Here is a 57,671-nt window from a genome sequence, read left to right as displayed (position 1 = left end):
TTCTATGGAAGCTGTGCTGTTTGCTAGGTGCGTTGCTTCTGACGTGGGGCGTATTGCATCTGGTGCTGTCCGCCATTTTTTCGGCACGATCGACCCAGCTTTGATATTTAGGATCGCCCGCGGGGAGTCCGCCGAGCATCGGAGCAATCGGATGGATACCGCGCCGTTACCGAACACACTGAAACCGAGATCGTTTTTTCTGGTCGATGAACGCGGCCGGACGGAAGCATGAAGAAGAAACGCCAAATACGAATTCCGCGCAATAAGGAAATGCTGCTGCCGTTGCCGGCCGGTGTTGCCCGCGGCCTCTCGCTCGAAAATCATTTGGCGCTGGCCGCGATGCGTTCCGGGCACGGCACACCGGAAACGATGGTCACGCTGCTGCGCGTGCTTTACATGACTCACCTCATGAGCGGAAAGGCGTGCTCGCCGCCCGACCGGTCACTCTTTCTGAATGTTGAGGCTGCATTGAGCACGTGCATCCAGAGGGCGGAGCAGGGTAGCGACTGGCGACTTGAAGCGGAATGGTTGCCCGGAATAGAAGCGATCTTGCGTCGATTCGATGAAGTCGTCGAGTACGTCCCGAAATCCGACTATGTCGATGCTTGGAAAAAACTATCGCTGTTTGCCATCTCCTCGAATCAATCACCCATTACAGGTAGTCGCGTCGAAGGCGTCTGGATGTGATCGGTTCCGCGCTGGCTCCCGAGGTGCGAGGCAAAGGCTTCTTACTGTAGTTTAGAAATGTATGGAAATGAATCGGAATGCACTGATCCGACGTTGCTCGGTGAGCTATCTCTTTGCCATGTTGATCGCGTTTCCGTTGGCCGCTTCTGCGAAACATAGCGAGACGTGGCTTACGACGGCGAGCGTGAAACGAGATGCCGCCTTGCACTCTGATGCGGGGAGCAGAAGGCAGCATGTATTGAGAGGGAAGCGGCTTCATAAGAAGGAGGTGAGTAGGAAGTCCGGCTATCTCGATGAAGGAGAAAACCGTTTTATCAATCCATTGAGGAAAGTGGCGTCACCGGCAATCTCTGCCGGATGATGTTGTACTCCTTTATATCGAGATCGAATGATGAACTACTTACAGAGAATCAGTTCCGTCCTGTTGGTCGCAGCGGCTCTGTCGGGTTGTGCGGTGTCCGTGGGGCCAGGCGAAGGCGTGCAGAAGATTGCAGATGCGTCACAGGAGTCGCTGGAGAAGCAATTCGCGGTCGGTACCGCCACTCGAGACGATGTCGCGATGCAGCTTGGTGCGCCATCGGTCAAGTCGATCGCCGGCAGTTACGAGATCTGGACATATCAGTATGTCAAGCGGGCAGCAGTCGGGATCGTGTTTGTTGGTGTACCGATCGGCACGACAAAAAGCGCAGTGTTCTACTTTGACGTAGCGAGCGGCGTATTGAGAAAGATGGAGTTTGAAGCTCACCAGGGCTGAGTGAGCTAGGCGCAGAGCAGCAAGGGAGCGGAAACGTCCATGGGCGACACGCGTGCTCGATTGAGTAGCCGACACTCGTTGCCGTCAGGGAATTGCGGCCCCGCGTATCTCCTTCGATAGGCGCACTCGTTGCGACGATGCTGGAAGAGAGCTGTAAAAGAAGTCGGTGATTAAATTTGCATAACTTAATAAATCGTGTTGACAATGAAAAAGAATTATCTCTGTTTGCTGGTTGCCGGTGTGATTTCAAGCTTCATCGTGGCGGGATGTGGTGGTGGGGGGGACGGTTCTTCCAGCGGAACCGGCGGCACGTCTGCCACCGCCGGGAATCCAGCAACCCCAGCAACCCCGGTGAGCTCGGCCAGTGCGCCTGTTGTCGCGTCGACGCCGGTCGTCGCACAGCCGGCTAGTGCACCAGTTGCGTCGTCACAGCCCGTAACCGTGGGCGAAGCCATGCCGAGCCTGCAAACGCCTCAGGCTGGATCGACAGCTGCGTCGGCGAACGATCCTACAGGTATTTGGTCGGTCTCGACAGCAGTGCCTCGGAACACGACGATTGCGCTGGTCGATCCGCACAACAACCTGACAACACTCAACGTGACGGGATCGATCCCGATGTCGTCCGATTTCACCAATCTGGCCGTCACTGGAAATGCATGGTCGATCAGCTCGGGAATCAACTTCAATGTAATGACCGGGTTCACCACCAAGATCGGTAACAGCACAGGGACCTATAGCGCGAAGCAGACGCTGTCGGGAAGTCTCAACAGAGGCGGAACGGCTTCGAATTTCACGTGGAAGTACAATGCGGAAAATGCATTGGCGGTGACGCAGGCGAGTGTGGCCGGTACGTGGGCGACCTCGGGGGCTTCGTTTACGGTCGGGTCTGACGGTACGGTCAGCGGCACGCTGAGCGGCTGCAACATGAGTGGCACGGTGCGGCTTTCAACGCCGGGTTCCGATCAGAACATGTACGACATGACCTTGTCGGCGGCGGCTTCCACTGGTTGCAAATTGCCGGCAGGTATTCCGGTTTTCGGTAACGCTGCCATTCTCTTTGTCCCCATTAATGGAAGCAACGGGTTCCAGCGCTCGATCCTGTATGTATTGCACTCCGCCGATTATGGCTACGTTGCATACGGGCAGATCATCAAGCAGTGAGTACCCGTTTGGATTGAGCGCGGCACATCGTTGCCGCGTACCTCGGTTCGACGGCAATGTGGAGCTGACTTCAGCGATTTCATCCGCGCCGAGTTACCTCGGCGCGGATGAGATGGTGACCGTGAAATCGCCTTCAGGCTGCAGGGCCTGAGTTTTGATACACATGAGGCGATCAGCGCCGCCGCTGGCAGGGTTGGACCGGACTTGGTGGGTCGGTGCACGCTGAACTTCCTTCCGGCCGATTTGTTATTCGCGGCGCCATGCACGATGGCGATGTTCTATATGACCGACATTAATCCCGGGATCTCGCGCACGCGTGCGGCTGGCCTTTGGGTGGTGACCGGCACTGCGTTGGTGTTGGAAACGAACAACCTGCGAGGGGGCGCCGACCTCCGAAGTGGATGCGGAAGCCGGCGTTGCAACGCTCGGTCCAATCTACAGAGAACTACGCTGGACACGCTGACAGTCTGCGGCCCATCATCCAACGAGAGCAGCTCGGTAGCCGCGTGATGATTCTCGAAATGCGTCAGGGGCGTGGGCAATCGGACATTTCCCGCGCCAAGACACCGCGGCTTACCCTTCGAACGGATTTTTGATCTTGCCCGTCGGTGCAGCGGGTTCATCGCGGACGTGTTCAGGTAACGCCGGATCATGCTGCAGCACGTCGAGGATGCCCGCGATGGTCTGCTGCAGTACAAGTGCGGCAGCGAGGCCTGCCTTATCGCGCGTCAGTTCCAATGTTCCCGACAAAACGACGCGCCCAGGATCGTTGGTAACGGTGAACGAGTCGCCGTGAATATTCACGACGGTCGAGTCGTCTGCAAACGCCTTAAACTCCATTCAGACCTCCGATGCGTGTGTCTTTCAGCGATTCTGGAATACCGGGGAATCGCAGGCCGCTTTGCGTTTCGAGCTCATGTACGGTCGCGATCGTGTAGCGTTTGGTCGCGGTGTTGTTCGCGACGACTGCGAACGCGAGCCGCTTCTGGGGAATGTAGACGACCTTGAAGAGCTGCGTGGGCACGACGACTCCGCTTTTGCCGATCGTCGTCAGTTCAGCGCCCTTGAACAGCGGTCCCGTGACGACATAAGTGTCCGCCGCGCGCAGACCGATCCGGCGAACCGCTTCCTCGATGTGCGCCCAGAGGTGACGGTTGTTCGTCGGATTCTGGGGCACCATGTTCGCCAGCGTAAACGATTCGGCCATTGCTCGATCATTCCAGCGATCACCGGCCGGACTCATATGTCCGCGATCGTAACCACTTTTGCGATAATCAGTGAGTCGCGCGCCATCTCCGTTGGGCAACCGCGGCTCTTCAAAGAATCGGTTCGTGCGGATTTCGTTCTTCGCTGCCGCCAGATGCGAACGGGTGAGGTGTTCGGCCGACCAAAGCGGTCCGTGCGTGATGCTCGAGTGCAATACTTCGAAATCCGAATAGCACAGGTGGCGTGTCGTCGCCGCTATCCGGGGATTGACAACGACCGGCGATTTTCCTTTCGGGTCGAACTGTGGGCAGGAGTTGGAGGCAAGGGCGTGTGTGGCGCGTGCCATTAGCCCGCAGGCGAGGACTTTCCGCATGGAATCTGGTTGGATGTTGGGACGCGATCGCGACGAGGCGATCAGCATAATTTGACTGCTTCTAATTTGCCGAACAAGTGAACGACTGCAGGGTAATCGCCGCGATTCCGCGGCACGTCATTGATGTGATCATCGATTAGAAGACTTCCGCGTCGATCCAGGTCGACGGCAGGCTACGGAACTCCGGTCGGTTGTTGAACTGAATATTGACTTTGACTCCCGGGACCACCCCTAAGATCGCAATCTGTTCCGATGTGGTGCGTTGCAGGCGTTCGCACGCGTGCGTGGTAATCGTCATGCCCTGCGAACCTTGTGCGATCGCCAGGTGCGCGCCTTGATCCGGCCATACCGCGGCTGCGAATGCCGCCGGTGCCCTAGCGTCAGGCAATCGGTGACTCAACACTCGCCTTTCTTTGCGTGTCCAGGCGGGCAGTGATGGCGGCCTTCGCCATCGTGGTGATCATGACCCGAACGCTCGTTCCACTGGCCACGCGTCCAATAGCGATGGCCGTCGTAATAGCGGTCACCGTACCAACCTGGCGTGACAACTTGGACGGGCGCGGGAACGGTGATCGTCGGCGCGGTCACGACAGGTGTTGGCACACCGATGTTGATGCCGATATTAGTTGCATGAGCGGTGGCCGAAAGTCCGGCGGCTGCCGCGAAGGCGCAGGAGAGCAAGAGTGTTTTTTTCATCAGCGTATCCGAACTGTGTTCGCAGAGGCAAACACTTCGCCCCTCGCCCGTAGATAAACGTTGCGTCGACCTCCGCGTTGACGGCGCAGTTCGTCCCGACATCCGAATTGACTATCTTTGATGGTTGCAAGTGTCCTCTGGTGTCGCAATTGCGAAGCGGCGACTGGCTCGAATAGCGAAGGCGGCAATCTGTCCGTTCGAGGGTGGGTGACCGTTGAAACGCAGTGGCGGGCGTCTTGTAAATTGGTTTGGATCACGATCATCGCTGTGGCAGCGCTTCGATTTCCGGCGTTCTCGGTTCGTTACGCGTGACCTGTGCAGGCGAGGTGGGGAAGCGGAAGTTCGCTTTGTATGAGGTTTGCGAACGTGCTCGGCTCGCGGAATCAGACGCCGTTCGCGTTGCAGGGCTACATGTCGATCGTCAAGATCGGATGATCGGTCAGGTCCGTTCCGGCCACCAAGGCTTGGGTGCCTCTCGAATGAGATAGTCGTCGAGGTTTTTGTCCTCCAGCCATTTTGGCCGGGCGCCTTTTCCGGACCATGACTTTCCGGAGTTCGGATCGTAGTACTTGGCTGGAGCTTTCTGTCGCTTGGCCTGAATGAACCCTGCGGCGCGTAGCAGTTCAATCTCGGTGATACCGTATTCCTTGACGTCTTGTGCGATCTGCTTGAGTTTGGCCTGCTTTTCCTGCTGCTTGGTTTCTTCGACAAGCAAGGTCAGCTGACCGAGCTGCTTCTGCAGCTCGCGAATGGTGGGACTTTTCATGTGACGATGTATCTAGTGAAGTACTGCTTGTTGGAGTCGCGTTGGTCAGTTCGTGCTGCCATGGGGTGGTGGGCCTGGCCGGACTTAACCCGGCGACCAATCGATTATGAGGGTAGCCCCGTTCCCTCCCGGCAACGAAGTCCCCGAAGAACCGTATATGCGAGCTTTCCCCGCATGCGGCTCGAGCACAGCGTTAAGCGTCGCACTGACGCCGGTCCCGCCAGACTGCGCAAGTACTTCGCAAGCGTCACACAATCGATCCGCCCCATCGCTGGGACGAAGGGTGCTGAACCGCAGAGATGCCGGTCTCTCACAAGCTTCCCCTCAGTGAATCTCAAAGTGGACCCATGACAACTGCACCACGCGGAAGTCGGCACCCTTTCAGGTCGGGGCAAATCTTGAACCCCTATGCGAGCTAATACTGCCCGCCATTCGCCTTTTCCGCGTTCTCATACCCACTTGCCCAACCGCTTCCCTTGCGGGTCACCTGCCGTAGCCACGCTTGGCGCCGGCGGACAATTGGGCTTGCCACGATCCCGTTTCTGCCCACCAAGCAACGACTTGGGCGTATCCGGTTTGCGCTTGTCTTTCCCCCGGTGGCGCTCTGGCGACGTGTGCTCAGACTTAAGGAGCGCAACTGGCCATTTGCCATTTTGGCTAGAGCCTAGCAGCACCTTTGGCTTTTCAGCAGTGACGATGGTTATACGACAATTCATCTACGTAGCGCATACGGAATTTCCTAGCCTTCATGCCGTTCTGGAGCCAGCAGCGGCGGCGCCTTGTCGCCAAGGGCACCTTCCTTCGAAGTACATTGTCTCCGGAGCTTCACATCCCACCGTTACCGGTGACGCATACCCGGGTAGGAAACTACTGGCCGCACAGCAGGTCGCAGTTTTTCCCGTCTTTCGAATGGGAGAAATGCGACGAGACGGAAACGAGCTTCGCTGCCCTTTGTTGCTAAAGACGCCACGCGGGGCAGTCACACGTGTCGCACTGAGTCGACTGCTCTAACCAACTGCGCTACGAGCCCGGAAAGGAGTCACTCCGCGACATGCCCCTAGTGCCGAGCGTGCGATTGTATCCGAGTGCATAGGGGCAGACGGTGCGCCGGCGCTGGAAGGGGGTGGCTGGCGGATCAAGCTTCAGTCGGTCGTCACTGGGGTGGCTGTTGTCGACGGAAGCAACAGTCGTTCGAACGTCCGCTCCCATCGATGCGCGAAAGGCTACTCATGGCCCGACTGCCGTCCGTAATGTGTAGCAGTGGACGCGCGCCAAGTTGCGTCCCTTGGTGGGCATCCAGGCGATTTAGCCTTCTCTGCGTCGGCGGTCTTCCTGGGTGCGCCACTCCTTGACAAGCTGTCGACGATTGCGTGAATACCGGTCGTCCAGGAAACTGGCCTTTGCGATCCGGTCGATGCGGAACAGACGAAAGTCCTCGCGTAGTTCGCACCATGCGGCAATGAACCTTCGGGACTCGACGAAGCCAAGCATGATTGGCCAAATGGTTCGCTCCGAAAGAGCCCCGGCTTGATCCGTGTATACAATGAGCATCTTGCGCTGCTCGCGCATTGATTGCCGAACTAGTGCCAAATCGAGCACGGATGTGTCCTCCTTCTGACGACCGACATAGAGCGCGTCATCGTCCAGGGCTCGCCGCATCTCAGGAGGAAGGACGCCGCTGATTTTGGCGAGCGCGTTCTGAGCCGCGTGCGCCAAATCGTCGTCGGTCTGACGGCTGACCCACTGCGCGCCTGCAACCAGCGCTTGCAGTTCTTCCTCAGTAAAGGACAGCGGGGGCAGAAGGAACCCCGGTCGAAGAATATAGCCGATGCCGGGCGCACCATCGATGTCAGCCCCCATAGCTTGTAGCGTGGCGATGTCGCGGCGGATCGTACGTAGCGACACGCCTGTTTCGCACGCCAGTACCTCGCCGGACACCGTTCCACGGTGTCGGCGAAGTACCTGCATGAGTTCGAATAATCGGTGGGTTCGTGACACACGCAATCCATCACAACAAGGCCCTTCCCCCCAAGCTTACGCCCCCCTTCCAGCTCAGAAACCAATCGGATCGCTTCGGTCAGAGGCACAGCCTCGGCGACAGGAAGCCGAACCTTTCCTTCCTTGGCGGCACGAGCGAGGCCATCGAGTATCTCAGCCCGCGGTGTACAAACAATTGGCTTCAGCCGTTGGTTGAAGATCGAACGGATGAACTTGCCTGGGGTTGGGTTAATGTCCAGGAACATGCCTTCCTTGTCCAGCAGGCTGAGACCCATAGGTTGATAACGCCGCAGCCCGCCTGAACTCGCGAGGCGAGCGGTATTTCAGGGCTTTGTGCGGGTGGCGCTCATTGTAGGCAGTATGACTTCGCGTGAGGTAGAGGGCTGGCCTGCGGCGAGGAAGCAAACGCGGGTTAGCATTGCAGCCAGAGCCGCACGGTGTGGACGGTGCCACACCCGGCACTTTCTCGCACGGAGGCTAGCATGGAACACGATAGCACGCTGTACGTCGGCCTGGATGTTCACAAGGACTCGATCACGGTCGCGTACGCGCTCGGCCCGAACGAGGTCGAACTGCTTGGCAGGATCGGGACGACGCAGACGGACATCGATCGGCTGTGCAAACGTCTGCAGTCCAAAGCAGACCGCATACGCGTCGTCTATGAAGCGGGCCCGTGCGGCTACGGGCTCTACCGTCAGCTCGCGCAAAAGGGCTTTGACTGCATGGTGTGCGCACCGTCACTGATTCCTAGAAAACCCGGCGAGCGCGTCAAGACCGACCGACGCGACGCCGTCAAGTTGGCGCGGTTTCTCCGTACCGGCGACTTGTCAGCGGTGTACGTGCCTAGCGTAGACGATGAAGCGTTTCGCGATCTGGCACGTGCGTGGGTGAGCGCCAAAGACGATATGAAGCGCGCACGGCAGCGGCTAAAGGCTTTCCTGCTGTCGCACGGCGTGCGCTACACGGGCCGGGCCGACTGGGGGCCTGCGCACCGGCGCTGGCTGAGCGCATTTTCGTTCGACAACCTTTTGGCAGCAACTGGCGCTCGACGAGCTTCGACGCGCAATCGAGGACCGGCTCGCGCAGTGTGGTCGGCTCGAGGCTGCGCTGCGCGAGGCGGTCGTCAACTGGCGTTTCTATCCTGCTGTACTGGGCTTACAGGCCATGCGCGGTGTGCAGTTCACTACGGCAGTGGGTATGCTCGCCGAATTGGGCGATCTCTCACGCTTCGCGCACCCGCGCCAATTGATGGCCTGGCTTGGCGTTACTCCGTCAGAGCATTCCTCCGGCAACAAACGTCGTCAGGGCAGCATCACCAAAACGGGTAACGGCTATGCAAGAAAGTTGTTAGTCGAGGCCGCCTGGAGCTACCGGCACCCGGCACGTGTGAGCCCCGAGATCCAGCGGCGACATGAAGGCCTTCCCAAGCCCATCATAGATCGCGCCTGGGACGCGCAGATGCGACTGTGCCGGCGTTATCGCAAGCTTGTCGCTCACGGCAAGGAAAAGAACATCGCTGTGGTCGCGGTCGCCCGCGAACTCGGTGGGTTCATCTGGGACATCAGCCGGCTGGCGATGTCGCTCGCCGTACCGAGCGAGGTGCACGCGGCGTAATGCAACGCCTGAGTCCCCTTGACCTTACCTTAACCACTGGAGGAAGAGTTTCCTGAAGGCGACGTAGCCCGGCACGCGAGTAACCCGCGAGAACACTACGCAACGGAGAACATCCGACTTGCGATTTTAGATGGCGGCAGGCTCGTTGGGCGGACCTCTGTAATGCGGTAATCAACCCGCGAATATCAGTGTGATCCACCGTCGAGTTTTACTGCTACGTCGCCCTCAGGAAATTCGTATGACATGTACTTGAGAAGCTGAAAACCGATCCCCATTGACACGCGAAGTCATATCAGTGTTCAAACGCAATGGCCATACGCGAGAGCGCCGTTGGCGCGTCGGGCTTGTCCATATAGGCGACGTAATTGTGCTTCATGGTCTTCACGAACGACTCAGCCATGCCATTGCTCTGCGGCGAACGTACGGGCGTGGTCAGCGGCTCCAGGCCCAGCTCGCGCGCGAAGCTGCGAGTGCGTGTGGTCGATGTAGGCCGAGCTGTCAAACGCATCTGACATCTGAGCCACTTCGCGCCTGATCGCGCAAAGTAAAACTGAGCCGGTCGTTACTTCTTCGATGACGAGACGTGACTGCATCCCAAGGCCAATCTGAATAGAGTTGCTTCCCGGTCGAATCCACCGGACCTGCGAACGCTTTCTCCAACGTAGCGATCTGGTCCCCGGTCAACCAGGTAGCCGATTTGGCGCTGGAGCACTGAATCTTGGCCAGCTGTGCTTCCACGAGCGGCGCAGTACAGGCTGCGAGGTTGTCGACAATTCCATCCGTCAACACGTCGAGTACCGGAGCTTCAGGCGGATGACCGGCCACACACTCGACGCTTACCAGCGGATTCCCAAACGTCTCCCGCCGCACCTGGGCGAGCATTCAGCCCATCTTCCATTGCCAGACGCGCTACCGATACGGCTGGTTCGCAGGCCAGCTTGACCAGATGCCGCCGGAGTTCGACGGGGGATTCGGGACGCCTTTGCGTGAACTTCTCTTCGGTGCTTCTGTTGTCACTGTGGGCCCCACTACTTTTGGTGGGGACTACTCTGGCAACTTCCTTTCACATCGTCGAGGTGGTGCTGAGGACGCGCCTGCATTGCTGTAGGGAAATCCTGATTTTCGGGAAATTCATTGAAGCTCGGTGCTCGCTGCCTATACTCAAGACAGAAACAAAAAAGCTGGTGCCGGATAACAATATACAAGGAATTGGAATGAGACCGGTCATACCTGGTGCCGGGCGGGGCTGCGTCTTAATTGCGCTGGTGTGAAGCATCACATTCTCGCAGGCGAGGGTTGGCTGTTGAGGCGTCGCTTGTGCGTTAATGCATTGCGCTGCGCTCTGTTTATGGCTCGGTTGAGTTGGCTGCGATAACGATAGATGCATTATTTTATCGGGAACGGAGCATCCCTGATAGAGCGACATTTTCGCTTTTCTGAAATGGGGGGCTTGCCTTGAGTTTTCTTCACGTATGCGAATGGGCGGGATCGATCCTGGGGCTGTGCGCTGCCGGATTGCTGGCGTCGGGCCACTCGAGAGCCGGCTGGTGCACGGCTTTCATGTCCAACTCCGCGCTGCTGACCTTTGCCCATGGCATTGGCGCCTACGGACTTTTGGCACAGCAAGCCGGTCTTATGCTCGCCTGCATTGTCGGGATTCGCAATAGTTTCACGATGAAAGAATGACCGATTTGGGAATATGGATGGCGTTCCGTCTATGTTCTCACCATCCGTATTTCTCGCCATAGGCGGCAGATATTCGACGCTTGCGCGGTAAATAATTAAATCATGATGACAATAATAAAACAGAGCTGCCTGAATTGCACCTTTGGTGTGGACTAATGCTATCGATGTATGCGGTTTGCGGCCGGTCCGGTTATCCGGGCGCCGTGGAACTATTATTTCTTGCGGGGGAGATCATGACTGAGTCTAATTTTCAGTTATCGGGATCGGATTTCGTGGCGTGTCCTTATTCCACGTATGCCCGCATGCGGGCGGAGGATCCGGTTTATCAGCATAAATCGGATCAGGGCGACACGATCTGGTACGTTACTCGCTACGAGGACGTGCAGTTCGTGTTACGCGACAAGCGTTTTGTGCTCGACTGGCGCAATACGCTCACGGACGAGGAAAGATCGCGCATGCCTTCGCTGTCACCGGCCATGCGCAGGCTCACCCGGCACCTGTTGAGCATGGACGGTGCCGAACATGCCGGCCAGCGTGCCTTGATCAACAAGGCGTTTACCAACCACGCCGTAGAAGAGATGCGCGAACGGATCGAGGCGATCGCGGAGGAACTGATCGATAGCGTCGTGAGCCATGGCCGCATGGATCTCATCGAGGATTTCGCGCTACCGCTCCCGATGTCGATCATCATGGAATTGCTGGGCGTGCCTGGTGACGACTACCGCAGGTTTCGGGCTTGGTCCCAGATATTCGTGAACGAGAACGTCGGGCCCGTCTTTCAACAGCGACAGAAAGCGCTCGCCGAGTTTGCTGCTTATTTGGAGCCGCTGATCGCCGAGAGGCGAGAGCACCCCCGGCAAGATTTGCTGACGGCCCTGGTCCAGGCCGAGTCGGACGGATCTACGCTCAGCGCCGAAGAGATCTACAGCATGGCCATGCTGCTTCTTGTCGCAGGGCATGAAACCAGTTCGAACCTGATCGGCAATAGCGTGGTGGCATTGCTGCAGCACCCGGATCAACTCGCAAAGCTCAGGCGCCAACCCGAACTTTGGGAGCAGGCGATCGAGGAACTGCTGAGGTATGGAGGTTCGATCGAGGCGGCGATGCTGCGCTTCGCCACAGAGGATCTGGACCTGGGGGACAAACGCATTCGCCGCGGAGACGCCGTCCGGGTGCTGCTGACTAGCGCCAATCGCGACGAGACTCAGTTTGACCATCCTGAGGCGCTCGATCTCGAGCGGCCGGGAGGCCGGCATCTGGCGTTCGGGGTTGGCGTGCATTACTGCCTTGGAGCGCCACTTGCGCGCATGGAGGCGAAGATCGCGATTGACACGCTGCTTCGCCGGCTCCCGAACCTGCGGATCGCGGAGCCCTTGGAGAGCCTGGAGCGGGTGGTGGCCCTGGGCGCGACGCAGTTCCGCGGCCTGCGGCATATCCCACTTGCTTGGGACATCTGAACGTTCCACGGTCAGGATTCACGGACAGTCAACTGTCGTACGGATAGCGCTTGCCTTGCGTCAGGGTAGGTCGCGTTCCATACAAAGGGGGCAATCGATGCGGACAATCTCCTCCATCGGCCACTGGGTCAGACGGCGACATCCCAAACCGAAGGCTCGTATACGCTTGTTTTGCTTGGCGTACGCGGGGGGCGGCGCTTCGGTGTTTCAGCAGTGGGCGCAATCGGTTCACGCCGACATTGAGGTGTGCGCGATTCAGTTGCCGGGCCGGGAAGAACGATTTGGCGAGGCGCTCCTGGATACCTTTTCGGCCGTCGCAGCGCAGGCCGCGGTGGCGATAAGGCCGTACCTCGATCGCCCGTACGCGCTCTTCGGTCACAGCCTTGGCGCGTTGCTGGCCCACGATATTGCGGGCCAACTGGAGAGCGAGGGGCTCCCCGTGCCAATCCACGTGTTCGTGTCCGGTTGCAGGGCGCCTCATCTGCCGGACCTCGACGCACCGATGCACTCTTTGCCAGAGCGGGAGTTCGCGGAGCAACTGCGGCAGTTCGAGGGGACACCCGACGAGATTCTCAATGACGCCGCGCTCATGGCGCACCTGTTGCCCATGCTTCGCGCCGATTTTGCCGTGTACGAATCGTTCTGTTACCGGCCGCGCGGACCGCTCGAATGTCCGATTACGGCCTTCAGCGGTACGAACGACCGGCACGTCAGCGAAGGTGCCATGCAGGCATGGCAGCAGCATACTCGGCACGCCATGACGCTGTTGCGGTTTCGCGGCGGCCATTTCTTCCTGCACGAGCATCTGACGCCGATCACCCGAGCCATATCGGAGACGTTGGTTCCGAGTATCGGCGCGCCTTGTCATCTTCTGGAGACCTGAGACATGCCGGTACCCAATACTTCAGCTGAAAAGCGGCAGCGCGCCGATGCGTTGATCGCGTGGTTGCGCGAGTACGCCGACACGCGCATCAACTCGCGGCTGATCGACGAGCGGCGCTGTTTTCCGCCCCATCTCATTCTGGACTTCGGCAACAAGGGCCTGCTGGGCATGCAGATCCCCGAAGCCTATGGCGGGCTTGAGCTCGACAATCGGGACGTGGTGCGGGTGCTCGAGCAACTCGGCGCGATCGACCTGACATTGGCTTCGCTGGTGCTGGACAGTCTGCTGGGCGCGCATACCATCCTGCGGTACGCCACGCCGGAAATGCGGGACGAGATACTGCCGCAGCTTGCCACCGGCAGGCTGCTGTCGGCCGTCGCCGTTACTGAATCCGCAGCAGGTTCCAACCCCCGAGCGATCACCATGACGGCCGTACCGGACGGGCAGGGCGGCTGGCTGTTGCGTGGCGTCAAGCGCTGGGTTGGCTATGGCGCCTGGGCCGGCGTGATCAACGTGTATGCGCAACTGTTGGACGAAGAAGGCAGGCGGCAGGGCATTACAGGTTTCATGGTGCAGCAAGGTGCGCCGGGGCTGCGCCTCGGCGAAGAGGCCGAGACGCTTGGGATGCGCGGGTATGTCAAGAACACGCTGCACTTCGACGACGTGCCGGTCAGCCGGCGCCAGATGCTCGGCGAGCCTGGCGCTGGCATGGAGGCAGCGCAGGACACGATGATGTATGTGCGCATTCACATGGGTGCCGTTTGCCTTGGCGGGATCAAACGCTGCCTGCAACTCATGCACCGGTTCGCTGCGCGCCGCACGGTCGCCACCGGGCTATTGTTGGAGAACCCCACGAGCCTGCAACGGCTCGGTGAACTGACTGCAGCCGCCACGGCAACCGAAGCATTGATTCGCCAGGTCGCGGAATGCGCCGACACGCCATCGCACGTGCCGGACGAGGTGTCCATGGTGTGCAAGACCCATGGCTCTGAATTTCTCTGGTGGGCCGCCGACATGCTCGTGCAGTGCCTCGGAGCGAGAGGTTACGAGGAAGCCAGCATCGCGGCGCGGACCTTGCGTGATGCACGGCCCTTCCGCATCTTCGAGGGGCCGACAGAAGCCCTCGTCATGCATCTTGGTTCCAGTGCCGTGCATGGCGGGGAAGCGCTCTATCGCTATCTGGAGGAGCGGGCGGGGACAACCGCCACGGCGCAAGATCTGCGCGAGGCAGCAGGCAGGATCGAGGCGCGCTGCCTAGCCGACGCCGAACGGTTCGGCGACCATTCCAGCCGGATGTACCGGGCTTATGCGCTGGCTGGCGAAGTCGCCGCCGAGGCGATTCTGCTCGCCGGGCTGCAGCACGACCTCAAGCGTACGCCCACGCCTGCCCGCCAGCGGGCACTGTCATGGGCCAGGCGCCGTTTCGAAGAGGCGCGCGCCAGGGCCTTGGGGGCAAGTACGGCGGAGGTAGCGTTGGAGACCGCGGCCGGTATCACGCAGCTCGTGCAAAGCTATGCCGGGAGCATTGGCGACGTGGAGCAGTCGCTGCCTGGCGATGACGTCTCGCTCGACCCGCTGTTGCGCCGGACGATGCAGCCGGCCCCGGCCACAACGGGAAACGACGGTGCGATCCTGGCACAGCTGAGCGATCAGGAACGCCATCAGTTGCTGGTCGAGTGGAACCAGACCGCTTCGGCCTATCCGGAGACCGAGTGCGTCCACCATTTGTTCGAGCGCCAGGCCGAACAGACGCCCAATGCAGTGGCGGCCAGTTGGGACGGCCAGGAGATCAGCTACGCCGGCCTTAACGCCCGTGCCAACCAGCTCGCGCACTATCTGCGCGCGCAAGGCGTCGGGCCTGACATGATCGTCGGCATCTGCATCGAGCGGTCGATCGACATGCTGATCGGTATGCTTGGCATCCTGAAAGCCGGTGGCGCCTATTTGCCGCTGGATCCGTCCTATCCTGAAGAGCGCCTAGCCTATGTGATCGCAGATTCCGGTATCTCGCTGCTGCTAACCCAGCAGCCGCTGCTGGCGGCATTGCCGCCGCATTGCGCGGAGGTCGTCTGCATTGATCGGCAGTGGGACGCGATCGCTGACATGGACGATACCAACCTGCGCACGGGCGTGACTCCCGAGCACCTTGCTTACGTGATCTATACGTCAGGTTCGACCGGCAAGGCCAAGGGCGTGCTGATCGAACATCGCGCGGTGGTCAACCTGACCACGCACGCGCGTTCCGCGTACGATTTGCGTGCCGGCGACCGGGTTCTGCAGTTCGCGTCGCTGAGCTTTGACGCGGCGGCCGAGGAAATCTACCCGTGCCTTGCGAGCGGCGCGACGCTGGTGTTACGTACCGATGACATGATCAGTACGACCAGCGCGTTCTTCGAGGCCTGCGAGCGTCTGAGCTTGACGGTGCTGGACCTGCCGACCGCGTACTGGCACCAGCTTGCCCTGGACTTGGAGGGCGCATCGGTACCTGTGTCGCTCCGCCTTGTGATCATCGGGGGAGAACGGGCACTCGGTGAGCGCGTACGGTTGTGGCGTGAGCACTGCGGTGCGTCGGTCCGCCTCGTCAATACCTACGGGCCGACGGAGACCACGGTGATTGCCACGAGTTGCGACCTCGGTGCGGAGGCGGCCGACATGGACGAACCGCCAATTGGCCGGCCCATCGCCAATTTTCAGGTCTATGTGTTGGATGCGGTCATGCAGCCTGTGCGGCGCGGCGATACCGGCGAGCTCTATATCGGTGGCGCGGGCCTGGCGCGCGGCTATCTTAACCGCAAGGAACTGACGAAGGAGCGTTTCGTCACCGCCCCGTTTTGCGCAGTGACCGGCGCTCGGCTCTACAAGACCGGAGACATTGTCCGCTACCTTCCTGATGGCAATCTCAAGTATGTCGGCCGCGTAGACGATCAGGTCAAGATTCGCGGATTCCGCATCGAGCCGGGCGAGATCGAAGCGGCACTGGCCGATCTCGCTGCGGTGCGGCAGGCCATCGTGCTAGCGCGCGAGCCCGAGCCCGGGGTCAGACATCTGGTGGCCTATGTTGTGCCAGCCACCGACGATATCGACGACGCCGAACTGGTGAGGCAGGTACGCAAGCATCTGCAAGGCCGCCTGCCGCACTACATGCTCCCGGCTGCCGTGATGCCACTTGGGGCGTTGCCTGTGCTCCCGAATGGAAAGATCGATCGCGCAGCGCTCCCCGCACCCGCAACGTTCACGGGGGCGAGGACGCTGGACGAGAGCTATGTCGCCCCGCGCACGCCGGCAGAAGCCATACTCGCGGAGAAATGGGGGGCCCTGTTTGGCGTGGAAGTCGGCGTCCACGACAACTTCTTCGAACTCGGTGGCCATTCGCTGCTCGCGATGCAGTTCATTGCGCGGATCCAGGATGCGTTTCCCATTCCCCTGACCTGGCAGGCGCTGTTCGCACAGCCGACCGTCGCGAAGCTGGCTCACTACATTGCGTCGATGCAGGCGGTGGCCGAATCCTCCGGTACGTCATCCGCGAGCGCAGGCGATCTCGAGGAGGTGACACTGTGAAAGCCACGGACGCGTTTCTGAACACGCTCTCAACGCAAGGCGTTGAGCTCTGGGCAGAGGCCGGCAACTTGCGCTGCAAGGCGCCGGCCGGTGTACTGACCGCGGCGCTTCGCGGCGAGCTCTCTGCACGCAAGGCGGAGATCCTGCACCGCCTTGCCACACGGGAGATTCCGCTTTCGTCGTTCCAGCGCCAGATCTGGTTCCTCGCGCATCTTTATCCGGGAGCGCCGGTATCGAGCGCTGCCCACACCCTGCGGATCCGGGAAGCGGTCAACGTTGACGCGCTGGCCCGAAGTCTTACGGAACTCACCCGCCGTCATGAAATTCTCCGGACGGCGTTTGTTACGCGCAACGGCACGCCGATGCAGGTGGTCCTGCCACCGCAGCCGTTTGATCTGCCGGTCGCGGATCTGCGGTCATACCCGAAACCGGAACGCGAAGCACGGGCGTGCCAGTGGGCCGCAGACGACCTGCATCGGCCACTGGACCTCACGCAAGGCAGAATCCTGCGCGCCAGACTGGCATGCGTGGACGATGACGATTTTTGGCTGTTTGTGGTCGGGAACGACATGATCACCGACGCCGTCTGCTCGCATCAACTGCTGCCGAACGAACTTGCCGCGCTGTATCGTGCGTTCTCCGCAAGACAACCGTCGCCGCTGCCAGAACCCATGCGCCAGTATCGCGACTTTGTCGCGTGGGAAGCGCGTGAGCTTACCGAGGTCGCATTGGCTCCCCAGCTTGCCTACTGGAAGCGCGCATTGCAAGGAATCGCCCCGTTGCGGTTGCCGACGGATTACCCACGCCCGCAAGTTACCCGGTTGCAGGCCGCAAACCATCCGCTCTCGCTCGGGAAGACACTGGCTGCCGGACTCGTGCGTCTGGGCAACAAGGAGGGGGCGACGCTCTTTATGGTGCTGGCGGCTGCGATCAAGACCCTGTTGTATCGCTACGCGGGGCAGGAAGATATTGCCCTGGGCACGCTGGTCTCAGACCGTCACCGGCCTGGTTTTGCGGAGGTGCTCGGGCCAGCCGAAAAAACCATGGTGCTGCGCACCGACCTGAGTGGCAATCCAACCGTTCGCGAACTGATCGAGCGTGTGCGGAGCACCTGCTTCGATGCCTTTGCCCACAACGCGGTGCCGTTCGAAAGGATCGTTGCGGAGGTCGGGCCCGAGCGCGTACCGGGTCAGAATCCGCTATATCAGGTCATGTTCATCTTGGCTGCACCCGCATCGTCTTCTCCCGGATGGGAGCAGCGACTGACAGATGTGAAAAACGGCGTGACGCAGTTCGACCTGCAGTTCTGGCTGTGCGAGCAGGAGGACGTTATCACGGGCACCCTGACCTACAACTCGGATCTGTTCGCGGCTGCGACGATCGCGCGGATGGCGCAGAGCTTCGAGCTGCTGCTCGAACAGATGATCGTCGATGTGTCCGCGCGCATCGCCCAGATGCCGCTGATGACTCAGGCGCATCGTCAGGCGTTGCTGCTTCGCGGGAACGATACCGTGCAGACGCGCGATGGCGATCCCTGCATGCACCAGCTGTTCGAAGCCCAGGCCGCAAGGACCCCGGATGCGGTGGCGGTCCGCTTTGACGGGCACGGGCTGACCTATCGGGCATTGGAGCAGAGGGCGAACCAGGTCGCCGCGCATTTGCGGGAACTTGGCGTATCCACGGGCGAGCGCGTCGGCGTCAGTATCGAACGCTCACCGGAGATGGTCGTGGGGGTGCTCGGCGTACTCAAGGCCGGGGGGGCGTACGTGCCTGTCGATCCGGCATATCCGGCGGAGCGCCGGGCTTTCATGCTTCGTGACGCCGGCGCGCGCGTACTGCTGACGCAACAGCATCTGCGCAGGCAGTATGCGGATCACGACGGGGTTGTCCTTTGTCTCGACAGCGACGGCTTCGCCATGGCGCAACACGCGCCGTTGGCCGTGGCGGAGGCGATGGATGCAGGCGCGCTGGCCTACGTCATCTACACGTCGGGATCGACCGGCAAGCCCAAGGGCGTCATGATCACGCATCGCGCTGCAGTCAACACGCTGCGGGATATCAATGGCCGTTTCATCGTTGGCGAGGCCGATCGCATACTGGCCCTGTCGTCGCTGAGTTTCGACCTGTCGGTCTACGACTTGTTCGGCGCGCTGGCGGCGGGTGCCACTATCGTGATGCCGCGGCCCTCGGCGTACCCGGATCCGGCCGACTGGCTCGCGCTCATGGGGCAGGAGAAGGTGACGCTCTGGAATTCAACGCCGCCGATGATGGAAGTGCTGACGCGTCATGTCGAACGGATGCCGGTGGGGGCGGGCAAACAGCTGGAGACGCTGCGTGTAGTCATGCTCAGTGGCGACTGGATTCCTGTCGCGCTGCCGGACCGTATCCGGGCCCTTAGCGCTCACGCAAGGGTCTGGAGCTTCGGCGGTGCCACCGAGGCGTCGATCTGGTCCATCTGTTACCCCATCGGGGACGTCGCGCCGGAGCAGGCCAGTATTCCGTACGGCAAACCAATGACCAACCAGCAGATTTACATTCTAGACGCCCTTGGTGAACCTGTTCCGGCCGGCGTCGTGGGGGAGTTGTATATCGGCGGTGATGGCGTTGCCGTCGGCTATCTCAACCGGCCGGAGCTGACGGCAGAGCGCTTTGTGCCCGACGTGTTTCGCGGCGTCGGCACACTCTATCGTACTGGTGACCTCGGCCGCTACATGCCGGACGGCAACATCGAATTTCTCGGCCGGCAGGACAGCCAGGTCAAGATCCGCGGCTATCGCGTCGAGCTGGGCGAGATCGAGGCCGCATTGTGCCAGTTTCCCGGCGTGCGGGAAGCCGCCGTTGTGGTCGGCGACGACGGAGGGGGGCGGCAACTTGTAGCGTATCTGGTGCAGAAGCGGCAGGGTGGTGGAGCGACCGATGCTCCCGACAAAGACGTCGGGCTGTTACGCCGGTTTCTCAAGCAGAGGCTGCCAGACTACATGGTTCCGCGGCATTTTGTGTGCTTGTCTGCATTGCCATTGACCCCGAACGGCAAACTAGACCGGCGTGCATTGCCGGCGCCGGATACCACCGGCGTGGCCGCGGACGAATCGGCCATGGGGCTGTCGGACGGGGTGGAGCAGCAACTGGCCGTGCTCTGGCGGCGCGTGCTGGACGTGAGCACGGTCGGTCCCGACGATAACTTCTTCGATCTGGGCGGGCACTCGTTGCTGGTGCTTCGGCTGGCCGAGGAGATTCAGCAGGAGCTCGGCCACAACCCGCCATTGGGGGTGCTGTTCCAATGTCCGACGGTGCGGCAACTTGCGGCGGTATTGCGTGACGGGTCGGCACGTGTCGAAGTGGCGGTGCAGTAGGCAAGCTGCTACCTCCGTCGTCGGGCGGGATTCATTGCCCGTGGCCGTGAGCCTTGTGCGCGCCGCGTTTCAGTGCAGTCTCTCTCAATCCAGACATCGCGCGGTCGTTGCGCGGAGCATGCAATGCTCGGTGGGGAGCGATGTCGATCGAGCCAGTTCGGGCACAAGGCGAGGACGGGTTGCAGGTAAGGATGCTGCCGCCCTCAGAGCACACGGCGTTGTCCGGCTCGCGAGAAGCGGCCCCGAACGCAGTGCTGACAGGCGCTTGGTGCGTGAATGCGACCTGTGCAAAGGCAGCAGGGACCAGACTCTGGCTCGACTTCAGGCATATCGATATCGGCCTCGACGATGCAGGCTCGGCGGCGACGCCCGATGGCAGACGCTGGCACTTGCGCCAGATCGATGCTGGTAGTGCCGAGGTGGATCTGCTGGAGACGGGGCGAGCCGTGCGATGCGGTCGCGATGTTCCACTAGTAACCTGGGGAGTAGTCGCAGATTCCCGAGCAACACGGATGATCACCGTCGACCTCTCTCACGGGAAGTGAGATCTGGCGGGTTACGGGATTCCAACAGTAAGGCGTAATCGACCGGGAGAATTTCATGAGGCGCGTCGCTGTTATCGGGGCAGGTCCTGCAGGTCTGGTGAGTGCGAAGTCCGCGCTCGAGTACGGTCTGGACCCAGTCATTCTGGAACGATCGGGAAGTCTTGGTGGGGTGTGGAACGATGAGGGCGGCAGACGATGGCGTTCGATGCACGCAAATATCTCGCGATTTTCTTCGCCATTGATCTTTTCCGATTTTCCGTGGCCGGATTCTGCTCCGCTGTTCCCGCACTGGACGGATATCTCCGCATACCTGAGGGCATACGCGACATCGTTCGATTTGCTGAAGAGATTGCGCTTGAACTGCACGGTTTCTCATGTGCGCAGAGCGGGCGAGAAGTGGGAAGTGACGACACGGGAGGCGGATGGTGCGTCATCGTCCGAGATATTCGATTTCGTGATCGTGGCGACGGGACCACAGGCGGTACCTGCGATACCGGACTTTTCGGGACTGGATTGTTTTTCCGGCGGCGTACTCCACAGCAGTCAGTACAGGGATCGGGATGCCTTTCTGGGCAAACGCGTGGTCGTCGTCGGGATGTCTTTCAGCGGGACGGAGATTGCCAGCGATCTGGCTGGGCATGCGAAGTCCGTGACGCAGGTAATCCGTCGCCCCTACTGGATCGTCCCAAAGGACGTCAGAACGGAAGACGGCGCGTCTGTGCCCTGGGATTGGCTTATGCAGAATCGCGCGATGAGCATGGCGCTGGGCGGAGCAAAGGGAGGCCGCAGCGGCAAGGATGCCAACTATGCGGCAAACCTGTTCTTCAATTCGGTCAGTGCGGTACAGGACATCGGTAGCCCCCTTCATATTGATGAGGCGCGGTACGCGGACCCGCCCTACATGGCCTTGTCGATTCACTACGACCAGTTGGTGAAGGAGGGGGCCATCGTCGTCAGACGGTCGGAGATTGAATCGTTCGGCAAGGATGCAGTGTATTTGTGCGATGGAGCACGAATCGAGGCGGATGCCGTCATTCTGGGAACGGGATACCAAATCGGACTGCCTTTCCTGGCGGCAGAGATGCTTACCGCACTGGACTTCCGGGAGGGCGACGGATTCAGTCCGATTCTGCTATACAAGCGGACGTTTCATCCGCAGCTCAGGAACATGGCCCTGATTGGCCAGTTGCAACTGTCCACGTTCGCGCTGTCGGAGTTGCAAGCAAGGTGGGCCAGTCTGGTCTTCGCCGGGCAGATGGACCTGCCTCCCGCAGAAGTCATGCTGCAGAGCATTGAGCAGGAGCGCTGTTTGCGCGAGGCCGCGGTCAGGCCGCAAGCCCTGTACGGCGACCTGGTGGCCGCTGCCGATGCCATCGCAGCGGAAATCGGGGTGATGCCCCCTCTCGATGCACTGCGAGCGTCAGACGCTGATCTCTACCAGAAGCTGTGGAATGGTCCTTTGCTGCCATTTCAATATCGGCTGGTTGGTCCGGGGGCGAACCCTGTATGGGCGCGCATGAGGATCCTCGAAGCATTTGAGCAGATGGCGCTCATTCGAGCCCAGTCGCGATCATGACCCAAAGCAGATTAGCAACGGGCCCCGGAAATAGCGTATTGCATCATATGTGGACGCCATCTCCTGATGGTTATATCCAGGCCGCTCAGCATTGTTCCAGCCTCGTATTCACGTACAGCAACTCATGCGGCAATCAACCTGTTCTCGTAGTCGACGGAGTAAGGTCGTCGATCGAGGTATGCAGACGTTACCGCTTGCAATAGCCTTCGATCCAGTCGACGATGTCCAGGCAGGCTTCGGCGCGCGTTTCGTGGTGTCTGGTAGATTCTTTCGATCTTCAGCGTCTTAAAGAAGCTCTCAATCGGCGCGTTGTCCCATGCGCTGGCACGACGGCTCATTGAGACATTCATCTTGAAAGTGACGGCCAGTGTCCGGTACGCGCCGCCGGCATATTGGGCGCGGTCCGAGTGCAATTGCTGTATTAGCCGGAACTCGATCTGACAGGTAGTCGGGCCGTCAGCCGTCTACGCGGCGATCCAGCGGATTCGGCGCCACCGGCAGGTGATGCGCGAATCCGTGGTCACCCGATACGTACGCTTGTGGACCGAGCCCCCTGGTGTTGCAAACTGCAACGCCACGCGTTAGCGCTCGACGGACGGCCCTGAGCACGCAACTGCCGCACGATACAAGGACGGTCGTCGCGTCGCGACTGACACGCTGAAGGACGGCAACCTCGGTGTCCGGCGCCGCATTGACGGTAAGCGCTCGACTGGCCTTGGGATTGCCTACAACGTTTCTATGCAGTCTGTTAAGGCAATGCTGAACAATCGGTTGCACGCACCAGTTCGAAGCAAACTGATCACGAACGAAGCGTCTGCTGCTCGTTTTCTTTCTATAACGTCTGGACCGCGCCGATCGTGGGCTTTTTGGGAGTTTTCCTTAATACACCGCTTCCGACGGCGTCAAAGCATGCTGAACGGCATAACGGATTATCTCGGCATTGTTTGTCAGTCCGAGCTTCCGCATCAGTCGCATCTTGTGTGTACTGATTGTTTTTGCACTGAGCACGTACGCTTTCGCTATTTCATTGATGCTCCTTCCGGCCGCTAGCATCTGCAGCACCTGAAACTCGCGGTCTGACAACACTTCGTGTGGTTGCACATCGGCTGGATTAGTTTCAAAGGCCATTGTATCGATAAGCTTCGGGTCGGTGAATTTCTCGCCGTCAGCAAGCTTTCTGATCGCCGCGAGCAGCGCGCCCGGGTCGCTGTCTTTCGTCAGATAGCCGGTCGCGCCAGCGCGCAGTGCGCGCGACGCACACTGCTCCCCTTCGAGCATACATAGCACCAGTATCGGCAATTGCTTGGCACGCAGACGCCGGATCAGGTCGATGCCACTGATGCCGGGCATCGTCATATCGAGCAACAGCAGGTCGACCGTGCAGGTGCGCAGCTTGTCGATTACTTCCGAGCCATGTGCGGCTTCAGCCACCACAACCATATCGCTCGTCGTAGCGATGATGTGCCTCAATCCACCTCTGACGATCGCGTGCTTGTCGGCAATTAACACTCTTATCATAAAATAAAGCTCCAGAAACTTTACGATATGAATTGCATAAAATACGCATCATTAAATTTATTGGTGCCGTCGAAGCGGGTCAATTACGCGAGATTGCGACAACCGTGCTTCGAATCCGCCGGGCGCGGAAATCACCGACGCGGCGCCCGCGACCTGCAGCAGCTCAAAGAGGTGCGACGCGGCCTGCTCGTCACACGCAAGATAGACGTGAAGTCGGTCGAGAACCCTTCAGGTCGCACACGCGTACATCGCCTGTAGTGGCGAGCCTCAGCCATAGCGCGCCACGCACCGGCGTGTCGGATAAAATCCCGGTCAAGTGCGCTTCGGTAAGCGTGAGCGGCCAGATCGTCACTTCGTGGTCGCTCTAAAACTAATGCGGAATCTTTATTAAATTTGGAGCAGATCTGATTCTGCTGGGTGGTCCGCGTCCGCGGGCCTGTTACGCACATTAACCGGAATAGCACCCAGCGATACGACGCGGTGGCCGACTGAGCGCGCACGCGCGCCTCGATTCGCTCAAGCTGCTCGGCGAGTGGCGCACCGAGTAAGCGATGGGTGCAAGGCGAGTCGGAGGTAGTGAGCCGCGTCATCCCCCGTTCTTGCGTGAGAGAGCGGACAGCAGGCAGTCCATGGAAAGCGCGTGATGCTCGTGCTGCACGGGTGCAGGCAGCAAGGCCCGTGCCCGGTGCGCGGCGGCCGCGTGATATTCGGGTGGGGCAGACAGCCGCAGGATCCGGCACGGGCTCGACTTCCAGATCTGATGTTGCCCCTTTTTCGAGCTGGCAGAAGACGTCTTCAAGCTTGCGCTCGCCTGACAGCAGCGCTGCGATGGAGTCGGAATCCGCAGGGTCGCCTTGCGGCTCCAATTCTTCCAGTACGCCGCCCTTGGCCACATGTGCCGACGGTTTTTCTGACCGTCCGGCCGACGAATTGGTGGGCGAGGCGTGCGGATCGGTCGGCGCGCGCCAATATTGCGTATGCAGATCGCCAATGACGTCGTGCGTGCGATTCGTATCGCTCGCCGTGCGCGTTGACATTTCCTGCCCATCGCCGTCGCTTGGAATCTGTGCAAGACGTCTGTGAATGCCAGCACCGTCAGTCAGGTCGGGTATCGTTGCGCCGCCATCCGGATTGCCGAATAACTCGGGGCGAGACAGATCGTCCGAGTGCTCGAGATCGGCTCTCTGCACCAGCGGACGACACAGCACGGGCTCGATGACAGGCATGTCGGGTTGGCGACGCCATGGCAGGCGAAGTGACCGCATGGGAGAGTTCGGAAGCGATAAAGCCGCATTTTAAACACGAACAAGAACCGCACGTCCATCTCCGCGAACGAGAAGTTGAAGCCAAATTTAAATATCGATATTAATGGATGTGTTTATAATTGTTAAATTGCAAACATTGAAAATTTGGAATTGCATCGAAATCAATGACTTGTGTTTTGGCATTAATAATGATCGGCGTGTTGGTGGGATTTTGCCTATAGGTACAATAGGCTGCGATATTTGAAAAAATACATGGCGCGGTGAGGGGCCGCTGGAGTGCGACTACCGCGCTGACGCAGCCGGACTGAATCGAGGTGACGAGTCGCAGCAGTTCGTCCCATCCGGCGCGAATCGCCTTGAGCGACACGTCGTGGGCTGCAATCGCCGACAGACCTTCGGAGACGGAAACTCCGCGTGGAAGGTACAATTTGCGCTTGCGCCAGATTGCACCGCCCCGGGTACAGATCGAAGTCGAGCAGTTTCGAAATGGCCATGCCTACGCTTATGTACCCGTGCGTGTCGACTGAAAGTCGCTGCAGACCATCATCGTCGCGGTTTTCGTTGTGGCGCAACACGCCTTCGATCACCACGCCAGCCTTCCGTTTGTTCAGCACGATCGGCTGGCTATAGACAATGCCATGCTGATTCAACACTTGTGTGTAGATCCCGACCGCGTGAGTTCGGCACCGCGGATCGTCCAGACCCGCGGGCTGGGCAGCGTCGAGACCGAAATGAGCTTGCACGTGCTCGCATACAACTTGAGGCCCGGTCGGACCTCCATTTCCCTCGGTCGACGCTTGTCTGACGCGGACGCGGCGCGTAATGTTTGAGTGCTGGGCCTCGGCAATGGAAGGGGTAGTATGCGTTGCGCAAAATGCGGATTCGAGAACCTCGCCGGGGTCAGATTTTGCGAAGCGTGTGGCGCTATGATGTCGCGCACGTGTCCGCGCTGTGGCCACGAGCTAAGGCCGTCCGCCCGATTCTGCGATGCATGCGGCGCGCCTCAGAGCGATGCGGCAGTCGCGCAGTCTCCGTATCCGCCAGCGGCTTCGGGGCTGTCCGCGGCGCCGATCCATTACACGCCGCAACACCTCGCCGAGCGCATCCGCGCCGAGCAGGCGGCGATGGAAGCGCGAGGCGAAACCGCCGGTGAACGCAAGACCGTCACCGCGCTGTTCGCCGACATGGCGGGCTCCACCGCGTTGATCTACGACCTGGACCCGGAGGAAGCCCATCGCCTGATCGAGCCGGTCGTCGCGCTGATGATGGAAGCCGTCCACTATTACGAAGGCTACGTCGCCAAGTCGCTCGGCGATGGCATCCTCGCGCTGTTCGGCGCGCCGATCGCCCACGAGGATCATCCGCAGCGCGCGCTGTTCGCGGCGCTGCGCATGCAGCAGGCGATGCGCCGTCACGGCGACCGCATCCGTCTGGAGAAAGGCATTCCGCTACAGATTCGCGTGGGCGTCCACACCGGCGAAGTAGTCGTGCGCTCGATCCGCACCGACGACCTGCACACCGATTACGATCCGGTTGGCCATACGATCCATATCGCGTCGCGGATGGAAGGGATCGCGACACCGTCATCGATCCTCGTCAGCGAGTCGACGCACAAGCTGGCCGAAGGCTACTTCGAGTTCAAGGCGCTCGGGGCCACGCAGGTCAAGGGCATTTCCGAGCCGCTGTCGGTGTACGAGGTGTTGGGTCTCGGTGCGCTGCGCACTCGCCTGCAGCTGTCCGCGCATCGTGGCCTCGCGCGATTTGTTGGCCGCGACGCCGAACTGGAACACCTGCACGGGGCGCTAGATGAGACTAGGGCGGGGCGCGGGCGGGTCGTCGCGGTGGTCGGCGAGGCTGGGGTTGGCAAGTCGCGGCTGTTCCATGAATTCAAGGAACGCTCACGGCGCGGTTGTCTGGTGCTCGAAACCTTCTCAGTCTCGCACGGCAAGGCGTTCGCGAACCTGCCGCTGATCGAATTGCTGAAGAACTATTTCCAGATCGTCGCAGACGACGACGAGCGACGCTGCCGCGAGAAAGTTGCGGGCAAGGCGCTGACGCTCGAACGTGGCTTCGAGGAGCTCGTGCCATACCTGCTCTACCTGCTCGGCATCGGCGACCCGAGTTCGGCGCTCGCGGAAATGGATCCGCGAATCCGGCGGGACCGGACCTTCGACGCGATCACGCAACTGCTCGCGCGCGAGAGTCGCGATCAGCCGGTCGAGCTGCTGTTCGAGGACCTCCAATGGCTGGACCGCGAGACCGAAGCCTTTCTCGCGCAACTGATCGAACACGTGCCGGACACGCGAATCTTGCTGCTCGTGAACTACCGGCCCGAGTATCGGCCTGTCCGGGATGCGGGCGCGCATTGCTCGCGGTTGCGGCTCGAACCGCTCGGGCCGGCCGAAGCGCAGGGACTGCTCGCGGCGCTGCTCGGCGACGATCCGACGCTCGTGCCGCTTCGGCAACTGATTCTGGAGAAGACGGAAGGCAACCCGTTCTTCATGGAGGAAGTCGTGGAGACGCTCGCCGAGGAGCAATCGCTGCTCGGCGAGCCCGGTCGCTACCGAATCGAGCAGACCCCGGCGGCGCTGCATATTCCGACGACCGTGCAAGGTGTGCTCGCCGCCCGTATCGACCGGCTGCCGGTCGCGGAGAAGGAGCTGCTGCAGACGCTTGCCGTCATCGGTAAGGAATTTCCGTTCAGCCTGATCCAGCGCATCTGCGGCGGCGAGGCCGCGCAGGCGGACGACGATTTGCGCCGGCGTCTGGCCCGTCTGGAAGCCGCGGAATTCATCAACGAGCGGCCCGCGTTCCCGGAGGTCGAGTATTCGTTCAAGCACGCGCTGACACAGGAAGTCGCCGGTCAGTCGCTGCTCACGCAGCGTCGCAGCGCGCTGCACGAGCGCACGGCACGGGCGATCGAGGTGCTGTTCCCGACCCGCATCGCGGATTACTGCGGCGAACTCGCGCATCACTACAGCCTGAGCGGCAATATCCCGAAGGCCGTCGCATATCTGCATCAAGCAGCACAACAAGCGCTCCGTCATGCAGCCCATCTGGATGCGATGCATCACCTCGGCACGGCACTGGAGTTGCTGAAGCGCTTGCCCGACACACCAACACGCGCGCATCGTGAACTAATGCTATTGCTTTCGCTGGGACCGGCCCTGATGGACGTGCATGGCTACGGCGCGCCAGAGGTGGCCTCGATCTATACCCGCGCGCTGGCGTTGTGCGAGCAGATCGGCGAGACCTCGCAGCGCTTCGCCGTGCTACTGGGACTAAGGATCCATTATCTGACGCGTGCGGAGTACGCGACTACGCGTGAACTGAGTAAGCGAATGCTCCGTATGGCGAGGCGGGCAAAGGATCCGGGCTTGCTCGTGGAGGCACTTGGCTCACTCGGGGCGTGTCTGTTCCTCCAAGGGGAACTCGACGCCGCCCGCAACCATCAGGAACAGGCGCTAACCTTCTATGACCCCGAACAGCATCAGGCACACGTCTTTGCGCACGGTGTAGATCCCGGCATTCGGGCCTTGAACTGCTTGGCATTGACCTTGTGGCTTCAGGGATATCCCGATCAGGCGCTCACACGAAGCCGGGAGGCACTGGCCCTCGCACAAAGGCTGGCCTATGGACCAACCTTGGCGTTTACTCTGGCTTATACGGCCGAGTTGCATCAGCTTCGGCGAGAGGTATCGCAGGCCTGCGAGTATGCGGAAGCAGTCACCACTCTCTCGACCGAGCAGGGATTCTTATACTGGCGCGCGCGGGGAACAATTGTCCGGGGCTGGGCCCTGACCGAACGGGATCGCCTTCTGGACGGAATCGCACAAATGCGTGAAGGCCTGACTGCCGAGCGGGCCGCCGGCGGTGAGGACCAGCGTTCGTATTTTCTCGCCCTCCTTGCCGATAGTTACCGGCGTGCGGGCGACACCGAGGCCGGCCTCGGTGCGCTCACAGAGGCAATGGCAATCGTCGGCAAAACCGGAGAGCATTACTTCGAGGCGGAGTTGCATCGGCTCAAGGGCGCCATACTGCTCGGCGCATTGAACAACGACGGTCGCATTTCCGCGTGCGGCGACGATGCCGAAGCGTGTTTTTGTCAGGCGATCGCGGTCGCGCGCCAGCAGGGCGCCCGATCGCTGGAATTGCGCGCGGTGTCGAACCTGGCCCTATTGTGGCAGCGTGAGGGCAAAATTGCAGAGGCCCGGCAAACGCTGTCGGAAGTCTACGGCGGTTTCACGGAAGGATTCGACACCACCGACTTGCGAGAGGCCAAGGCACTGTTGGATTCGCTTGTCGGCGGGTCAACTTAAGCGGGCTGCGGCCGCTTCATACTCGTGAACAAGACGTTCGACGACCTCGGCTGCCGAAGGCGAATCCGTGATCAGCCCGGCGGATTGTCCGAGCTCGACCTTGCCGCGCTCGGTATCGCCCTCCAGTGCAGCCTGGCGCAGCGAACTGCTGTTGAACAGCGCGCCATAGCGGTCGTCGTCGTAACCCTCGAAGTCGGCGCGCAACACGTCGTTCGCGAATGCGTTCTTCGTCATCCGGATCGGTAGCTTCCGAATGCCGACGAGCACCGTGCCGTCGATTTCGGTCTCGAGTACCGCGCGCTTGTAGTTCTCGTGAACGCCGGCTTCGCGTGTCGCGATAAAGCGGGTGCCGAGCTGGACTGCGTCGGCGCCGAGCGCGATCAGCGCGGCGACACCGAAACCGTCCGCAACACCACCTCCCGCGATGATCGGCAAGTCGAACGCTTGTACTGCCCGGCGCACTGCGACGAGCGTGCTCACTCCATTGGCCGGTGGGTGGCCGCCGGCTTCGGCGCCGACCACGACGAGTGCATCCACGCCGGCGTCGGCTGCCTTGCCGGCATGTTCGAGCGTCGAGACTACATGGAACCATCGGGTGCCGAGCGCATGGAATCGCCCGAGGTGCGCGCGCGGCCCGCCTTGCGATGCGATCACGACGGGTACGCGCTCCTCCTCGATCACGTCGAGGAATCGCTCGGCTTCGGGACGATAGAGCGGCAGATTCACTGCGAAGGTCTTGCCGTTGACTGCGGCCTTGACCGCTCGGACGGTGTCGCGAAACGCGTCGAGATACATCGGCCCGGCAGCGATGACACCGAGGCCGCCCGCGTTTGTAACGGCGGCCGGCAATGCGGCGTTTGACGATGCCCAGCTCATGCCGGCTTGGACGATCGGGTAACGGATATCGAGTAAGCGGGTAATACGGGTTGGCTTCATGGCGATGTCAAAGTTGGCACCCGGTCTTGGCGGGCACCGAAGAGGGCGATGAGTCGGTCGACGCGGTCAGGCAAGGTTGAATTCACGGATCGCGTAATCCCGCAGCTTGTTCTTCTGTACCTTGGAGCTGCCGGTCATTCCGATGTCGTCGAACGACGGCACGACACGCAGATAACGCGGCACCTTAAAATTCGCGCATCGGCTCTTGCACCATGCGATCAGTTCCTCGTCGGTCGCGCTAGTGCCGGGACGCAGTACGACGAACGCGGCGGGTACTTCGCCGAGCCGCACATCGGGTACGCCAACAACCTGCGCGAGCTGCACGGCCGGGTGCCCGTACAGTGTTTCCTCGACTTCTGCCGGCGCGACATTCTCGCCGCCGACGCGGAATACGTCCTTCAGTCGTCCGAGCATCCGCAGTCTGCCCTCGTCGTCGATCACGCCGAGATCGCCGGTGCGCAGCCAACCGTCCTCGGTGAACGCCTGCGCGGTCTCCTTCGGCTTGTTGTAATAACCCTTCATCACATTCCAGCCGCGTACCTGGATTTCACCCGGTGCGTTCGCGGGCTGCACCGCGTTCGTCTCGGTCGACACAGTGCGAATCTCGATCCCCGGATGTGGATGCGCCCAGCCTGCGACGCGGATCTCGAGCGGATCGCGCCAGTCGTTCAGCACGACGTTCGGTGACGCTTCGGACTGACCGTACGCGCCGACCATGTACGGCACGCCCATCAAGTCGTGGATCTGCTGCATGATCTCCGGGCCTGCCGCCGCCCAGCCGCCGCGCAGATGGATTCGTTCGCGTCGGAACTCCGGATGGCTCATCATCATCAGGAAGATCGTGTCGTTACCGGATGTCAGAGTGCAGTGCTCCTCGTCGAGCAGCGTGAGCACCTGCGCGACGTCAAACGACGGCACCGACAGCAGGCACGCACCCGTCACGAGCGCGACCAGCAGCGACATTGTGGTGCCGGCAACATGGAAGAACGGTCGCACGCTCAAATACCGGTCGTCGGGCCGCACGCCGATCCGCATCGCCGAGGCCGCCGCGTTCGTCAGCATGTTGCGATGGCTCAGTAGCACGCCTTTCGGGAATGACGTCGTGCCCGACGTGTACTGGATCAGAAGGGTGTCTTCGGGCGTCACTTGAAGCGAGCGCAATTCAGCCGCGTCCCGATACTCCGGCGTGTCGGGCAGCGATTCGAAGCGCTCGACGCCTGTCGGCACGGCGCGATCCGTGCCGCCGACCATCAATGCACGGCGAAGCATGGGCAGTACCTCGCCCGGGAGCGCGCGGTCGAACGCAGGCTCCACGTCGCGAAGCAGCTGTGTGTAGTCGATCTTCAGGAACTTGTCGACATAGAACAGCACGCGCACGTCGCTTTGCTTCAGGCAGTAATTGAGTTCGTCAGTCTTGAAGCGCGTATTGATCGGCACGGTCACGGCACCGATTGACGCCGCGGCATAGAACAGCACAACCCAATCGATCGAATTGCCCATCATGATTCCGACGTGCTCGCCGGGCTCAATCCCGAGGGCGATCATCCGCGCGGCCGTACTTTCGACGCGCTCAGCGAGCGTCAGATAGTCGATCCGTTCGCCGTCGATCACGAGCGCCTCGGCGTCCGGTGTCGAGGCAGCGCAGGCGGCGAGCACGGCGGGGAGGGTGACAGGGCCGCGAAGCCCGAATTGTTTGGCATACTGGTCAGTCATTGTCATCACCTCCTGCGTTCGATCCGCCCGACGCGGTCGAACCAAAATTCGAAATCGTGCTTTTCCAATCTGCATTCTGCAGCAGTGAATCGATCGCCAGAATTTCGATCGCGAGCGCGCCCGCTGGATCGGATTCGACACCCCGATCGATACACTCGCGCGTGAGCCGCATTGCGAGTGGGGGGGCGGCCGCGATGTCGTCCGCGATTGCGCGGATGGTCGCGAGCGCCTCGGCCGCGTCGACGATCCGCGACACGAGCCCAGCGTCGCGCGCTTCGCGTGCGGATAGCGAGCGGCCCGTGTAGGCCATGTCCTTCGCGAGCCGTTTGCCGACCGCCCGCGGGAGCCGCTGGGTCGCACCGACGGTACCCCATAGCGCCTCGGGCGTCCGGAAGCTCGCGTTTGCGGTGGCAACGATAAAATCGCAGGCCATGGCGATCTCGCCGCCGGAGCCGACCGCAGGCCCGTCGACAAGCGCAATGCACGGCTTGCCGATCTGCTCCAGCGCGTCGTATGCGGCGAATGCCTTGAGCCGACGCGCGCGCACCGCGTCGATATCCATGCCCTTGCGCTCCTTCAGATCCGCACCTGCGCAAAAAACCGGGCCATTCGCGCGAACGATTACGCAACGCACGGTGTCATCGTCGCGCAGCGCGACCGCAGCAGCGCGCAGCGCGTCGCACATCGGGCCGTTAAGCGCGTTGCGCTGCTCGGGCCGGTTCAGGACGATCTCGGCGACGGCATCGCGGCGCTCGATGACCAGCGATTCTCTTTCTTTCACGTATTTTCCTCCTGTCGCGCGGCCGCTGCGACAGCAGCGGCCGGTGACGATGATTCGGGTTGCGCTGGACCGTTGCGCTCAGATTGCGCCGTCGCGGCGAAGCGCACCGATTCGCGCGTCGTCGTAGCCGAGGCGCTCGCGAAGCACCTGCTCGGTGTGTTCGCCGAGTAGCGGGGGCCGCTCGACCTCCGGGTTCGCTAAGCCGTCGAAGCGGAACGGCAGCGGCAGGGCGCCAAAATGTCCGGCCGTCGGATGCTCGAACGCGCTGACCATGCCGCGTGCCTTGACGTGGGGGTCGCTCAGCACCTGGGCGACATCCTTGATCGGACCGGCTGGCACGTCGGCCGCATCACATGCGTCGCACAGCGCCTGCTGCGTCCAGCCAGCGATGGCGGTCGTGAGCGAGGCCATCACACGGTCTCGATGTTCGACGCGGCCGGCATTCGTCGAGAGCGAAGCGTCTTGGGCGAGCACGTCCAGCCCGAGCAACCGGCATAGCGGCTGCCAGTGTTGATCGCTGCAGGTGATATGCACGTAACCGCCGTCTGCACACGCGAAGGTTGCCGACGGTACCCGACCCGGGTGCTCCGTGCCAAGCCGCGGCGGCACTTCACCTAGCGCGAAGTAGCGCGCGGCGGCAAGCGTCAGCAGACTCACCTGGCCGTCCAGCATCGAGAAATCGATATAAGAGCCGGACCCTGACAGTGCGCGCCCGTTCAGTGCCGCCAGAATCGCGATCGCGATCCAGAGGCCGGACGACAAGTCAGCGATCGGCAGCCCCGGCTTGACCGGACCACCGTCGCGCTCGCCCGTCAGGCTCATCAGGCCGCCCATCGCCTGGAATACGGTGTCGTAGCCCTTGCGTTTCGCGTACGGGCCGGTCTGACCGAAGCCGGTGCACGACACGTAAATCAGCCGCTCGTGCGCCGCCCGCAGCGACGCCGCGTCAAGCCCGTACCGCGCGAGTGTGCCGACCGGGAAGTTCTCGAGCAGCACGTCAGCTCCGGCCGCGAGTTCACGGACAATTTGCCGCCCAGCCTCGGTTTTCAGGTTCGCCGTCACGGACAGCTTGCTGCGATTGCAAGCGAAGTAGTACGCAGACTGATCGCCGACCTGCGGTTCGAATGTCCGCGTTTCGTCGCCGGTGCCCGGCTGCTCGATCTTGATCACGGTCGCGCCCAGTTCAGCCAAGATCATGTCCGCGAATGGACATGCAAGCACGCGGGCAAGCTCGATGATGGTGACGTTCGCGAGCGGTTTGACGAGCGCACTCATGCTTGCTCGCCGTGCGGCCGCCGGAAGCCGCGCATCATCATATTGGTATCGAGCGACGCGTCGAGCGCCTGCTGCAACGGCAGATCGGCGACGCGATGGAACAGACGCTTGGTCGCGGCCATTGCTGGCGCGTCGAATGACGCGAGGCGGGCGGCGAGTTCGATCGCCATGCCAAGCATCGCAGCGTCCGGCACGACCCGGTTCACCATGCCGAGCGCGAGTGCGCGCTCCGCAGTGACTGCGTCACCGAGCGACACCAGTTCGAAAGCGGCCTTGCGCCCAACCTGCCGGACCAGATTCGCCATCACGATCGCCGCGACGATGCCGTGCTTCAGTTCCGGGTAGCCGAGCTTCAGGCTGTCACCGGCGACTACCAGGTCGCACGCCAGCGCAAGCCCGGCGCCGCCGCCCATCGCGTAGCCGTGCACGGCGCCGACTACAGGCGTCGCAATCTGCGAAAACACGCGATGCAGGTTCGTGGTCAGGTGTGCGCGCGCCAGTGCGGCCTCTGCGGCCGACGCTGTATCCGCGGAATTAACGAAGCCGCCGAACTCGGTTACGTCTGCGCCTGCGCAGAACGCCTTGCCGGCGCCGGTCAGCACGACAGCCCCGATTGCTGGATCCTGGTCGGCTTCGCGCAGCGCGTTCAGCAATTCAGTAGTCAGCGCATTGTTCAGCGCATTACGTTTGTCAGGGCGATTCATCGTGAGCACGCGAACGGCTCCGTAATCGTCAGTCAGCAGGTTTGAGGTCGAATTCATCGGCGGCTCGGGTTCCGGATCGGGGAGGCTGGGAGCGGCGAACGTTGCCGCAGTGAAGTCAAGGTTAGTGCATAGTGCGTGATAAAGTCAAATATAAGAGTGACATTGACTCGTGATTTTCTGCGATGCCATGTCAGTATTTACCCTCTGATCTGTGAGCGGATCCGCAAGATGGATTGCGCTGTTGATTGCGCCATAGATGAGAGAATTCACCATATGTGGTTGCATTTATGTGGTTTTATGGGTGAAATTGATGGCCGGTGACGTGTCCGATGTGTGCCTGGACTCACCTCGCTCGATCGGTTTCGAGCTATGAAAATTAGTTGACACTACACCGCATTGCTGATTTGATTCGTGTCCATGTCACATATTTTTGGCGACACGACTGCAAATCATGGCCGATCTGATCCTCTGTGAATGTTTTGCCCGCGACGGGCTTCAACACGAACCCGACTTTGTCGACACGTCTCGCAAGGTAGCGCTGATAGACCAGTTCGCGCGGGCCGGCTTCAAGCGCGTCGAAGCGACGTCGTATTCGAACCCGGCCGTCGTGCCGCAGTTTGCCGATGCGTCCGACGTGCTGCGAGCGCTGCCGCGCATCGACGGCGCCTACTACAAAGCGACGTGCGCGAACGTGCGGGCCGTCGAACGTGCGCTGGCCGATCTCGATACCGGCATCGGTGCAAATGAGATAAGCCTGCTCGTGTCCGCGAGCGACGCACACTCTCAACGCAACCTGAAGCAGTCGCGGGACGACCAGTGGCGGCGCATCGATGCGATGGCCGCCGCTGCAAACGGACGATTCCGGTTGATTGGCACGATTTCGGTCGCGTTCGGTTGCCCGTTCGACGGCGCGATCGCACCGGCATCCGTGCTGCGCGATGTAGAACGGTTTGCACGTGCCGGCGTCATGTACGTCACGCTTGGCGACACGATCGGCGTTGCGACGCAGGCATCGACGCGCGCGCTGTTCGCCGAAATGCTTCGTGAATTTCCGGACGTGCGCACGATCGCGCATTTCCACGATACGCGCGGCACCGGCATCGTCAATTATCTCGCGGCGCTCGAGGCAGGCGTCCGCTACTTCGACGTTGCGATCGGCGGCGTTGGTGGTCATCCGACGAAGGTCAAGTACGGCGGCGGCGTGACCGGCAACGTCTGTACCGAGGATTTCGTCAATGTGCTCGAGACGATGGGCGTTGATACGGGCATCGACCTCGGTGCGCTGATGGACGCATCGCGTGCGTGCGAGGAGATCCTTGGCCGCGAGCTGTCGAGCCGTGTCGCACGCACCGGTTTCCATCCGCAACTTGATGCGCGGCTCCGGCACGTCCATGTCTAATCTTTGCGAAGTGAGCGACGCACACCTGCGGATCGATTCGGCGTTCTGTCTGGATCACGGCTTCGAGCTGATCGGTCACGGTGACGGTTGGGCCGAGATCGCGTGCGAAGTGAGGCCGCGTCACGCGAATCGGCGCGGCAATGTGCATGGCGGGCTGATCGCAGCACTGCTCGACACGTCGATGGGGCTCGCAACGCGTGCGAGCGGCGACGTCGAGAACCTGGGCACGGCGTCGCTGAACGTATCGTATCTGCAACCGGCACGCGGTCGGCTTGTCGCGAGCGGGTCGGTGCTGCGGAACGGCAGGAAGCTCGCATTTTGCGAGGCGACCGTGCGCAATGCGGACGGTGAGATCGTCGCAACCGCGAGCGGCGTGTTTGCCATAACGCACCGCGCGGCGATCTCCTCGTCGACGTCAGATGCCGAGCCGCCGGCAGCTTTCGGAACAGATCGACATCGGCGGTAACACCGATTCCCCACTTCAATCTAGGACTCCTTCCATGTATCAAGATGTGCTGCTGTTTATCGACGGCGCTTGGCGCAATGGCGCGAACGCTCGCACGATTCCGGTGCTGAATCCCGCCACTGAAGCGCAGATCGGCACTGTCGCACGTGCGGAGCGCGAAGATCTCGATGCGGCACTCGATGCCGCACAGCGCGGATTTCGCGTGTGGCGACGCATGAACGCATACGACCGCGCGGCCATCATGCGAAAGGCCGCGCAGCTGCTGCGCGAGCGTGCGACGGACATTGCAAGGCTGATGACGCTTGAACAGGGGAAGCCGCTCGCCGAAGCAAGGGGCGAGGCCATCTCGGCGGCCGACATCATCGACTGGTTCGCTGACGAAGGGCGCCGTGCGTACGGGAAGATGATTCCGTCGCGGATTCCGGGTTCGTATCAGCTCGTGATCAAGGAACCCGTTGGCCCGGTTGCCGCGTTCTCGCCGTGGAATTTCCCGATCAATCAAGTTGTTCGAAAGCTGTCCGCCGGGCTGGCCGCCGGCTGCTCGATCGTCGTGAAGGCGCCAGAAGAAACGCCAGCCTCGCCGGCCGCGCTAATTCGCGCGTTCGCAGACGCGGGCGTGCCCGCCGGCGTGATCAATCTCGTGTACGGCGATCCGGCCGAGATCTCCGAATATTTGATCCCGCATCCGGTGATCCGCAAAGTCTCTTTTACCGGCTCGACGGTGGTTGGCAAGCATCTGGCCATGCTCGCCGGCCAGCACATGAAGAAGGTGACGATGGAACTGGGCGGGCACGGCCCTGTGCTGGTGTTCGAAGACGCGGACATCGAGACGGCCGCGGCGCAGCTCGCGACGTTCAAGCTGCGCAACGCGGGGCAAGTCTGCACGTCGCCGACGCGATTCATCGTACAGCGCGGCGTGTTCGAACGCTTCGCCGACGCGTTTGTCGCAACGCTCGCGAAGGCCCGCGTCGGCGATGGTCTCGCGGAAGACACGACGATGGGGCCGCTCGCGAACGAGCGGCGGCTTCGCGCGCTCGAAGTGCTCGTCGACGACGCGGTATCGAATGGCGCGACGCTGCGCACCGGGGGTAAGCGGATCGGCGAGCGCGGCTACTACTTCGAGCCGACTGTCCTCGTCGATGTCGGCGCGTCGGCCAGAATCATGAGCGAGGAGCCGTTTGGCCCGATCGCCGTGCTGAACGCGTACGACACGATCGACGAGATGATCGCGGAAGCGAACCGTCTACCGTATGGGCTGTGCGCGTTTGCGTACACGCGGTCGGCCCGCACGTCACATCGTGTCGCCGACGAGGTCGAAACCGGAATGATCACGATCAACCAGATCGCAATTGCGTTCCCCGAGGTGCCGTTCGGTGGCGTGAAGGACAGTGGCTACGGTACCGAAGGCGGTGCCGAGGCGCTCGATGCGTACCTGAATCCGAAATACGTGTCGCAATTGGATATCTGAGCAAAGCGGCGCAGCCCGTGCGGAGTCGAAGAGCCTCCGCACGGCATGCGAAGCGATTCGGACCGCTCACAAAATAAACCGAGGATGAGGTGCGGAAATGGACTGGATGGCGGTCATCGGTCCGCCGTTGCTCGCGCTTGGGATCGCGAACCTTTACGTCACCGACGGGCGGCGATGGCCTCATTTGTCAACGACGACGTGAACGCAGCCACGGTCATGATTGGCGCACACCGCGCAGCGTTGCGCCCGAGCCTCAGCGGAGTGTCCGGTGCGAGCGTGATGACGTTGGCGTCCTGCCTCTCGCGTTGGCAAGCCGACCGATGGCAGGCGGTCTCGGCTTGGGGTAAATCATAACGCGAGCCTGATTTTGTTTGTTTGACATGCGTGACAGTGTCACATATTCTGGATTCAACTGATCGGCAGGTTGGCGCCTGGCGGCCCGATACACCGAATTTCACTATTTACTATCAGGTAGACGATCAACATGGAACATATTTCGCTGCGGGATCGTGATGTCGCGTATCAGATCCATCCGCACACCAATTTCGGCGCGCACGAATCCGCCGGCCCGATGGTGATCTCGTCGGGTCGGGGCATATTCGTGATCGATGACACGGGCAACGAATATCTCGAAGGCATGTCAGGCCTGTGGTGCACCAATCTCGGCTTCAGCGAGCCACGCCTCGCGGACGCGGCCGCGCGCCAGTTCGCGCGGCTGCCGTATTACCAGAACTTTGCGAACAAGGCGACCGAGCCGGCGATCATGCTTGCCGAGAATCTGATCCGCCATGCGCCGTCCCCGATGTCGAAAGTGTTATTCCAGAGCTCGGGCTCGGAAGCGAACGATACGGCGATGAAGATTGTCTGGTATTACCACCATGGCATCGGTAAACCCGACAAGCGAAAAATCATCAGCCGCCAGCGGTCATACCACGGCACGTCCATCGCGACGGGCAGTCTGACGGGCCTGCCGCACATCCATCGCGACTTCAATCTGCCTATCCCGGGCGTTGTTCACGTCAGCTGTCCGCATTTTTATCGCGGTGCGGAGCCGGGAGAAACAGAGGATGATTTTGCTGCGCGCCTCGCAGACGAACTCGAACAGACGATTCTGCGCGAAGGTCCGGACACCATTGGCGGTTTCATCGCTGAGCCGGTGATGGGTACGGGTGGCGTCGTCGTTCCGCCGCGCGGCTACTTTGAGCGCATACAGGCAGTGCTGCGCAAATACGACGTGCTGTTCATCGTCGACGAGGTGATCTGTGGGATGGGCCGTACCGGTTACTGGTGGGGCTCGAAAGAATACAGCTTGCAGCCCGATATGCTCGTTAGCGCGAAGGGGTTGTCGTCCGCGTATCTGCCGATTTCGGCGCTGATGATTAACGAGAGGGTGTATGGCGTGATGAAGGAGCAGACCGCAAAGATCGGGCTGTTCGGCCACGGCTATACGTACGGTGGGCATCCGGTCTGTGCGGCGGTCGCGAACGAGGTATTCGACATCTATCGCGAGCGCGACGTGATCGGCCATGCGAGGCGTGTTGGCGACTACTTCCAGCGCAAGCTGAAAGAACGCGGCGAGCATCCGCTCGTCGGCGAGGCGCGCGGGCTCGGGCTGATGGGCGCACTGGAGCTGGTAACCGACAAAGCAACGCGCACGCCCTTTCCGGCGGATCGCAAGATGGCAGCGAGTGTCGCCACGTTCGCGCAGGAAGCGGCGCTGAACGTGCGTCCGCTTGGAGACTCGATCTGCATCGCGCCGCCGGTGATCATCACTGAAGCTGAAATCGATCTGCTGTTCGAGCGTCTTGACGTCGCGCTCGACAAGGCCGCCGCGACACGCTGAACGCGCGGGCGACGCGCGCTTCGGTGCGACGCATCGTATCGCGCGACTGACGGATATCCGGTTACACACACATGCTGAGTGAAGGAGGAGTCATGGTTCAAATGAGTATCGCGTCCCGCCTCGGTGCCGCCGCCATCGCGGCGACGCTTCTGGGAGTCGTTGCGGGCCCCGTCTGCGCGGCGGATTCGGTCACGTTTGCCGGTTACGGCGGCGACTATCAGAAGAATATCGTCAAGGCGCTGATCAAGCCCGCGGCCGACAAGGAAGGACTCGACCTGCGCACCGAGAGCCATGACGGCCTCGCGACGGTCCGTGTGCAAGTCACGTCCGGTCGTCCCGCGTGGGACATTGTGCAACTCGGCGCCGAGGAGTGTGCGACGGGTAGTGCACAGGGGCTTTTCGAGAAGCTCGACTACAAGCTGATCGATACCTCTGGCATTCCTGCCGCCGCGCACGCCGCCGACTGGATCGCGAGCAACTACTATTCGGTCGTGCTCGCCTATCGCACCGACAAGTACAAAAACAACCCGCCGAAAACCTGGGCTGACTTCTGGGACGTGAAGAAATTTCCGGGCAAGCGTGCACTCGCGCTGCAGCCGCAGGAGACGATGGAAGTCGCGCTGCTCGGTGACGGCGTGAGCCCGGACAAGCTCTATCCGCTCGATCAGAAGCGCGCGCTGCAGGCACTCGGCCGGCTGAAGCCGAGCATCGCCGCCTGGTGGACCACGGGCGCGCAGTCAGCACAGTTGCTGCGCGACGGTGAGGTCGATATGGAGGCGATCTGGGGTAGCCGGATCGCGCCCGTGATCCAGTCGGGCGCGCCGGTGAACTTCACGTTCAATCAGGGCCTGCTCGCGTACGCTTGCCTCGCGATTCCGAAGGGTGCGAAGCACGCGGCCGAGGCACGCAAGGTGATTGCGGACGCCGTGGCGCCGTCGATCCAGGCGAACATTCCCGAGGTGTTGCCGTCCTATGGCCCGGTGAATAGCAAGGTGTTCGAAGGGCGGAAATTTTCGCCGGAGGTGCTCGCGAAAGCCAATTCGTCGCCGCAGAACCGCGCGATGCAGGTGCAGATGAACGGCGCATATTGGGGTCAGGACCAGAATCTGCAGAAAGGCAACGAAGCGCTGCGTGCGCTGATCAGTCAATAAGTGTCGCGGAAATGGCGCCGCGCAGCGTCGTGATCTGATGCGCGGCGCCAACGGGATTGGAGCGAGGTGGGATATGGCATCGCAAGTGTCGATCAGGAATGTCTGTAAGACGTACGAGAACTTCACGGCGCTTCGCGACGTGTCACTCGACATCAACGCAGGCGAGTTCGTCACGCTGCTCGGACCGTCCGGTTCGGGCAAGACCACGCTGCTGATGGTGCTCGCGGGCTTCGTGCGCGCGACATCGGGAAGCGTGAAGGTGGGTGGCGACGAACTGCTGCTCAAGCCGCCGCACAAACGCGGGATCGGAATGGTGTTCCAGAACTATGCGCTGTTTCCGCATATGACGGTCGCACAAAACGTTGCGTATCCGCTGCGGCTGCGCAGGATGAGCCGCAACGACATCGCGGAGAAGGTGCGGCACGCGTTGTCGGTCGTGCAGCTCGTGGATCTCGGCGACCGCAACATCGCGCATCTGTCGGGCGGCCAGCGCCAGCGCGTCGCACTCGCGCGTGCGATCGTGTTCGAACCGGACATCATGTTGATGGACGAGCCGCTTTCCGCGCTGGACAAGCAATTGCGCGAGCACATGCAGATCGAGATCCGCCGGCTACACGATCAGCTCGGGATGACGACGATCTACGTGACGCACGACCAGACTGAGGCGCTGACGATGTCGGACCGGATCGCCATCATCAACAAGGGGCAGCTCGCACAGTTCGACACGCCCGATGCAATCTACGAGCGCCCGGTAAGCAAGTTCGTTGCGGACTTCATCGGCGAGACGGCCTTCGTGCCGCTCGACGAGGTGCGCGGTGAATTTTCCGCATTCGGTGCGCCGTTCCGGCCTCTCGCGCCGGTTCCGGATGGCGCCGGGCGTCCATGGCTCGCGCTGCGGCCGGATCGCGCGATCTTGCTTGATGCGCCGGTCGCGCACTTGAATTGCCTGCCGGGTGTGGTCCGGCAGCGCGTGTACCAGGGCGATTCGCACCTTTTCTACGTCGACCTGCCGCAAGGGCATGAAATCATGATCCGGCGCGGGACCGGCGGTGCCGAGGCCGACGCGCGCCGGCTCGAGCCTGGCGACCCGATCACCGTCGGCGTGCGGGCGGAAGATAGCGTAGTGGTCCGGGACTGATCATGAGAAACACTACCGTAGTGATGCGCGAACTCACCGCGCCTGCGGCCGGCGCGACCAACTACGCTGCGCTGTCGCGCAGCCGCGTTGCCGAACAGTTACGCCTCGCCGCGTTGATGGTGCCAGCGCTGCTGATCGTAATCATCGTGCTGATCACGCCGATTCTCCTGCTGGGCTGGCAATCTCTGTTTGACATGTCCGGCATCCTGACGCTGTCGAACTACACGCGATTGCTGACGCCCGTTTATCGCAACGCATTCATTTCGACGTTTGAAATGTCGGCGCTCGTGACGGTGCTAGTACTGCTGCTCGGCTATCCGCTCGCGTACATGCTGTCGCAACTGCCGTCGCGGGTCGCTTCGATCTGCATGGTATTTGTCGTGCTGCCGTTCTGGACGTCGACCCTCGTACGGACCTACGCGTGGATGGTGCTGCTGCAGCGCAACGGCCTGATCAATACGTGGCTGACCGGAATGGGCGTGATCGACCATCCGCTTCAGCTGGTGAACAACCTCACTGGTACGGCGATCGGGATGACGCACGTGATGCTTCCGTGCCTTGTGCTGCCACTGTATAGCGCGATGAAGGCGATCGATCCGGTCTACATGCGCGCTGCAGCGAACTGCGGCGCGACGCCGGTGCAGGCGTTCTGGCAGGCGTATTTCCCGATGACGATACCCGGCTTGTCGGCCGGCATTGTGATCGTGTTCGTCCTCTGCCTTGGCTTCTACGTGACGCCCGCGTTGCTCGGCGGCGGCCATGTGAACATGCTGTCGATGCAGATCCAGTCGGATGTCGCGATGTCCGGGAATCCCGGCGCGGCAAGCGCGCTCGGCATCGTGCTGGTGATCTTGACGATGATCGTGCTGGCCGCAATGGGGCGCCTGTTCGGCCTCGAAAAGATGTACGGAGGGAAATGAGATGTTCGGATATGCAACTGATACGCAGATCACGCACGGGCAGCGTATCTGGCTCTATGTATTCTGCGCTGTGGTAATGCTGTTCTTGATCGTGCCATGCGCGATCGTCGTGCCGATGTCATTCTCGGACGCGAGCTATCTCGAGTTCCCGCCGCGCGTATGGGGCCTGCGATGGTATCACGCGTATTTCTCGTCCGACGAATGGCGCGCGGCGACCGGCGTGTCTCTGCGCGTCGCGTTGTCCAGCACGCTCGCGGCCGTCATTGCCGGCACCGCGGCTGCGTATGCGCTGCGCGCGATCGAGAGCAGGTGGACACGCGTACTGCGCACGATACTGATGCTGCCGATGATGGTGCCGCTGATTCTCGTCGCGATCGGTACGTTTTTCATTTACGTCCGTGCCGATCTGAACAACACGATACTCGGCCTCGTGATCGCACATACGATGCTCGCGCTGCCGTTCGTCGTGATCTCGGTCAATGGTGGACTTGAAACGTACGACGAAAATCAGGAGCTGGTCGCGCGCAGCCTTGGCGCATCGCGGCTGACCGCCTTCTACACGGTTACGCTACCGCAAATCCGCTTGTCGATTTTCTCGGCCGCGTTCTTCGCGTTCATGACATCGTTCGACGAGGTCGTCGTCGCGCTGTTCGTATCCGGCGGCGACAACGCGACCCTCACTCGACTGATGTTTGAGGATATTCGCGATCAGCTAGATCCGACGATCACCGCAATTTCGACGCTCCTCATCTCCGTTTCCGTTATTTCATTGCTCGTGTTGCAATGGATTTCCGGTTCGAGACGCAAACGTATGGTGGGGAAAGTCGTCTGAATCGGCATCAGGTGCCTGGTGCAATGCCGGCCAATTCCATCCGCGGAAAATTGAAATGTTCAGATTCCGTCGCGCCTAACTAAGGCAGTGAAAGAAGTTCTGCTCGCAATCGTCGAGGACCTTACGCATTAGGCGAGATTCATGCTCAATCAGGAAAAGTATGTTTCGCGTTGTGCGAAGCTTGAAAGCAATTCCATTAAATTAGTACTCCGTAATTATATGGTGATACCTATATCTCATTAACATATGCAGTATAACTAACTGAAAATTATTCCAGTCCACATAAGACTATGGAGGTTGATGTGAAGAGATCTGTTTTAATGGCTTGTGCCATGTTCTCCTGCACTGGCATTGTGCATGCGCAAAATAGCGTCACGCTGTACGGTCTCATTGATGAAGGCCTTGACTTCACGAGCAATGTGGGCGGAAACAGGCTCTACAGCTTGTCGAGCGGCGACGTGCAGGGGAGCCGTTGGGGGCTGAGGGGATCAGAAGATCTCGGCGGTGGCCTTTCCGCAATCTTCAAGCTGGAATCCGGATTCAACCTGAACAATGGAAAGCTCGGTCAGCAGGGGCGCGGGTTCGGACGGCAAGCCTATGTCGGCATTTCGAGTTCGACGTTCGGCGCGCTGACGTTGGGTCGGCAATACGATGCCGTTGACGACTATCTGGCGTCGCTGACGGCGAACGGCAACTGGGGCGGCGGGCTTTTCACGCATCCCTATGACAACGACAACACTGATTTCACGTTCAGGCTCAACAACGCCATCAAGTACACGAGCGTCGATTATGGCGGATTTTCGTTTGGTGGCGTCTATGCGATGAGCAACGCGTCAAACTTCGGCTCAGATCGAGCCGTCAGTGTTGGAGCCCAGTATGTCCGTGGCCCGATCAGCATTGCTGCCGCGTATCTTAGCGTCGATCACCCGAATGGGAGCAGCGCCGGGGCTGTTTCGAACGGGCCGAACGGCAATCCTGACGGAAGCTGGACCGCAGCGAAGCAACGCGTGCTCGGGGCAGGGATTGCCTATACGATCGGAAGTGCAACGCTGGGCTTCGTGTACACGAACACGTACCTCTCCCAACCGACGTCTACCATCTATGCGAACCTGAGCCAGAGCCCGACACTGGGCGCTGCCTCGTCGATCAGGTTCAACAACTTTGAGGTCAACGCCAAGTATCAAGTCAACCCGTCTTTTTGGCTCGGCGGAATGTACACGTTTACTCAAGCTACCTATAACGGGACGTCCGGCAGCGGGAAGCCAAAATATCACCAGTTCGGTTTGATGGCGGACTATAACCTCTCGAAGCGGACCGACGTTTACGTCCAGGGTGCATATGTCAAGGTCGCCAATTCCTCCAGTGTCGCGGGGACGGGGCTCGATGTTGCCGCCAATCCCCAGGCTGACGGGCCATCCTCGACCAGCAATCAGGTGATGGCCCGCATTGGTATTCGCCACAAGTTCTGAGTGCGTATGCGCGCTTCGGCGCGCCTCTCGCTAGATAGCGCCTGGAGTATGGTGCCGGGGACGGTCGATGTTCTCCGGTTGCCTCTGATCGTCCCAATCGATTGAGAAACGCTCATGGTTGACAAGCTTGACACCTTCGCGAATCTGCTGGCGGTCACCCCTCCGAACCTGACACAGCGGGATATTGCTGACCTGCTGCGGCAGCAATACGGGCTCGTCGGTAATATTCGGCAACTTAGTGGCGAGCGCGATCAGAATGTCGTAATCGAGACGGAGAACGCTCAGTGCTTCGTACTAAAAATCGCCAACCCGGCCGAGAAGGACGTTAGCTTGGCCTTCCAGGCTTCCGCGCTGGAGCACATCGCGCGAAGGGCTCCGTCATTGCCAGTACCTCGTATCGTTCCGTCGCTCGACGGCGAGCCGATCGTGTCCTTCGATACAGCAAACGGACGCGTACTGGTGCGTTTGTTGACCTACCTGCCGGGCGAACCCGCCTTCCTGGTCCGTCCGACGCCGCTTTTCCGGCGCCGGCTGGGCGAGCTTGCCGCTCGCCTCGATCTCGCCCTCGGTGACTTCGAGCATCCCGGGGCGCACGAACGCCTTATCTGGGATCTGCAGTACGCGGACGGACTGAGGTCCTGCATCGGCTTTATCGTCGATCCAGCCAGGCGCGCGCTGGCGGAGCACGTGCTCGAACGCTTCGAATTGCATGTTTTACCACTTCTGCCATCCTTGCGCCGGCAAGTCATTCATAACGATCTGAACCAGCACAACGTGGTCCGTGGCCAGGCCACGGCAGAAATCAGCGGTATTGTCGATTTCGGCGACATGGTGCATACATGCGTCGTCAACGAACTTGCCATCGCAATCGCACATCAACTCTACCGTGAGCAAGACGTCCTGGCAGTTGCTACTCAGATTGTTGAGGGCTATGCGTCTGTTTCGCCGCTCGTGGGTAGCGAAATCGCGGCTCTTTTCATTCTCGTTCAGATGCGGCTTGCAGCTCGCGAGATCATTGCCAGCTGGCGCGCAGCGGCAAACAGTGCGACACCTGGCTATCGCGCCGATATTTCGATGCTGGGTTGGGAGGCGTTGGAGCGCTGGAGCAAGCTTGATCCGGAACAAGCGACCGCACGACTTGAAGTGGCTGCGAGAGTTGCACCCGCGAAGGGAGGGAGCAACGATGTGGCAGACGAGACGTATGCAACGCTGATGCGCAGACGCTCCGCATTTCTCGGGCCGATTTACAAGCAGTTTTATGAACGGCCATTCTTTCCAGTGCGGGGAGAAGGCGTTTGGATCAGCGACTACAAGGGGAAGCAGTATCTCGATGCCTACAACAACGTGCCACACGTTGGCCATTGCCATCCGCATGTCGTCGAAGCGGCAACTCGCCAGCTGAGTACGTTCAATTCCAATACGCGATATCCCAGTGACCTGATCGTTGACTACGCGGAGCGCCTGGCTGCGACGATGCCTGATCCACTTAAGGTCTGCATGTTCGTTTGCTCCGGGACCGAAGCCAACGAACTCGCTTGGCGGATTGCGCGAGCAAATTCAGGGGGAAGCGGTGCGCTCGTGACACGTTCTGCGTTTCACGGCAACTCCACGATCATTGGTGCTCTCGACACCAGCACCCTTGCGGAACAAAACCTAGAGCCGTGGGTATCGACCGTACCAGCGCCGCAATTTCCCGGCGCGCGAACAGACCGTGAAAAGCCAGACGTCGAGAGCTATGCGCGTGCCTACGAGAGCTCGATCGATGCGCTTAGTGCGCGTGGTCACACCCCAGCGGCGCTCTTTGTCTGTCCGGTCTTTGCCAGCGACGGCCTCTATTCCGCTCCGTCCGGCTTTCTGGAGCATGCGATGTCCACGGTTCGTCGGGCGGGCGGCGTAGTCATCGCGGACGAAGTGCAAACCGCCCTCGGACGTACCGGAACCCACTTCTGGGGCTTCCAGCACGCCGGCATCGTACCCGACATCGTCACCATGGCGAAGCCGATGGGCAACGGACTCCCGCTTGCCGTCGTCATCACCAGCCGTGAACTCGTGGAAGGTTTTCTGCGACAGGAGCGCTATTTCAATACGTTCGGTGGTAACCAAGTGGTTGCCGCCGCAGGTATGGCCGTACTGGACGTACTGGAAAAAGAGCACTTACAGGCTAACGCGCTCGATGTAGGTGCCTATTTGCGGGAACGCATCACCGGCCTGATGCCTCGGCATACGGCTATTGGCGATGTTCGCGGCACAGGCCTTTTCGTTGGCGTCGAGATTGTCGCTAACCGGGAGGGAGATGAGCCGGACCCGACCAAGGCCAGGGCCGTCATCGAGGGGCTGTTGCAGCGGGGGGTTCTGGTTGGTATCACTGGGCCGGGCCGCAATCTGCTGAAAATCCGTCCGCCAATGGTCTTTACTCGGAAACATGCCGACTTCTTGTTGAATGCTCTCGACGAGACACTGACTGCCGTGGGATAAGTCCGGTGTGAGAAATTGCCCTTTTCGAGGTAATCGCCCAATCGTGAAAAAATGGCACTTTGGTCGAGCAAAGGATTATTGATCGATTGGGTTTCATTCTCGTAGAGTCTGATGCCATGCCGTCGCGGAGCCTTGCTGAGAGTGCCGCGGCCGGCGACCACCGCCAGATTTTTCAGATTTCGGACGATTGCCGCCTGGTCAGGTCAACATCCTTTCGGGATCCACTTTTTCACCGAAAGTGCAGGACGTCGTCGTGACGATCGGATGTGCCGTGTCGAATCGCACTGTCATTCGAAGTAGGAAATACAATATTTGGACCGCAATGAAGTTTGGCTATGCTCGGGTGTCAACGGATGAGCAACATCTGGATTTACAGTTGCAAGCCTTACGGGCTCACGGCTGTCAATTTATCTATTCAGACAGAGGCGTATCGGGGGTGACGTTTGATCGGCCTGGTTTGAAGGAAGCACTCGATGCTCTGGTGTCCGGCACGACCTTGGTGGTTTGGCGTCTCGATCGATTAGGGCGATCGCTCACGCAATTGGCCGATCTCATTGAAACGCTGAATGACAGACAGGTTCGTGTCGTATCGCTCACGGAGCACCTTGACACGGGCTCAAGCAGCGGACGATTTGTCTTCCACATGCTGAGCGCACTTGCCGAATTCGAGCGTGACATCATCAGCGAACGTACGCGGGCGGGAATGGCAGCCGCTCGGGATAAAGGACAGCACGTCGGACGGCCTGCCGCCTTGGCGGTATCACGGATCGAGGAGGCAAGGGCATTACTCCAGACCCAGCCTGCAGAATCCGTAGCGCGAGCGTTGAATGTCCATCGAACAACGCTGTGGCGTTATGTTAAAAAGGCCTGCGACAAGCAAGCGGCATGATGGGCGTTGTTCTCAGTCAGCATTCGATGACCCTCGGAATGACCTACCTGAAGCGCGGAAATGCCAAGCCGCCTAGCTCCATGTTCGATTCGCCACGGTTATGATTGGATGACTGACTCGTAAGGAATAAGTTGGTTTTCCTGATAGTTTTCGTGTGGAACGGGCACGAATGGCCTGCCATCGATCGCTCGTGTATGTTCGTGCAGCCCACGTGTCGATCCGAAACCGGCTCGGCGCAGTTGGGATACGCGAGCACACGAGAAGGAAAGTCATGGCCAGCGAGTCTATCCGCGATCGGAAGAAAGACTACTCGCTCACCCCGCAAAATGCTGCATCCATCGTCATCGACTATCAGCAGCCTCGGGTGAATATTGCCGCTTCGATGAGTGGGCAACTCCTCGTCAACAAGATTGTCGATGCGGCGAAGGCCGCCATTGTCTCTGGTTCGCCGATCGTCTATTCCACGGACAACGTGAAGAGCGGCCTCAACCAGCCACCGATTCCGTAGATGAGAAAGGTACTGGATTAGTACCTCATCTATGACCGTACGACGGTCAATGCGTGGAAGGACGTCGAATTTTTCTAGGCAGTTGAGGTCACGGGGCGCAAGAAGCTCATCATGCCGGGGTTGTGGACTGAAGTCTTGTTTTCCCCGCGCGTGATGCGTTGGAACAGGGTCGCGAAGTCTAATGTTGTCGCAGATGCGGTCGATCGCACGACGGTTCCGGCACATGACATTCCGTTGCGGTGCGTTGGACGGGAAACAGGGACCGGTCGCGCGCAGCCCGAGCATATCGCGGCTGACCGCTCTCCTTATTAGCACGATGCCGCAGATCCAGCTGGCCGATCTGCTTGGCGGCTCTCTTCGGGCTCCTGTTGCTCCCAAGATCCGACGTGTCCTACATTCCCGGGTCGCTTCACCTCGATCTCGACGCTGTTGATTTCCATTTCAGTGATCTCACCGATCGGGCTGAATTGGGGATCGGTGGGAAGCGTATGACGCGTGCGGCATAGAAAGCGTCAACGTGAGTCTCGGCAGACAGGAGCTGCGGCGCCGCTCTGGTAGACTGTGTGACAATGTCATGCAATACGTCTTGCGACGGTGCAGCCAGTCATGCGGGAGCAAACATGAATACATTGGGGAAGAAAGGAATGCGGCGGAAGGCCGACGCGAGCGTCGTCGCGTTGCGAGATTTGCGCGATCTGGTGTCATTCCAGTTGCGTCAGCTGACTAACATCTATACGAAAGGATCGTCGAGTGCATATGAGCGTCGGTTTAATCTGACCATGAACGAATGGCGCTGCATCGCCCTGTTGCACGGGAAACGCGGCATGTCAATGAATCGTCTCGCCGAGCACGCACAGTTCGATCGCGGTTTGACGAGTCGCACCGTGCGCGGGCTTGAGGAGCGAGGATTGCTTGCACGCGAGGCAGACGTGAACGACGGGCGTGGTGTCGTGATCACGTTGACCGCCGAAGGTCGGACACTGGTCGCACTGGTGTTCCCGGTCGCGGAAGAGCGAAACGCCCGGCTGCTGTCCTGCTTGACGAAAGCGGAGCGCGATATGTTGCCGGGCATAGTTGAGAAGCTCACACATCAGGCGCGCGTCATGCTCGATCAAGAGCGAGAGGAGGCCGGCACGTCGGAACAGCATAGCAGCGATGAGCGTGAACGGCTGTCCGACTAAGTATTGCCTTCCGTCGGCGGTTCAACGGTCGCCCCACAGACAGGGGCGCCGATTCTCGGTCCGTCGCGACGCGCGTCCCATTTTCCTGAGCGATCGATTCATCGGATCGGGTCGCGGTCTCCCGGTGGTATCAATTCGTTTTGCCGATGTAGACCGGTTATACCTCAGCTAGGCTTGAGACTAGGGCGCAGGCATCCATTTTCTGCCGCCATTGCCACGACTACCCGTGAGAAAAGCGGGGCCATAGACCTTGCCGAGAACTTCGAATCTGCGACACGTACGTTGGCTTTCGCAATTGTCTGGCGGCTATTTTCCGGTTGCGCTGCACAGTCCATTTTTCGCGCTGGCGTGCGTACTATGGACCATTGGCGGCTGGCGTACCTCGGACTTCGGCACTTTCCGCACGAGCTGACCGAATTTGAGCTCAACACTATCGTCACGATTTCCGCCCGTGAGCGCGCACTGATCGATGGGTGGCGCTCTCGCCTCTATCGCCTAGCGGTCGCTCGATTGCACCGTACTGAAGTTCTTCCAGGAGTGGCAGGATGTCCAGGTCCGGCTGGCGGAGGCACCGGTTGCCCTTCCTCAAGCGCTTCAGCGTGGGGTGCTGGAGTTCGTGGTGGCGTAGGTCGAGCGGAGTATGGGTGAGCTGCGAGCGGACCTCTAAATCGCGAACCAAGCCAATGTTGATTTCATCCTCAAATCCGCGTGACAAGTGGCGATGGTCGAGAATTTGTCGCTCTCGCTCGACACTGCTTGCGCAGAAAAGGCAGAGCTTTCCGGGCGACTCGCACGGGTGGAAGCGGAGCGCAATGAAGCCCGCCATGATGCGACGGCCGAGCGTGCGGCAGCAGAAGCCGCACGGTCCGACCTGGCGAAGGGGTTGCTTCGACTCGAGGCAGTGCCACGTTTGGAGGAGGGCCTCAAAAGCGTGCGGGACGTCCTGGCAGACGAGCGCGCCGCACGCGTGAAAGCCAAACAAGCATCGGCAGTTGCCGCTACCTAATCGGACGCGGCGCGCGACGCGCAACAAGTACTCGAACGCAACCTCGAAGAGACGCGTCAGCACTGGCGCGAGAGAGAGGCTGAACTGGTCGAAGTAAGAGCTGAGCTGAAGGAGGCGCGCGCTGTGGCCGAGCTTCTGCAGAGTGAGCAAAGTGCTGCACTCAACCGGCCGCGGGCACACTGGTTGTTGAACGCGCCGCGAGTCGGCAGGCAGTCAACAAATGGAAGGAAGAAGCCCGTTATATCCGCTCTTCGGTTCAACGCCGGCCGTCAGCAGAATTCCACAGCACGGGCGGCGGCACGCTTATACGCTGCCGCGTGGAAATCCTGCAGATCGAAAGCTCGGCTATATGTGTCTAAGGGGCAGATGGCCGCTGCCTCAACAAGAAATCGAGCTGGCGCAAAACGATCTGGATCGGTCGCGGAGCGACGCACCCAGCCGTGCTTCGCCCACGCCTCAACTATTCCTCTATCTGCGAGCAGCCTGGTGAACGCATCGACCCGCTCGAGGAAGCAGGCCCGCGCGCTTTCGTCGGTGAAAACTTCGGTGGCTAGGCTCGCAGCAGTCAAAGCGCCGGGGATTGGATCACCGGAAAGGCGCGGGAGCGGAGCCTATCGAAACGTGGCGCTGAACGCATGATCACACGAGCGGCGCCGCCGGTACCCAACTAAACAAGTACAACGCACGGCTGGTCGCCGAGTCTGGCGCGGCCGGCAAAAGCCTGCGAGAAGCGCGGGTCCACGGTGAGAAGATACAGGAGGCGCTCGACCGGAAGCTTGTCGACCACGTTCGCGCCGAAACCGAACGGGATGCGATACGCACAACGGTGCGGGGGAGCTGGAAAGCGCGCGTACGGCGCTCGGCGCAGCGACGGGGGAGCGGACGAAGCTGGCTGCGCAGTCGATGCCCATCTGTTGATGTTGGCCGACTACCGGACACGCTTGGGTCTTGGCGGCGCGGCCGGCTGAAACGCCAGATTTCGCATCCAAAGGACATGGTTTGCGAAATCCGCATCTTGCTAGGCCATTGAATTTTCGTGAAATTTAGTGGGGAACCACCAGATTTTGCACGAAAATAACGATTATTCCATATAGTAATCCGCACAATTGGTTGACCTGCATGACTCGGATCCGAACCAATTGCTGGCGCATCCGGTGCAGCGCAAGCCTTTCTCGTTGGTCCGCCGATTTGACGACGACAAACCGCATGCCCGGGCACTGGGACGCCCCCCAAATTGCGGCCGCGTCCGCGGCGTCGTTCTTGTTCGATTTTGCGAACGGACGCACAAACTGAGCAGCAATGTGTCTGACTTCGAGTCAGAGCGCCGCAAGTTGCCGGGCCCAGTAATGGGCGCTACCGCAAGCCTCCATTACGACCCGGGCTTCAGGCCGGTTCGCGAAGAACAACAGCATCTGGACGCGCTTGAGCACCTTGCTGTGAATCGTGCCGTTCGGATCGACAAAGTGAATCTGGAAAACGCGCCTAGCCACGTTGTGGCGATCGTCGTGGGCTCCATGAGTCTCTCCTTTACGGAAGCGCGGACAAGGCACTGTCGCACATCCGTACCTGAAGCCCCGAAGCCTGATCAGGCGTTGGAACGGCCGCTGTGGCGGGAGGCGACCATTCCATCGAAAGGAGCTACATGGGATATGGTTTGCCACTTTTAATTATGGTCGTAAAAATTATTCGGATTATTCTGTATTTGGTGTAGGTTAATCCTTATAGGATTAGTGAGGTTTCCCCTTTAGGTCGGGTGATTCGATATTTGCAACATTAGTTGTGGACATATCACAATATTTAACAGTATGATGGTCGCGCAGTGGATCATTGGTGCATGTTGGATGGTGATGACCTTGTAAGGATGGTTATATTTTTGCACGCGCCGACCTGTTGCGATTTTTCTATTTAAATATATTCGTAACGTCATTTTCGAGAAATTTAATATGCATGCGCTTCCTTGGTCGCGCGGCATATCGATGTATAAAAATGGCATTGATAAACTACAGGTGTAAGTCAACCTGTCTGATAAGAGTATTTTGGCATGTGTTTCGACTGCCTGGGCTTGAGGTAGACTCTTAATGCGGTGGGTCAGAGCGATATAAGGAATGTGCGGAAACTTGACCGTCTCGGGTGCTTGTTGGAATTGGGCAGTTGAGTAAGCGGGGGCGCATGTCGCATAGCTCATCGAGTATGCCGATGCTTAATCTTTCGGCTATCGATCTACCTTTCACAAGTTGGCAGCCCTTACTGAGGTTGGGTGCGGATTAATCTGTGAGTGAACATACTCAGGCATAGCTGCGGCTTGAGAGCGCGGCAGCAGGATTGGCGGCTCAAAAGCGGTGCGCGACGACCGCCGGACAGAGGTTCAAAACCTTTTACTTGATTATTCGTCAGACTGAATTACCAAAAATTGAGTGTGCCCCGGTCAACGCGTGCTGACAGGGCGTTCTTAGGTGCCGGGTCGAGTTCGTACGCATGTAAGACAACTGCACCCCACGAAAAACGAAGCAGCAAATTTAGGGCCTTGCTCCCGTTTGTCGCTTCCGCGACGAATCGGATGTCCGTTGCCGTTGTCAGGATTTGCTTGATTCCGCCTTGAACAACGGCATGTTCGTTTGGCAATCAGTGTCCCAATCCTAGAAAGATTTCCGCTTGGTGGCGAGGGGCGACGGGCAGCGGTTCGCTTGTCAAGTGCGTGCTGGATGGTGGGCAACGATCGTGAGCAATATCGGATCCCGAGATATTGCAGGAAAAATGAGACTCACGAAATAAGTCGCTTTGAACGGTGCGCAATACAACAAGAAGACATGCATTAATCGAATTCCCGTCGTCGCCACGGCGATTATAATATTGCGTCTTAATTGTTGTGGCCGCGTTGTATGATAAAAAGAAAAATTATGGCAATTGTATTGCTAAAAAATTGAGGTTTATGTGATGAAGAGGCGTGTGTGGCTGTTTGCGGTTGCAGCAGCCGTGGTATGTGGTGGGATCGCGGTTTTCATTTATCTCCGAGATGGAGCGAATGACCTTGCTTCAGCCGTTGTGATTCCAGTCGCGCTGTGGATATCTGTTGGTATTGCTCTCATATTTTATAGTCATTGCATTGATTAACCTCCATTCAATTCGCGGCTGGGTGAGCGACCACCGTCCGAACACGAATTGACAACGAACGCCATTTTTTAAATCCGGACATCGACATCGCGGGCAACAACAAGGCGTACGGTACTGGATATGGGAGTGGCTGGTCACATACACCACTCGAATCGCATGGCGTCATTCGCATCATCGATGCTTGGCTGTTGACACCTCGCTCTTCGCACGCGATTGCCAGCCATAAATCGAAACAGAAGGGGAGGTCACGGGCCAGCTTACTACCATCGGTCCCGACTTGACTCAAGATGAAAATAGCTTGTTCCGCTAACCAGATTATTTGCTGAATAGACTTGTTCGGCTGAAAACATCGACGTTTCGCTACGACCTACCATGTCAATTAAGTTAAAACTCCGGATTTTGATGCTTGTCACATTGTTCGTCATCGGTGGCGGTATTGTTGTGACATTGTTTGGATTTCACTGGGTCAACGCTGCGCAGTCGGCCTCGCATCGCGGGGAGGCGCAGGTGCGCGGTCTGACGGAAATCAAGGCAAGCGCGCTGTCCACGGTCGAGCTTGATCCAGGTTCAGAGGATACCAAAAAGATCTTTTCCGACGCGGAACGGAACATCGACAAATGGGCGGGGATCATCGATCCGCTGTTCGAGTCCCGCGATCAACAAGCGAGGCTTAGGGCACTGCGCGTGCAATGGAATGCGTACGACCGGAAGTCACGTCAGCTGATCGATCTGGCCACCCGGGATCCGAAGGCGGCCAACGATCAGGTCGCCTCGCTTTACCATTCCGACTTTCAGCCACTTAGTGCGTCGATCGAGGCGACCATCACGGAAATAGGAAGCCGGAGCCAGCAAGCCACGGAACTCGCCGACCGCATCAGCACAAATGCAGTCAGCACGGTGATAACAGTGTTGGTGGTAGCGATGGCGATCGTAGTGGGATGGATTCTCTTGCTGTCCCGTTCGATCCAGCAAGCGCTCGGCGGCATCCAAGGGACGTTGCAGCAAGCGAGTAAATCACTCGATCTGACAAGTCGCGCATCAGTTCAGGGTAAGGACGAAATCAGCCAGACGGCTGTGGCCTTCAACCACCTGATGACCCGGATCGAGGAGGTCATGAGCGCTGTAAGGGACTCGGTGGAATCGGTGAGCACGGCCTCGAAGCAGATCGCCGCGGGCAATCTCGACCTTTCGAGCCGCACTGAAGAACAGGCCGCTTCGCTTCAAGAGACAGCCTCGAGCATGGAAGAGTTGACCGGCACGGTGCGACAAAACACAGAGAATGCCCAGCAGGCCAATGGGCTGGCGCAGTCATCCGCCGCAATCGCGGTACGGGGCGGAGACGTGGTGGACGAGGTGGTCGCGACGATGGGAGAAATCAACGCCAGCGCGGCGAAGATAGCCGACATCATCGGCGTGATCGACGGGATCGCGTTTCAGACTAATATTCTCGCACTCAATGCCGCAGTGGAAGCCGCTCGCGCAGGCGAACATGGCCGGGGTTTCGCGGTGGTGGCCACCGAGGTGCGCACGCTCGCACAACGCTCGGCCGCGGCGGCGAAGGAAATCAAAACGCTGATCGAAAATTCGGTGAGCAAAGTCGAAGCAGGGACGAAGCTGGTCGCCCGGGCCGGCGGCACCATGTCGGAGGTGGTGACCAGCATCAAACGGGTGACTGACATAATGGGTGAGATCGCAGCGGCCTCCGACGAGCAGAGTAAGGGGATCGATCAGGTCGGAGAGGCGGTCACGCAAATGGACGCAGTCACCCAGCAGAATGCGGCACTGGTGGAACAGGCTGCAGCAGCGGCACAGTCGCTGGACGATCAAGCGAAAAACCTGCACACAGCGGTTAGCGTTTTCAAGCTATAGGGAAACGCTGCACGTCCTGATGTGCTTGCAATGAATCGTCGAGCCAGACAGCATTTGAGATATGAGACAAACCGATCTTGGACTGAACCTGTCTACGAAGCGTACCCGCAAGCGCGAATTCATAGAAGGGTAGCGGTGACGCAGCAATGCTCGTCGTTTCCTTCGACAGCGTATTCGATGGATGTGCCGGGGACGACAGCGAGATTCGGCTTCCGCCTTCCATGCTTGATCAGATACCGGCGATGCTGCTGTAGGCGTACTCGGAAAATGCATGCCGCTTTACGGTACTGCTATGAAGGTTGCGACTTGCTTCGCGCTAGCGGTTGCAGGAGTTGCTGCGCTCGCCTATGCATGGGATGTGGGCCATCGGTCAAAGGCAGACGAGTGCGTGAACAGTACGTCACCGGATGGGAAATATGTCGCAGCGCGATGCCTAGTCCAGTAGAGAGGCGGCGAAGCCCCCGACTATGTCGGCAGAGTGTACGACGCCAAGTCGGCCAACTCCTGGTGGGCCGATCCTTCGGCACGCCAGTGCCGGAATTGTCCTGATGGAAGAACACGGTTTCGTTTTCCCGAGGTGGTGACGAGGCGTCGCTCGTAAGAGGTGGCCGCGCAAATTCGGACAGTCGGATAAGTGGTTTGGCCGGGGCCTGAGCCGGCGATAATGCTGGCAAAGGAACCGAGGAAATGACGAAGAGAACCCGACGGACGCACTCAGCGGCGTTCAAAGCGAAGGTGGCGCTTGCAGCGGTCAAAGGCGAGCGGACGCTGGCCGAACTGGCGCAGCAGTTTGATGTGCACCCGAACCAAATCACGGAGTGGAAGCGGCAGTTGCAGGAGCGCGCGGCAGACGTGTTTGGCGCGGCAGGCGCGTCGTCGAGCGAGCCGCCAGTGGATGTGAAAACGCTGCACGCGAAAATTGGCCAGTTGACGCTGGAGAATGATTTTTTAAGCGGCGCGCTCACCAAGTCGGGATTGCTGAGCGCAAAGCGATGAGAGGTGGCCGCGCAAATTCGGACAGTCGGATAAGTGGTTTGGCCGGGGCCTGAGCCGGCGATAATGCTGGCAAAGGAACCGAGGAAATGACGAAGAGAACCCGACGGACGCACTCAGCGGCGTTCA

38 protein-coding genes and 9 pseudogenes are annotated in these 57,671 nt (G+C 60.2%); 27 read left to right on the top strand and 20 right to left on the bottom strand.

All coding sequences use genetic code 11. The features are described 5' to 3' along the window. Nucleotides 1-228: 228 nt before the first annotated feature. The 3 genes from G3O06_RS15955 to G3O06_RS15945 all read left to right on the top strand — a co-directional run bounded on the left by G3O06_RS15955 (nt 229) and on the right by G3O06_RS15945 (nt 2,602). Complete coding sequence (locus G3O06_RS15955; protein ID WP_241020053.1) at nt 229-687, top strand: hypothetical protein; 459 nt, start codon at nt 229-231, stop codon at nt 685-687. A 388-nt stretch (nt 688-1,075) separates the two neighbouring features. Continuing rightward, nucleotides 1,076-1,441, top strand: a complete 366-nt coding sequence (locus G3O06_RS15950; RefSeq protein ID WP_205816710.1) for a hypothetical protein — start codon at nt 1,076-1,078, stop codon at nt 1,439-1,441. Nucleotides 1,442-1,645: 204 nt separating this feature from the next. Then, complete coding sequence (locus tag G3O06_RS15945; protein WP_205816709.1) at nt 1,646-2,602, top strand: hypothetical protein; 957 nt, start codon at nt 1,646-1,648, stop codon at nt 2,600-2,602. Nucleotides 2,603-3,175: 573 nt separating this feature from the next. Here G3O06_RS15945 and G3O06_RS15940 read toward each other — a convergent pair. From G3O06_RS15940 to G3O06_RS15915, 6 genes are all read right to left on the bottom strand, one after another. Next, the gene (locus tag G3O06_RS15940; RefSeq protein ID WP_205816708.1) at nt 3,176-3,442 is read right to left on the bottom strand and encodes a hypothetical protein; all 267 of its coding nucleotides are present in this window, start codon (nt 3,440-3,442) and stop codon (nt 3,176-3,178) included. Then, nucleotides 3,432-4,181, bottom strand: coding sequence for a DNA/RNA non-specific endonuclease (locus G3O06_RS15935; protein WP_205816707.1), 750 nt, complete (start codon nt 4,179-4,181; stop codon nt 3,432-3,434). The genes G3O06_RS15940 and G3O06_RS15935 overlap by 11 nt, the downstream gene beginning before the upstream one ends. 136 nt (nt 4,182-4,317) lie before the next feature. Then, entirely contained in the window at nt 4,318-4,479 is a 162-nt protein-coding gene (locus tag G3O06_RS15930; RefSeq protein WP_205816706.1) for a hypothetical protein, read from the bottom strand. Nucleotides 4,480-4,577: 98 nt separating this feature from the next. After that, nucleotides 4,578-4,877, bottom strand: a complete 300-nt coding sequence (locus G3O06_RS15925; RefSeq protein ID WP_205816705.1) for a hypothetical protein — start codon at nt 4,875-4,877, stop codon at nt 4,578-4,580. Nucleotides 4,878-5,316: 439 nt separating this feature from the next. Beyond that, the gene (locus G3O06_RS15920) at nt 5,317-5,643 is read right to left on the bottom strand and encodes an H-NS histone family protein (protein ID WP_205816704.1); all 327 of its coding nucleotides are present in this window, start codon (nt 5,641-5,643) and stop codon (nt 5,317-5,319) included. A gap of 1,305 nt (nt 5,644-6,948) precedes the next feature. Beyond that, the gene (locus tag G3O06_RS15915) at nt 6,949-7,647 is read right to left on the bottom strand and encodes a YafY family protein (protein WP_277403724.1); all 699 of its coding nucleotides are present in this window, start codon (nt 7,645-7,647) and stop codon (nt 6,949-6,951) included. A gap of 476 nt (nt 7,648-8,123) precedes the next feature. Here G3O06_RS15915 and G3O06_RS15910 point away from each other — a divergent pair. After that, nucleotides 8,124-9,255 (top strand): annotated as a pseudogene (locus G3O06_RS15910) (IS110 family transposase). Nucleotides 9,256-9,550: 295 nt separating this feature from the next. On the opposite strand, the pseudogene G3O06_RS15905 reads toward G3O06_RS15910, so the two are convergent. Continuing rightward, nucleotides 9,551-9,730 (bottom strand): annotated as a pseudogene (locus G3O06_RS15905) (IS3 family transposase); the annotation flags it as partial. A gap of 1,085 nt (nt 9,731-10,815) precedes the next feature. On the opposite strand from G3O06_RS15905, the gene G3O06_RS49695 reads away from it, so the two are divergent. From G3O06_RS49695 to G3O06_RS15870, 6 genes are all read left to right on the top strand, one after another. Further along, nucleotides 10,816-10,941, top strand: a complete 126-nt coding sequence (locus G3O06_RS49695) for a hypothetical protein (RefSeq protein ID WP_277403723.1) — start codon at nt 10,816-10,818, stop codon at nt 10,939-10,941. Between the two features lie 233 nt (nt 10,942-11,174). Further along, a complete protein-coding gene (locus tag G3O06_RS15895) occupies nt 11,175-12,398 on the top strand; it encodes a cytochrome P450 (protein ID WP_205816701.1) in 1,224 nt (407 codons plus the stop codon). Nucleotides 12,399-12,495: 97 nt separating this feature from the next. After that, on the top strand, nt 12,496-13,281 hold the full coding sequence (locus tag G3O06_RS15890; protein ID WP_241020052.1) for an alpha/beta fold hydrolase: 786 nt from the start codon (nt 12,496-12,498) through the stop codon (nt 13,279-13,281). 3 nt (nt 13,282-13,284) lie between these two features. Next, nucleotides 13,285-16,839, top strand: a complete 3,555-nt coding sequence (locus tag G3O06_RS15885) for an amino acid adenylation domain-containing protein (RefSeq protein WP_205816699.1) — start codon at nt 13,285-13,287, stop codon at nt 16,837-16,839. Then, nucleotides 16,836-20,192, top strand: coding sequence for a non-ribosomal peptide synthetase (locus G3O06_RS15880; protein ID WP_205816698.1), 3,357 nt, complete (start codon nt 16,836-16,838; stop codon nt 20,190-20,192). Before G3O06_RS15885 ends, G3O06_RS15880 begins: the two co-directional genes overlap by 4 nt. A gap of 600 nt (nt 20,193-20,792) precedes the next feature. Then, on the top strand, nt 20,793-22,313 hold the full coding sequence (locus G3O06_RS15870; RefSeq protein WP_205816696.1) for an NAD(P)-binding domain-containing protein: 1,521 nt from the start codon (nt 20,793-20,795) through the stop codon (nt 22,311-22,313). Between the two features lie 122 nt (nt 22,314-22,435). On the opposite strand, the pseudogene G3O06_RS15865 reads toward G3O06_RS15870, so the two are convergent. The 6 genes and pseudogenes from G3O06_RS15865 to G3O06_RS49685 all read right to left on the bottom strand — a co-directional run. Further along, a pseudogene (locus G3O06_RS15865) lies at nt 22,436-22,726 on the bottom strand (integrase core domain-containing protein); the annotation flags it as partial. A 70-nt stretch (nt 22,727-22,796) separates the two neighbouring features. Then, nucleotides 22,797-23,027, bottom strand: a pseudogene (locus G3O06_RS49095) (IS3 family transposase); the annotation flags it as partial. Between the two features lie 165 nt (nt 23,028-23,192). Beyond that, on the bottom strand, nt 23,193-23,831 hold the full coding sequence (locus G3O06_RS15860) for a response regulator transcription factor (protein WP_205816695.1): 639 nt from the start codon (nt 23,829-23,831) through the stop codon (nt 23,193-23,195). A gap of 105 nt (nt 23,832-23,936) precedes the next feature. After that, a pseudogene (locus G3O06_RS49090) lies at nt 23,937-24,186 on the bottom strand (type VI secretion system baseplate subunit TssF); the annotation flags it as partial. Nucleotides 24,187-25,196: 1,010 nt separating this feature from the next. Beyond that, nucleotides 25,197-25,523, bottom strand: a complete 327-nt coding sequence (locus G3O06_RS49690) for a Tn3 family transposase (protein WP_277403722.1) — start codon at nt 25,521-25,523, stop codon at nt 25,197-25,199. A 76-nt stretch (nt 25,524-25,599) separates the two neighbouring features. Further along, nucleotides 25,600-25,749, bottom strand: a pseudogene (locus tag G3O06_RS49685) (Tn3 family transposase); the annotation flags it as partial. 207 nt (nt 25,750-25,956) lie between these two features. On the opposite strand from G3O06_RS49685, the gene G3O06_RS15850 reads away from it, so the two are divergent. Beyond that, complete coding sequence (locus tag G3O06_RS15850; RefSeq protein ID WP_205816694.1) at nt 25,957-29,415, top strand: adenylate/guanylate cyclase domain-containing protein; 3,459 nt, start codon at nt 25,957-25,959, stop codon at nt 29,413-29,415. On the opposite strand, the gene G3O06_RS15845 is transcribed toward G3O06_RS15850, so the two are convergent. The 5 genes from G3O06_RS15845 to G3O06_RS15825 all read right to left on the bottom strand — a co-directional run bounded on the left by G3O06_RS15845 (nt 29,407) and on the right by G3O06_RS15825 (nt 34,881). Next, complete coding sequence (locus tag G3O06_RS15845) at nt 29,407-30,351, bottom strand: nitronate monooxygenase (RefSeq protein ID WP_205816693.1); 945 nt, start codon at nt 30,349-30,351, stop codon at nt 29,407-29,409. The genes G3O06_RS15850 and G3O06_RS15845 overlap by 9 nt on opposite strands. A 66-nt stretch (nt 30,352-30,417) precedes the next feature. After that, nucleotides 30,418-32,064, bottom strand: a complete 1,647-nt coding sequence (locus G3O06_RS15840; RefSeq protein WP_205816692.1) for an AMP-binding protein — start codon at nt 32,062-32,064, stop codon at nt 30,418-30,420. Then, entirely contained in the window at nt 32,057-32,845 is a 789-nt protein-coding gene (locus G3O06_RS15835) for an enoyl-CoA hydratase/isomerase family protein (protein WP_205816691.1), read from the bottom strand. The genes G3O06_RS15840 and G3O06_RS15835 overlap by 8 nt, the downstream gene beginning before the upstream one ends. 78 nt (nt 32,846-32,923) lie before the next feature. Further along, nucleotides 32,924-34,120 carry a CaiB/BaiF CoA-transferase family protein gene (locus G3O06_RS15830; RefSeq protein ID WP_205816690.1) on the bottom strand — a complete coding sequence of 399 codons (1,197 nt, stop codon included), beginning with the start codon at nt 34,118-34,120 and terminating at the stop codon, nt 32,924-32,926. Next, nucleotides 34,117-34,881 carry an enoyl-CoA hydratase/isomerase family protein gene (locus G3O06_RS15825; protein ID WP_205816689.1) on the bottom strand — a complete coding sequence of 255 codons (765 nt, stop codon included), beginning with the start codon at nt 34,879-34,881 and terminating at the stop codon, nt 34,117-34,119. Before G3O06_RS15825 ends, G3O06_RS15830 begins: the two co-directional genes overlap by 4 nt. A gap of 394 nt (nt 34,882-35,275) precedes the next feature. On the opposite strand from G3O06_RS15825, the gene G3O06_RS15820 reads away from it, so the two are divergent. The 7 genes from G3O06_RS15820 (at nt 35,276) to G3O06_RS15790 (ending at nt 43,209) form a co-directional block, all read left to right on the top strand. Further along, nucleotides 35,276-36,223, top strand: a complete 948-nt coding sequence (locus G3O06_RS15820; RefSeq protein WP_205816688.1) for a hydroxymethylglutaryl-CoA lyase — start codon at nt 35,276-35,278, stop codon at nt 36,221-36,223. Then, complete coding sequence (locus tag G3O06_RS15815; RefSeq protein ID WP_205816687.1) at nt 36,216-36,689, top strand: PaaI family thioesterase; 474 nt, start codon at nt 36,216-36,218, stop codon at nt 36,687-36,689. Before G3O06_RS15820 ends, G3O06_RS15815 begins: the two co-directional genes overlap by 8 nt. 34 nt (nt 36,690-36,723) lie before the next feature. Next, the gene (locus G3O06_RS15810; RefSeq protein ID WP_205816686.1) at nt 36,724-38,157 is read left to right on the top strand and encodes an NAD-dependent succinate-semialdehyde dehydrogenase; all 1,434 of its coding nucleotides are present in this window, start codon (nt 36,724-36,726) and stop codon (nt 38,155-38,157) included. A 484-nt stretch (nt 38,158-38,641) separates the two neighbouring features. Beyond that, complete coding sequence (locus G3O06_RS15805; protein WP_205816685.1) at nt 38,642-40,000, top strand: aminotransferase; 1,359 nt, start codon at nt 38,642-38,644, stop codon at nt 39,998-40,000. 101 nt (nt 40,001-40,101) lie between these two features. Continuing rightward, complete coding sequence (locus G3O06_RS15800) at nt 40,102-41,151, top strand: ABC transporter substrate-binding protein (protein ID WP_205816684.1); 1,050 nt, start codon at nt 40,102-40,104, stop codon at nt 41,149-41,151. Nucleotides 41,152-41,224: 73 nt separating this feature from the next. Beyond that, entirely contained in the window at nt 41,225-42,289 is a 1,065-nt protein-coding gene (locus tag G3O06_RS15795; RefSeq protein ID WP_205816683.1) for an ABC transporter ATP-binding protein, read from the top strand. A 2-nt stretch (nt 42,290-42,291) separates the two neighbouring features. Continuing rightward, nucleotides 42,292-43,209: an ABC transporter permease gene (locus G3O06_RS15790; RefSeq protein WP_205816682.1), complete on the top strand. Its 918-nt coding sequence runs from the start codon at nt 42,292-42,294 to the stop codon at nt 43,207-43,209. Between the two features lie 177 nt (nt 43,210-43,386). On the opposite strand, the gene G3O06_RS49980 is transcribed toward G3O06_RS15790, so the two are convergent. After that, on the bottom strand, nt 43,387-43,539 hold the full coding sequence (locus G3O06_RS49980) for a hypothetical protein (protein WP_346779532.1): 153 nt from the start codon (nt 43,537-43,539) through the stop codon (nt 43,387-43,389). Between G3O06_RS49980 and G3O06_RS15785 the strand changes: the two genes are divergently transcribed. The 7 genes and pseudogenes from G3O06_RS15785 to G3O06_RS15755 all read left to right on the top strand — a co-directional run bounded on the left by G3O06_RS15785 (nt 43,472) and on the right by G3O06_RS15755 (nt 51,569). Next, on the top strand, nt 43,472-44,041 hold the full coding sequence (locus tag G3O06_RS15785; RefSeq protein WP_346779531.1) for an ABC transporter permease subunit: 570 nt from the start codon (nt 43,472-43,474) through the stop codon (nt 44,039-44,041). The genes G3O06_RS49980 and G3O06_RS15785 overlap by 68 nt on opposite strands. A gap of 302 nt (nt 44,042-44,343) precedes the next feature. Next, complete coding sequence (locus tag G3O06_RS15780; protein WP_346779529.1) at nt 44,344-45,510, top strand: porin; 1,167 nt, start codon at nt 44,344-44,346, stop codon at nt 45,508-45,510. A gap of 114 nt (nt 45,511-45,624) precedes the next feature. Then, the gene (locus tag G3O06_RS49975; RefSeq protein WP_205816680.1) at nt 45,625-47,985 is read left to right on the top strand and encodes an aminotransferase class III-fold pyridoxal phosphate-dependent enzyme; all 2,361 of its coding nucleotides are present in this window, start codon (nt 45,625-45,627) and stop codon (nt 47,983-47,985) included. A gap of 322 nt (nt 47,986-48,307) precedes the next feature. Beyond that, a complete protein-coding gene (locus tag G3O06_RS15770) occupies nt 48,308-48,874 on the top strand; it encodes a recombinase family protein (protein WP_205816679.1) in 567 nt (188 codons plus the stop codon). Between the two features lie 271 nt (nt 48,875-49,145). Beyond that, nucleotides 49,146-49,628, top strand: a pseudogene (locus tag G3O06_RS49075) (isochorismatase family protein); the annotation flags it as partial. A 374-nt stretch (nt 49,629-50,002) separates the two neighbouring features. Continuing rightward, nucleotides 50,003-50,563, top strand: coding sequence for a MarR family transcriptional regulator (locus G3O06_RS15760; protein ID WP_205816677.1), 561 nt, complete (start codon nt 50,003-50,005; stop codon nt 50,561-50,563). 721 nt (nt 50,564-51,284) lie between these two features. Continuing rightward, on the top strand, nt 51,285-51,569 hold the full coding sequence (locus G3O06_RS15755) for a hypothetical protein (RefSeq protein WP_205816676.1): 285 nt from the start codon (nt 51,285-51,287) through the stop codon (nt 51,567-51,569). 1,088 nt (nt 51,570-52,657) lie between these two features. Here G3O06_RS15755 and G3O06_RS15750 read toward each other — a convergent pair. Next, nucleotides 52,658-53,119 (bottom strand): annotated as a pseudogene (locus tag G3O06_RS15750) (transposase); the annotation flags it as partial. Nucleotides 53,120-55,052: 1,933 nt separating this feature from the next. Between G3O06_RS15750 and G3O06_RS49680 the strand changes: the two are divergent. Together G3O06_RS49680 and G3O06_RS15740 are read left to right on the top strand one after the other, a co-directional pair. After that, the gene (locus tag G3O06_RS49680; protein WP_205816675.1) at nt 55,053-56,549 is read left to right on the top strand and encodes a methyl-accepting chemotaxis protein; all 1,497 of its coding nucleotides are present in this window, start codon (nt 55,053-55,055) and stop codon (nt 56,547-56,549) included. A 687-nt stretch (nt 56,550-57,236) separates the two neighbouring features. Continuing rightward, a pseudogene (locus G3O06_RS15740) lies at nt 57,237-57,544 on the top strand (transposase); the annotation flags it as partial. Nucleotides 57,545-57,671: the final 127 nt, after the last annotated feature.

Origin of the sequence: Burkholderia sp. Ac-20345, assembly GCF_017104825.1 — a bacterium.
In the GTDB taxonomy this organism is placed as follows: Bacteria; Pseudomonadota; Gammaproteobacteria; order Burkholderiales; family Burkholderiaceae; genus Burkholderia; species Burkholderia lata_B.
The sequence above is the reverse complement of the archived record's forward strand: the minus strand, read 5'-3'. Positions and strand labels throughout refer to the sequence as shown.

Coding starts and splice junctions, on each gene's coding strand:
- G3O06_RS15830 (WP_205816690.1), bottom strand. CDS start 34,120: ATGAGTGCGCTCGTCAAACCGCTCGCGAACGTCACCATCATCGAGCTT.
- G3O06_RS15800 (WP_205816684.1), top strand. CDS start 40,102: ATGAGTATCGCGTCCCGCCTCGGTGCCGCCGCCATCGCGGCGACGCTT.
- G3O06_RS15950 (WP_205816710.1), top strand. CDS start 1,076: ATGATGAACTACTTACAGAGAATCAGTTCCGTCCTGTTGGTCGCAGCG.
- G3O06_RS15945 (WP_205816709.1), top strand. CDS start 1,646: ATGAAAAAGAATTATCTCTGTTTGCTGGTTGCCGGTGTGATTTCAAGC.
- G3O06_RS15755 (WP_205816676.1), top strand. CDS start 51,285: ATGGTCGAGAATTTGTCGCTCTCGCTCGACACTGCTTGCGCAGAAAAG.
- G3O06_RS15840 (WP_205816692.1), bottom strand. CDS start 32,064: ATGACTGACCAGTATGCCAAACAATTCGGGCTTCGCGGCCCTGTCACC.
- G3O06_RS15940 (WP_205816708.1), bottom strand. CDS start 3,442: ATGGAGTTTAAGGCGTTTGCAGACGACTCGACCGTCGTGAATATTCAC.
- G3O06_RS15925 (WP_205816705.1), bottom strand. CDS start 4,877: ATGAAAAAAACACTCTTGCTCTCCTGCGCCTTCGCGGCAGCCGCCGGA.
- G3O06_RS15770 (WP_205816679.1), top strand. CDS start 48,308: ATGAAGTTTGGCTATGCTCGGGTGTCAACGGATGAGCAACATCTGGAT.
- G3O06_RS15790 (WP_205816682.1), top strand. CDS start 42,292: ATGAGAAACACTACCGTAGTGATGCGCGAACTCACCGCGCCTGCGGCC.
- G3O06_RS15890 (WP_241020052.1), top strand. CDS start 12,496: ATGCGGACAATCTCCTCCATCGGCCACTGGGTCAGACGGCGACATCCC.
- G3O06_RS15895 (WP_205816701.1), top strand. CDS start 11,175: ATGACTGAGTCTAATTTTCAGTTATCGGGATCGGATTTCGTGGCGTGT.
- G3O06_RS15930 (WP_205816706.1), bottom strand. CDS start 4,479: ATGACGATTACCACGCACGCGTGCGAACGCCTGCAACGCACCACATCG.
- G3O06_RS15820 (WP_205816688.1), top strand. CDS start 35,276: ATGGCCGATCTGATCCTCTGTGAATGTTTTGCCCGCGACGGGCTTCAA.
- G3O06_RS49695 (WP_277403723.1), top strand. CDS start 10,816: ATGTCCAACTCCGCGCTGCTGACCTTTGCCCATGGCATTGGCGCCTAC.
- G3O06_RS15850 (WP_205816694.1), top strand. CDS start 25,957: ATGCGTTGCGCAAAATGCGGATTCGAGAACCTCGCCGGGGTCAGATTT.
- G3O06_RS15760 (WP_205816677.1), top strand. CDS start 50,003: ATGAATACATTGGGGAAGAAAGGAATGCGGCGGAAGGCCGACGCGAGC.
- G3O06_RS15810 (WP_205816686.1), top strand. CDS start 36,724: ATGTATCAAGATGTGCTGCTGTTTATCGACGGCGCTTGGCGCAATGGC.
- G3O06_RS49975 (WP_205816680.1), top strand. CDS start 45,625: ATGGTTGACAAGCTTGACACCTTCGCGAATCTGCTGGCGGTCACCCCT.
- G3O06_RS15870 (WP_205816696.1), top strand. CDS start 20,793: ATGAGGCGCGTCGCTGTTATCGGGGCAGGTCCTGCAGGTCTGGTGAGT.
- G3O06_RS15795 (WP_205816683.1), top strand. CDS start 41,225: ATGGCATCGCAAGTGTCGATCAGGAATGTCTGTAAGACGTACGAGAAC.
- G3O06_RS15825 (WP_205816689.1), bottom strand. CDS start 34,881: ATGAATTCGACCTCAAACCTGCTGACTGACGATTACGGAGCCGTTCGC.
- G3O06_RS49680 (WP_205816675.1), top strand. CDS start 55,053: ATGTCAATTAAGTTAAAACTCCGGATTTTGATGCTTGTCACATTGTTC.
- G3O06_RS15885 (WP_205816699.1), top strand. CDS start 13,285: ATGCCGGTACCCAATACTTCAGCTGAAAAGCGGCAGCGCGCCGATGCG.
- G3O06_RS15935 (WP_205816707.1), bottom strand. CDS start 4,181: ATGCGGAAAGTCCTCGCCTGCGGGCTAATGGCACGCGCCACACACGCC.
- G3O06_RS15815 (WP_205816687.1), top strand. CDS start 36,216: ATGTCTAATCTTTGCGAAGTGAGCGACGCACACCTGCGGATCGATTCG.
- G3O06_RS15845 (WP_205816693.1), bottom strand. CDS start 30,351: ATGAAGCCAACCCGTATTACCCGCTTACTCGATATCCGTTACCCGATC.
- G3O06_RS15805 (WP_205816685.1), top strand. CDS start 38,642: ATGGAACATATTTCGCTGCGGGATCGTGATGTCGCGTATCAGATCCAT.
- G3O06_RS15860 (WP_205816695.1), bottom strand. CDS start 23,831: ATGATAAGAGTGTTAATTGCCGACAAGCACGCGATCGTCAGAGGTGGA.
- G3O06_RS15920 (WP_205816704.1), bottom strand. CDS start 5,643: ATGAAAAGTCCCACCATTCGCGAGCTGCAGAAGCAGCTCGGTCAGCTG.
- G3O06_RS15955 (WP_241020053.1), top strand. CDS start 229: ATGAAGAAGAAACGCCAAATACGAATTCCGCGCAATAAGGAAATGCTG.